Annotated in this window: 57 protein-coding genes and 1 tRNA gene (1 of these 58 running past the window's edge); 35 read left to right on the top strand and 23 right to left on the bottom strand. The window is 70.5% G+C overall.

Annotated features, from left to right (window positions below):
* The 3 genes in view from P1Y20_RS14700 to P1Y20_RS14690 are tightly spaced (at most 49 nt apart) and all read left to right on the top strand, a layout consistent with a single transcriptional unit that may run on beyond the window.
* Positions 1-542: the end of an acetate--CoA ligase gene (locus P1Y20_RS14700; RefSeq protein ID WP_304449405.1), read on the top strand. 1,123 nt of this gene lie to the left of the window's left edge; the window shows 542 of its 1,665 coding nt (coding positions 1,124-1,665); the start codon falls outside the window, past its left edge; the stop codon is at positions 540-542.
* A gap of 49 nt (positions 543-591) precedes the next feature.
* Positions 592-1,221, top strand: coding sequence for an energy-coupling factor ABC transporter permease (locus P1Y20_RS14695; RefSeq protein WP_304449404.1), 630 nt, complete (start codon positions 592-594; stop codon positions 1,219-1,221).
* The gene (locus P1Y20_RS14690; protein WP_304449403.1) at positions 1,218-1,523 is read left to right on the top strand and encodes a PDGLE domain-containing protein; all 306 of its coding nucleotides are present in this window, start codon (positions 1,218-1,220) and stop codon (positions 1,521-1,523) included. Before P1Y20_RS14695 ends, P1Y20_RS14690 begins: the two co-directional genes overlap by 4 nt.
* A gap of 2 nt (positions 1,524-1,525) precedes the next feature.
* On the opposite strand, the gene P1Y20_RS14685 is transcribed toward P1Y20_RS14690, so the two are convergent.
* Positions 1,526-2,839: a hydroxyacid-oxoacid transhydrogenase gene (locus tag P1Y20_RS14685; protein ID WP_304449402.1), complete on the bottom strand. Its 1,314-nt coding sequence runs from the start codon at positions 2,837-2,839 to the stop codon at positions 1,526-1,528.
* Entirely contained in the window at positions 2,840-3,640 is an 801-nt protein-coding gene (locus tag P1Y20_RS14680; protein WP_304449401.1) for an N-acyl homoserine lactonase family protein, read from the bottom strand.
* A 122-nt stretch (positions 3,641-3,762) separates the two neighbouring features.
* Here P1Y20_RS14680 and aglM point away from each other — a divergent pair, with 122 nt between their 5' ends.
* Complete coding sequence (gene aglM / locus P1Y20_RS14675) at positions 3,763-5,061, top strand: UDP-glucose 6-dehydrogenase AglM (RefSeq protein WP_304449400.1); 1,299 nt, start codon at positions 3,763-3,765, stop codon at positions 5,059-5,061.
* Here aglM and P1Y20_RS14670 read toward each other — a convergent pair whose 3' ends face one another.
* Positions 5,062-7,413, bottom strand: a complete 2,352-nt coding sequence (locus tag P1Y20_RS14670) for an STT3 domain-containing protein (protein ID WP_304449399.1) — start codon at positions 7,411-7,413, stop codon at positions 5,062-5,064.
* Positions 7,414-7,504: 91 nt separating this feature from the next.
* Here P1Y20_RS14670 and trmY point away from each other — a divergent pair, with 91 nt between their 5' ends.
* The 4 genes from trmY (at position 7,505) to P1Y20_RS14650 (ending at position 9,334) form a co-directional block, all read left to right on the top strand.
* Positions 7,505-8,101 carry a tRNA (pseudouridine(54)-N(1))-methyltransferase TrmY gene (trmY, locus tag P1Y20_RS14665; RefSeq protein WP_304449398.1) on the top strand — a complete coding sequence of 199 codons (597 nt, stop codon included), beginning with the start codon at positions 7,505-7,507 and terminating at the stop codon, positions 8,099-8,101.
* Between the two features lie 57 nt (positions 8,102-8,158).
* Positions 8,159-8,581 carry an EamA family transporter gene (locus P1Y20_RS14660; RefSeq protein WP_304449397.1) on the top strand — a complete coding sequence of 141 codons (423 nt, stop codon included), beginning with the start codon at positions 8,159-8,161 and terminating at the stop codon, positions 8,579-8,581.
* Between the two features lie 71 nt (positions 8,582-8,652).
* A tRNA-Pro gene (locus P1Y20_RS14655) sits at positions 8,653-8,725 on the top strand.
* A 429-nt stretch (positions 8,726-9,154) separates the two neighbouring features.
* Positions 9,155-9,334 (top strand): DUF7836 family putative zinc-binding protein, encoded by a 180-nt coding sequence (locus P1Y20_RS14650; protein WP_304449396.1) that lies wholly within the window; start codon positions 9,155-9,157, stop codon positions 9,332-9,334.
* Here the strand turns inward: P1Y20_RS14650 and P1Y20_RS14645 are convergent.
* The 8 genes from P1Y20_RS14645 to P1Y20_RS14610 all read right to left on the bottom strand — a co-directional run bounded on the left by P1Y20_RS14645 (position 9,331) and on the right by P1Y20_RS14610 (position 16,650).
* Complete coding sequence (locus P1Y20_RS14645) at positions 9,331-9,729, bottom strand: diol dehydratase small subunit (protein WP_304449395.1); 399 nt, start codon at positions 9,727-9,729, stop codon at positions 9,331-9,333. The genes P1Y20_RS14650 and P1Y20_RS14645 overlap by 4 nt on opposite strands.
* A 2-nt stretch (positions 9,730-9,731) precedes the next feature.
* A complete protein-coding gene (locus P1Y20_RS14640) occupies positions 9,732-10,319 on the bottom strand; it encodes a propanediol/glycerol family dehydratase medium subunit (RefSeq protein ID WP_304449394.1) in 588 nt (195 codons plus the stop codon).
* A gap of 9 nt (positions 10,320-10,328) precedes the next feature.
* Positions 10,329-12,050 carry a propanediol/glycerol family dehydratase large subunit gene (locus P1Y20_RS14635; protein WP_304449393.1) on the bottom strand — a complete coding sequence of 574 codons (1,722 nt, stop codon included), beginning with the start codon at positions 12,048-12,050 and terminating at the stop codon, positions 10,329-10,331.
* Between the two features lie 127 nt (positions 12,051-12,177).
* Positions 12,178-12,588 carry a GlcG/HbpS family heme-binding protein gene (locus P1Y20_RS14630; RefSeq protein ID WP_304449392.1) on the bottom strand — a complete coding sequence of 137 codons (411 nt, stop codon included), beginning with the start codon at positions 12,586-12,588 and terminating at the stop codon, positions 12,178-12,180.
* A gap of 123 nt (positions 12,589-12,711) precedes the next feature.
* On the bottom strand, positions 12,712-13,074 hold the full coding sequence (locus tag P1Y20_RS14625) for a glycerol dehydratase reactivase beta/small subunit family protein (protein WP_304449391.1): 363 nt from the start codon (positions 13,072-13,074) through the stop codon (positions 12,712-12,714).
* Positions 13,075-13,102: 28 nt separating this feature from the next.
* On the bottom strand, positions 13,103-15,016 hold the full coding sequence (locus P1Y20_RS14620) for a diol dehydratase reactivase subunit alpha (protein ID WP_304449390.1): 1,914 nt from the start codon (positions 15,014-15,016) through the stop codon (positions 13,103-13,105).
* Between the two features lie 119 nt (positions 15,017-15,135).
* Positions 15,136-15,438 (bottom strand): hypothetical protein, encoded by a 303-nt coding sequence (locus P1Y20_RS14615; protein ID WP_304449389.1) that lies wholly within the window; start codon positions 15,436-15,438, stop codon positions 15,136-15,138.
* Positions 15,439-15,666: 228 nt separating this feature from the next.
* Entirely contained in the window at positions 15,667-16,650 is a 984-nt protein-coding gene (locus P1Y20_RS14610) for a phytoene/squalene synthase family protein (protein WP_304449388.1), read from the bottom strand.
* Positions 16,651-16,832: 182 nt separating this feature from the next.
* On the opposite strand from P1Y20_RS14610, the gene P1Y20_RS14605 reads away from it, so the two are divergent.
* On the top strand, positions 16,833-17,189 hold the full coding sequence (locus tag P1Y20_RS14605) for a CHY zinc finger protein (RefSeq protein ID WP_304449387.1): 357 nt from the start codon (positions 16,833-16,835) through the stop codon (positions 17,187-17,189).
* A 34-nt stretch (positions 17,190-17,223) separates the two neighbouring features.
* On the top strand, positions 17,224-17,799 hold the full coding sequence (locus P1Y20_RS14600; protein WP_304449386.1) for an NUDIX hydrolase: 576 nt from the start codon (positions 17,224-17,226) through the stop codon (positions 17,797-17,799).
* A gap of 95 nt (positions 17,800-17,894) precedes the next feature.
* Here the strand turns inward: P1Y20_RS14600 and P1Y20_RS14595 are convergent, their stop codons facing one another.
* Positions 17,895-18,329, bottom strand: coding sequence for a DUF4870 domain-containing protein (locus tag P1Y20_RS14595; RefSeq protein ID WP_304449385.1), 435 nt, complete (start codon positions 18,327-18,329; stop codon positions 17,895-17,897).
* A gap of 145 nt (positions 18,330-18,474) precedes the next feature.
* On the opposite strand from P1Y20_RS14595, the gene P1Y20_RS14590 reads away from it, so the two are divergent.
* The 8 genes from P1Y20_RS14590 (at position 18,475) to P1Y20_RS14555 (ending at position 25,841) form a co-directional block, all read left to right on the top strand.
* Positions 18,475-19,236, top strand: coding sequence for a helix-turn-helix transcriptional regulator (locus P1Y20_RS14590; protein ID WP_304449384.1), 762 nt, complete (start codon positions 18,475-18,477; stop codon positions 19,234-19,236).
* Positions 19,237-19,281: 45 nt separating this feature from the next.
* Entirely contained in the window at positions 19,282-20,757 is a 1,476-nt protein-coding gene (tgtA, locus tag P1Y20_RS14585) for a tRNA guanosine(15) transglycosylase TgtA (protein WP_304449383.1), read from the top strand.
* A gap of 68 nt (positions 20,758-20,825) precedes the next feature.
* Entirely contained in the window at positions 20,826-22,586 is a 1,761-nt protein-coding gene (gene arcS / locus P1Y20_RS14580; protein WP_304449382.1) for an archaeosine synthase subunit alpha, read from the top strand.
* Between the two features lie 47 nt (positions 22,587-22,633).
* Positions 22,634-23,029, top strand: coding sequence for a DUF7971 family protein (locus tag P1Y20_RS14575; protein WP_304449381.1), 396 nt, complete (start codon positions 22,634-22,636; stop codon positions 23,027-23,029).
* A 44-nt stretch (positions 23,030-23,073) separates the two neighbouring features.
* Entirely contained in the window at positions 23,074-24,846 is a 1,773-nt protein-coding gene (locus P1Y20_RS14570; RefSeq protein WP_304449380.1) for an aldehyde ferredoxin oxidoreductase family protein, read from the top strand.
* Between the two features lie 99 nt (positions 24,847-24,945).
* Positions 24,946-25,227, top strand: coding sequence for a ubiquitin-like small modifier protein 1 (locus P1Y20_RS14565; RefSeq protein ID WP_304449379.1), 282 nt, complete (start codon positions 24,946-24,948; stop codon positions 25,225-25,227).
* A complete protein-coding gene (locus tag P1Y20_RS14560; RefSeq protein WP_304449378.1) occupies positions 25,228-25,482 on the top strand; it encodes a MoaD-like domain-containing protein in 255 nt (84 codons plus the stop codon).
* Between the two features lie 2 nt (positions 25,483-25,484).
* Complete coding sequence (locus P1Y20_RS14555; protein ID WP_304449377.1) at positions 25,485-25,841, top strand: DUF8048 family protein; 357 nt, start codon at positions 25,485-25,487, stop codon at positions 25,839-25,841.
* A 58-nt stretch (positions 25,842-25,899) separates the two neighbouring features.
* On the opposite strand, the gene P1Y20_RS14550 is transcribed toward P1Y20_RS14555, so the two are convergent.
* Positions 25,900-26,544, bottom strand: coding sequence for a class I SAM-dependent methyltransferase (locus P1Y20_RS14550; protein WP_304449376.1), 645 nt, complete (start codon positions 26,542-26,544; stop codon positions 25,900-25,902).
* A gap of 82 nt (positions 26,545-26,626) precedes the next feature.
* Between P1Y20_RS14550 and P1Y20_RS14545 the strand changes: the two genes are divergently transcribed.
* Positions 26,627-27,118, top strand: a complete 492-nt coding sequence (locus tag P1Y20_RS14545) for a hypothetical protein (RefSeq protein WP_304449375.1) — start codon at positions 26,627-26,629, stop codon at positions 27,116-27,118.
* On the opposite strand, the gene P1Y20_RS14540 is transcribed toward P1Y20_RS14545, so the two are convergent.
* The 3 genes from P1Y20_RS14540 to P1Y20_RS14530 form a co-directional block, all read right to left on the bottom strand.
* Entirely contained in the window at positions 27,119-27,358 is a 240-nt protein-coding gene (locus tag P1Y20_RS14540) for a hypothetical protein (protein ID WP_304449374.1), read from the bottom strand. It abuts the gene before it with no gap.
* A gap of 227 nt (positions 27,359-27,585) precedes the next feature.
* Entirely contained in the window at positions 27,586-29,514 is a 1,929-nt protein-coding gene (locus tag P1Y20_RS14535; protein ID WP_304449373.1) for an aldehyde ferredoxin oxidoreductase family protein, read from the bottom strand.
* 417 nt (positions 29,515-29,931) lie between these two features.
* Positions 29,932-30,357: a VOC family protein gene (locus P1Y20_RS14530; protein WP_304449372.1), complete on the bottom strand. Its 426-nt coding sequence runs from the start codon at positions 30,355-30,357 to the stop codon at positions 29,932-29,934.
* 91 nt (positions 30,358-30,448) lie between these two features.
* Here P1Y20_RS14530 and P1Y20_RS14525 point away from each other — a divergent pair, with 91 nt between their 5' ends.
* A complete protein-coding gene (locus P1Y20_RS14525) occupies positions 30,449-32,110 on the top strand; it encodes an aldehyde ferredoxin oxidoreductase family protein (RefSeq protein ID WP_304449371.1) in 1,662 nt (553 codons plus the stop codon).
* A 14-nt stretch (positions 32,111-32,124) separates the two neighbouring features.
* On the opposite strand, the gene P1Y20_RS14520 is transcribed toward P1Y20_RS14525, so the two are convergent.
* Positions 32,125-32,499, bottom strand: coding sequence for a cupin domain-containing protein (locus tag P1Y20_RS14520; protein ID WP_304449370.1), 375 nt, complete (start codon positions 32,497-32,499; stop codon positions 32,125-32,127).
* 82 nt (positions 32,500-32,581) lie between these two features.
* Here P1Y20_RS14520 and P1Y20_RS14515 point away from each other — a divergent pair, with 82 nt between their 5' ends.
* From P1Y20_RS14515 to P1Y20_RS14490, 6 genes are all read left to right on the top strand, one after another.
* Complete coding sequence (locus P1Y20_RS14515; RefSeq protein WP_304449369.1) at positions 32,582-33,481, top strand: ABC transporter substrate-binding protein; 900 nt, start codon at positions 32,582-32,584, stop codon at positions 33,479-33,481.
* Positions 33,478-34,464, top strand: a complete 987-nt coding sequence (locus P1Y20_RS14510) for an ABC transporter substrate-binding protein (protein WP_304449368.1) — start codon at positions 33,478-33,480, stop codon at positions 34,462-34,464. Before P1Y20_RS14515 ends, P1Y20_RS14510 begins: the two co-directional genes overlap by 4 nt.
* Entirely contained in the window at positions 34,464-35,444 is a 981-nt protein-coding gene (locus P1Y20_RS14505; protein ID WP_304449367.1) for an ABC transporter substrate-binding protein, read from the top strand. Before P1Y20_RS14510 ends, P1Y20_RS14505 begins: the two co-directional genes overlap by 1 nt.
* A gap of 1 nt (position 35,445) precedes the next feature.
* Positions 35,446-35,700: a hypothetical protein gene (locus P1Y20_RS14500; RefSeq protein ID WP_304449366.1), complete on the top strand. Its 255-nt coding sequence runs from the start codon at positions 35,446-35,448 to the stop codon at positions 35,698-35,700.
* A gap of 91 nt (positions 35,701-35,791) precedes the next feature.
* The gene (locus P1Y20_RS14495) at positions 35,792-36,091 is read left to right on the top strand and encodes a DUF4242 domain-containing protein (protein WP_304449365.1); all 300 of its coding nucleotides are present in this window, start codon (positions 35,792-35,794) and stop codon (positions 36,089-36,091) included.
* 60 nt (positions 36,092-36,151) lie between these two features.
* Entirely contained in the window at positions 36,152-36,886 is a 735-nt protein-coding gene (locus P1Y20_RS14490) for a class I SAM-dependent methyltransferase (protein ID WP_304449364.1), read from the top strand.
* A gap of 3 nt (positions 36,887-36,889) precedes the next feature.
* On the opposite strand, the gene P1Y20_RS14485 is transcribed toward P1Y20_RS14490, so the two are convergent.
* A complete protein-coding gene (locus tag P1Y20_RS14485; protein WP_304449363.1) occupies positions 36,890-39,085 on the bottom strand; it encodes a CDC48 family AAA ATPase in 2,196 nt (731 codons plus the stop codon).
* Positions 39,086-39,317: 232 nt separating this feature from the next.
* On the opposite strand from P1Y20_RS14485, the gene P1Y20_RS14480 reads away from it, so the two are divergent.
* From P1Y20_RS14480 to P1Y20_RS14470, 3 genes are all read left to right on the top strand, one after another.
* The gene (locus tag P1Y20_RS14480; protein ID WP_304449362.1) at positions 39,318-40,235 is read left to right on the top strand and encodes a hypothetical protein; all 918 of its coding nucleotides are present in this window, start codon (positions 39,318-39,320) and stop codon (positions 40,233-40,235) included.
* Positions 40,236-40,241: 6 nt separating this feature from the next.
* Positions 40,242-41,954, top strand: coding sequence for a pyrroloquinoline quinone-dependent dehydrogenase (locus P1Y20_RS14475; RefSeq protein WP_304449361.1), 1,713 nt, complete (start codon positions 40,242-40,244; stop codon positions 41,952-41,954).
* Between the two features lie 159 nt (positions 41,955-42,113).
* The gene (locus P1Y20_RS14470) at positions 42,114-42,602 is read left to right on the top strand and encodes a hypothetical protein (RefSeq protein ID WP_304449360.1); all 489 of its coding nucleotides are present in this window, start codon (positions 42,114-42,116) and stop codon (positions 42,600-42,602) included.
* Positions 42,603-42,608: 6 nt separating this feature from the next.
* Here P1Y20_RS14470 and fer read toward each other — a convergent pair whose 3' ends face one another.
* Together fer and P1Y20_RS14460 are read right to left on the bottom strand one after the other, a co-directional pair.
* The gene (gene fer, locus P1Y20_RS14465) at positions 42,609-43,094 is read right to left on the bottom strand and encodes a ferredoxin Fer (RefSeq protein ID WP_304449359.1); all 486 of its coding nucleotides are present in this window, start codon (positions 43,092-43,094) and stop codon (positions 42,609-42,611) included.
* Between the two features lie 68 nt (positions 43,095-43,162).
* Positions 43,163-44,014 carry a DUF8054 domain-containing protein gene (locus tag P1Y20_RS14460; RefSeq protein WP_304449358.1) on the bottom strand — a complete coding sequence of 284 codons (852 nt, stop codon included), beginning with the start codon at positions 44,012-44,014 and terminating at the stop codon, positions 43,163-43,165.
* A gap of 90 nt (positions 44,015-44,104) precedes the next feature.
* On the opposite strand from P1Y20_RS14460, the gene P1Y20_RS14455 reads away from it, so the two are divergent.
* Positions 44,105-45,184 carry a sodium:calcium antiporter gene (locus tag P1Y20_RS14455; RefSeq protein WP_304449357.1) on the top strand — a complete coding sequence of 360 codons (1,080 nt, stop codon included), beginning with the start codon at positions 44,105-44,107 and terminating at the stop codon, positions 45,182-45,184.
* 10 nt (positions 45,185-45,194) lie between these two features.
* Here P1Y20_RS14455 and P1Y20_RS14450 read toward each other — a convergent pair whose 3' ends face one another.
* The gene (locus tag P1Y20_RS14450; protein WP_304449356.1) at positions 45,195-46,421 is read right to left on the bottom strand and encodes a sodium:calcium antiporter; all 1,227 of its coding nucleotides are present in this window, start codon (positions 46,419-46,421) and stop codon (positions 45,195-45,197) included.
* 204 nt (positions 46,422-46,625) lie between these two features.
* Here P1Y20_RS14450 and P1Y20_RS14445 point away from each other — a divergent pair, with 204 nt between their 5' ends.
* The 5 genes from P1Y20_RS14445 (at position 46,626) to P1Y20_RS14425 (ending at position 53,464) form a co-directional block, all read left to right on the top strand.
* Entirely contained in the window at positions 46,626-47,066 is a 441-nt protein-coding gene (locus P1Y20_RS14445) for a VanZ family protein (protein ID WP_304449355.1), read from the top strand.
* Positions 47,063-48,139 carry an archaeosine biosynthesis radical SAM protein RaSEA gene (locus tag P1Y20_RS14440; RefSeq protein WP_304449354.1) on the top strand — a complete coding sequence of 359 codons (1,077 nt, stop codon included), beginning with the start codon at positions 47,063-47,065 and terminating at the stop codon, positions 48,137-48,139. Before P1Y20_RS14445 ends, P1Y20_RS14440 begins: the two co-directional genes overlap by 4 nt.
* Positions 48,140-48,215: 76 nt before the next feature.
* On the top strand, positions 48,216-51,791 hold the full coding sequence (locus P1Y20_RS14435) for a tetratricopeptide repeat protein (RefSeq protein WP_304449353.1): 3,576 nt from the start codon (positions 48,216-48,218) through the stop codon (positions 51,789-51,791).
* A 70-nt stretch (positions 51,792-51,861) separates the two neighbouring features.
* On the top strand, positions 51,862-52,506 hold the full coding sequence (locus P1Y20_RS14430; protein ID WP_304449352.1) for an NADPH-dependent F420 reductase: 645 nt from the start codon (positions 51,862-51,864) through the stop codon (positions 52,504-52,506).
* An 88-nt stretch (positions 52,507-52,594) separates the two neighbouring features.
* Positions 52,595-53,464 carry an NmrA family NAD(P)-binding protein gene (locus P1Y20_RS14425; protein WP_304449351.1) on the top strand — a complete coding sequence of 290 codons (870 nt, stop codon included), beginning with the start codon at positions 52,595-52,597 and terminating at the stop codon, positions 53,462-53,464.
* Between the two features lie 44 nt (positions 53,465-53,508).
* On the opposite strand, the gene purQ is transcribed toward P1Y20_RS14425, so the two are convergent.
* Positions 53,509-54,210, bottom strand: a complete 702-nt coding sequence (gene purQ / locus P1Y20_RS14420) for a phosphoribosylformylglycinamidine synthase I (RefSeq protein ID WP_304449350.1) — start codon at positions 54,208-54,210, stop codon at positions 53,509-53,511.
* Positions 54,207-54,458 (bottom strand): phosphoribosylformylglycinamidine synthase subunit PurS, encoded by a 252-nt coding sequence (purS, locus tag P1Y20_RS14415; RefSeq protein ID WP_304449349.1) that lies wholly within the window; start codon positions 54,456-54,458, stop codon positions 54,207-54,209. The genes purQ and purS overlap by 4 nt, the downstream gene beginning before the upstream one ends.
* Between the last annotated feature and the right edge of the window lie 80 nt (positions 54,459-54,538).

Here is a 54,538-nt window from a genome sequence, read left to right as displayed (position 1 = left end):
GTCGCCGCGGCCCCGGCCACGACGTCCGCATCGTCGACCCCGAGACGGCGGAACTCGTCGAGGACCCCGACACCGTCGGGGAGATCGCCGTCCGGTACGAGGGCGACCCCGTCTGCTTCGTGGAGTACCTCAACAGACCCCGGAAGACCGAGGCGAAGGTCAGGAACGGCTGGCTCCTCACCGAGGACCTCGGGGAGATGGACGCGGACGGCTACGTCACGTTCCGGGGGCGCACGGACGACGTCATCATCAGCGCCGGCTACCGCATCGGCCCCGAGGAGATAGAGGAGTCGCTGGCGGGCCACGACGCCGTCGCCGACGCCGCCGTCGTCGGCGTGGACGACGAGGAGCGCGGCGAGGTGCCGAAGGCGTTCGTCGTCCTCGCCGACGGCTACGAGGCGAGCGACGACCTGCGCGAGGACCTCAGAACCTTCGTCCGCGAGCGCCTCGCGCAGTACGAGTACCCACGCGAGGTGGAGTTCATCGACGACCTCCCGACGACGACCACCGGGAAGGTCCGTCGCGCGGACCTGCGCGAGTAGGGCGTCGACCAGAGCAGTTTACTCCCGTCGCCACCCTCGTCGGGATACGATGCACACACCGGATGGGTTCTTGCACCCGTGGATGGCGGGCGCGTTCCTGGCGCTCTCGGCGGTCGTCCTGCTCGCCGGCGCCAGGCGCGTCGACACCGACCTGACCGAGCGGCGCGTCCAGCTGTTCGGCGTCGTGACGGCGGGCGTCTTCGCCGCGCAGTTACTGAACTGGCCGATTCCCGGCGGGACGAGCGCGCACTTCGTCGGCGGCGCGTTCGCCGCGCTCGTGCTCGGCCCACACCTCGGCGCGCTCAGCGTCGCGCTCGTCGTGACCGTCCAGGCCGTCGTCTTCGGCGACGGCGGCCTCCTCGCGCTCGGCGCGAACGTCTGGAACATGGCGGTCGTCGAGGCGTACGTCGGCTGGGCCGTCTACCGGGCGCTCGCCGACTGGAACCGCCCCGCAGCGGTCGTGCTCGCGGGCTGGGTCGGTATCACCGCGGGCGCCGCCGCCGCCGGCCTCCAGCTCGGCCTCTCGCCCGCCTTCGGCTACGACCTCCTCACCGTCCTCTCGGTGATGGTCGGCGGGCACGCCGCCCTCGGCCTCGGCGAGGGGCTGCTCACCTACGCGGGCGTCCGCCTGTTCTCGCGCGAGGTCGAGACGGGGAGTACAGAAGGGGTGACCGCGTGAGCGCCGCCGTGGACGCCGCGCGCGACGCCCCGCGTCGCCTGCTGGCAGTGGTCGCCGTCCTCGTCGCGCTCTCGCCGGCGTTCGCGTGGGGGGCGGCGCGGGTCGGTTACGCGGAACCGCTGGAGAACGCGGCCGAACTGACGGGTGCGAGCGACGCGGCCGTCACCCTCGTGCCGGCGCTCTTCCCCGACTACAGTGTGGCGGGGCTGGGTCCGTACCTCGGGACGCTCGTGGCCGGGGCGGTGGGGACGGCGCTCGTCTTCGTCCTCGCCGTCGGCGTGGGGCGACTCCTCGCTCGATAACGCTACTCCCAGTTGTGGAGGGCGTCCGCCAGGATGGCGTGGACGTCCTCCTTCTCGACGGGTCTGGGGTTACACCGGAGCAGGCGCGCCTGCGTCTCGACGGTCTGGGTCGCCAGCCAGTCGAGGTCCTCCTCGGTGATACCGGCCAGTTCCGCGAGCCCGGAGGGGAGGACGTTCAGGTCGCGCTGGAGGGCGATGTACTGCGCTTTCCCCTGCTTGGCCGCCTCGCGGGTGTGCATCCCGTCGGTGTCGGCACCGAGCATCTCGGCGATACGGGCGAACCGTGGCGGGTCGCTCGCCGCGTTGTAGCCGAGCGTGCTCGCCGGCGTCAGCACGCCGATGGTCTCGCCGTGGTAGGTGTGATACCGGTTGCCGACGGGGTAGGCGATAGCGTGACAGAGGCTCGCGCCCGCCGTGAGGCCGGCGATGGCGCCGAACAGCGCCCCCTGGAGCATGTTCGCGCGCGCCTCCAGGTCGTCGCCGTTGTTGACGGCCGTTCTGACGTTCCCCGAGAGCAGCGCGATGGCCTTCTCGGAGAACATCTCGGTGACGGGGGTTCGGCCGGCGTACACCGGCCGCGAGGCGGGGTCGCTCGCGCGGAGCAACTGGTCGTAGCGGTGGGTGGTGTACCCCTCGATGGCGTGACCGAGGGCGTCCATCGCCGTCTTCGCCGTCATCTCCGCCGGGAGCGTCGTCGTCAGCGTCGGGTCGAGGACGGCCGCGTCCGCCCGGACGTGGTTGCTCGAGATGCCCTCCTTGATCTCCTTCTCCTCGACCGAGAGGATGGACACCGGCGATATCTCCGCACCCGTCCCCGCCGTCGTCGGGAGGAGCACGAGCGGGACGCCCGACTCGGTGAGCGCCTCCCCCTCGCCGGTCGGTTCGGCGACGTAGTCGAGTATCTCGCCGCCGTTGGCGATGACCGCCCGGGTGGTCTTGGCGGTGTCCATGACGCTGCCGCCGCCGAGGCCGAGGTAGAAGTCGTAGCCCGCCTCCCCCTGCTCGTCGCGGACGAACTCGATGCACGCCTCGACGTCCTCGACGGTGGGTTCGCGCGCCGACCCGTCGAAGACGTCGACCGAGAGGCCGTCGGCGTCGAGTTCGTCGCCGACGCGGCCGGCGTGGCCGACGTCGACGAGCGTCTCGTCGGTGACGAGCAGGCCGTGGGCGTCCTCGTCGACGCCGAGGTCGCGGAGCTGGTAGGCCACCTCCTCGACGGCGTCGATGCCGAAGCGTATCTGGGGCATCTGGAGGTGCCAGACCGTCTCGGGCGACTGGACGTGCTCGGGCGCCGACACCGAGCGGTCGTACCCCATCTACGACCACCCGTCGAGGATGCGTTCGAACTGGTCGGGGTCGTGGCCGTAGACGACCTGGGCGTCGTGGCGCCGTTCGAGGTCCTTGATGCGCTGGAGGCTCTCGAACCAGTGCTGGCCCGACCAGAGCAGGCCCGCGCCGAGGGGCACCTCGTCGTCGTAGTTCTCGCTCTGGTACACCTCGTCGCCCGCGAAGACGACCGTCTCGTCGGGCAGGTGTATCATCGTCCCCGTGAGGCCGGGCGTGTGCCCGGGCAGTCGGATGAACTCGACGTCCTCGAAGTGCTCCTCGACGTCCTGGTGGAGTATCTGCCAGTTGAGGTCGTGGTCGAAGTCACCGAGGACGTACGCGGCGCTCCCCTTCGGCGTCTTCGCGCTGTAGTAGGCGAACTTCACCTCCTCCTCGTGGACGTACACCGGGACGTCGGTGCCGTCGAAGAACTCCAGGCCGCCGGCGTGGTCGAGGTGGAGGTGCGTCTGGAAGACGGCGTCGATGTCGTCGATGCCGAACCCCGCCTCCTCCAGGTCGTCGTCCATCCGGTGTTCGTGGGCGTCGTGCGGGTAGAACGCCTGGGCCAGCCCCTCCGGCCAGTGACCGTTCGCCGCGTCGTGGTGGGAACCGGTGTCCCAGAGGATGGTCCCCTCGGGGTGTTCGATGACGAGGTTGAACACCGGTATCTCGACGTAGTCGGTGTCCGGGTTCGGTTCGTCGTGACTGCCGAGGGTGTTCCCCTGGATGAGGTAGTTCAGGTCGCACTCGAGTCCGCCGCGGTCGATGACGTGGATGGTCGCGTCAACCATGATTGATGATTACGAAACTGATACAAAATAGCTAGTCATCCCCCAGTTCGAGAGAGAGTCTCTGACGGGGACGGGTCGCTCAGCCGAACGGCTGAAGTGTGCGCACGTGGTCGACTCGGACGATGAACGTCTCTGTCGTCGGCAGCGGCTACGTCGGTTCGTCCGTCGCCGCCTGCTTCGCCGACCTCGGCCACGACGTGGTCGCCATCGACATCGACGAGGACATCGTCGAGCGGTTGAACGCCGGCGAGTCGCCCATCCACGAACCGGGCCTCCCCGAACTCATCGCGGAACACGCGGGCGGGCGACTGCGGGCGACGACCGAGCACGCCGCCCTCGCGGAGACCGACCTCACGGTCCTCGCCCTGCAGACGCCCTCCCGGGAGGACGGGAGCATCGACCTCGGCGTCATCGAGGCGGGCCTGCGCGACGTCGGCGAGGTCCTCGCCGAGAAGGAGGGCTACCACGTCGTCGTCGTCAAGAGCACCGTCATCCCGGGGACGACCGACGAGCGGTTCGTCCCCATCCTCGAGGAGGCCTCCGGCAAGACCGCCGGCGAGGACTTCGACGTCGCCGTCAACCCCGAGTTCCAGAGCCAGGGGAGCGCGGTCGACGACTTCCTCCACCCCGACAAGGTGGTGTGGGGGACGACGGGCGACGAGCGCACCCTCGCGCTCCTCGAGGAACTGTACGACCCGCTGGTGACGCCCCAGGACGTCCCGGTGGTCCGGACGGGTCGGCGCGAGGCGGAGATGATAAAGTACGCCAACAACGTCTTCCTCGCGTCGAAGCTGAGCGTCATCAACGAACTGGGGAACATCTGCAAGCAGTTCGACGTCGACTCCTACGAGGTGGCCGAGGCCATCGGCCTCGACGACCGCATCAGCGAGCAGTTCCTCCGTTCGGGCGTCGGCTGGGGCGGGTCGTGCTTCCCGAAGGACACCGACGCGCTCCGGGCCGCCGCCCGGACGTCGGGCTACGAACCGACGCTCCTCGACGCCGTCGTCGGGGTCAACGACGGCCAGCCCCGCCGGATGCTCGAACTGCTCGACGACCACGTCGACGTCGCGGGCAAGCGCGTCGCCGTCCTCGGCCTCGCGTTCAAGCCCGGCACGGACGACATCCGCGGCTCGCGGGCGAAACTCGTCATCGAGGGGTTGCTCGACCGGGGCGCGGAAGTGGCCGCCTACGACCCGACGGCGGCCGCGGACGCCATGGCGGACCTCTACCCCGACGTCGACTACGTCGCCTCGGCCGAGGAGGCGCTAGAGGGCGCCCACGGCGCGCTCGTCGTCACGGACTGGGACGAGTTCGCCGCCCTCGACGAAGCGTTCGAGGCGATGGCCGCGCCCGTCGTCGTCGACGGTCGGCGCATCGTCGAACCGCGCGACGGCATCACGTACGAAGGGCTCACCTGGTAACTACGTCTTCCCACCGTCGCCAACGCGCACCGTCGACCCGTTTTCGACTGCCCGCTCCGTGACCGTCACCCGCTCCCCGCCCACGTCGTACGTCCCCGGATAGGGGACCGTGACCGCGAACTCGCCCTCCTCGACCGCCGCGCGGCGCTCGTAGGTGAACGACGCCCCCTCGACGGTGACGTTCGTCGCGAGGTCGACCGACTCGCCCGAGGTCGACTCGTTCGCAACGGCACCGGCGAGCGTCGCGCCGGGGACGACGGCGAACGCCGCGTACTCGCCACCGGGGCTCACGTGTACCGCCCGGTAGTGCGCGGTACCGGGGACCTCCTCGGTGCGACTCCCGTACTCGTGGTGGAGGTGGCCGCCCGCCGTGTTGGCGAACGTGACGTCCTCCTCGGCGACGACGACGTAGTCGACGTGCCCCTCGAAGCGGTCGTACCAGTCGTCGGCGTCGGACGACCCGACGAACTCGGCGTAGTTCGAGAAGGCGTAGCCGTACGAGGCGGCCTCGCCGGCGACGAAGTAGTTGTACATCCGGTTGCGCCCCCACTCGGAGAGGACGTAGCGTTCCTCCTCCGCGAGCGCGCGTGCGTCCGCGTCCGCCTCGACGGCCGCCGCCGTCCCGTACTGTTCGTCGGAGACGGTGACGAGGCCCGTCTTCATCGGCACCTGCACCATCCCGAGGCCGCCGACGAGGAGGAACAGGACCGCGAGCGTCCCGAGCGTCCGGCGGTCGGGGAGGTGGAGGGGAGCGTTCTCGCCGCCGTCTGTCCGGAGCGGTCGGGGGAGGGGGGCGAGGTCGACCCACCCCGCGAGGTGGACGAAGCCGAAGCCGGCGAAGACGGCGACGAACGGCGATAGCTCGCCCGCGAAGCGCGTCTGGACCGCCGCGAGCGCGAGGAAGTAGCCGCCGTAGGCGCCGGCGACGAGCCACCCGAGCGCCCCGCGCCACCCGCGCCGGAGGCCCCACGCGAGGTAGGGGAGCGCGAGCAGGAGCGCGAACCCGAACAGCAACAGCCACCCCGCGGACCCCGAGGCGAACAGCGACTGGACCTCCGCGATGGACCGGTCCGCGAACAACCGTCCGACGCCCGTCAGGAGGTCGCTCCAGAATCCCGGTGCGAGCGTGCGAACCGCGAGCACGCCGGCGGTCGCTCCGACCACCTCGACGACGAGCACCGCCGGGGCGACCGGAACCCGGTCGGACCCCGCACGCGCGGCCACCTCGCCGACCAGCAGAACGCCACCGGCGCCGACCAGCAGGAGGGACGGTGCGTAGGCGACCGTCGACGTGTGCCAGCCGAGGCGGACGTGCGCCAGGTGCGTGGTGACGGCCGCCAGCGCGAGGCCGGCGAGGAGCGGGACGCTGACCGGGAGGAGCGTCTCCCGGTCGCGTGCCGCGACGGGGACGACGAGCGCCACCGCGACGCCGACGGCGACGAGCAGTATCGGCCCGTTGTCCCACGCGATGGTCTGGCCGGCGACGCCGACGGCCAGCGCGAGCGCGTAGCCGGCCCCCCCGAACGAGAGGTCCTCGCGGTCGACGAGCGCCGCGAGCGCCCACGCCGTGAGCGTCAACCAGACGTAGTCGAAGGCGTGGTGGTCGGCGAAGCCGAGTCCCGTCCGGAGTGCGTGGGCGGGTATCACCGCGAGCAGTGCGACGGCCGCGAGCGCCACCCGCCGGTCGCCGCTCACGCGGTGCGCGAGGAGGTAGGTGAACACGCCCGAGAGGAGGGCGGCAACGACCGGGTACCACGCGAGGACGGGTCCCGACGCGCCGCCGAGGAGCGCGCTCGCCGCCCACAGCGTCGCCACGAGCAGCGGTTCGCCGAGCGCCACGGAGGCGGGGAGGTCGGAGAGGACCGCGGGGTCGAGCGTGCCGCCGGCCGCGGACAGCGTCTCCTCCGTCCAGTGGCGGTACGCGTAGGGGTCGTTCCCGGAGAGGACCACCCGGTCGCGCAGCACGCTCGGCAGCGAGAGGAGGCGGAGACAGACCAGGAAGGCGAGCGCGCCACAGAGCGCCAGGAACGACGACCGGTCGGGTAGCGAGTTGGAGAGGGACGTTCCCAGCGATGCAGTCCTCGACCAGGTGGAGGTGGTGGACGCGCGTCGCCGTCCGCTCCCGGTGCCGTCGAGCGCCGCCCGGACGGCGGACGGGTCGACGACGCGGTAGCCGTCGCCGTCGCGTTCGACGAGGCCGCGAGCGACGAGTTCGCCGAAGGCGCCCGAGTCGACCGGAACCGCCTCGAAGTCCCACCCGTCGCGTTCGGCGTCGACGCGCAGGACGGCCCGGACCGCGGGTTCGAGGTCCGGGCGCTCGGCCAGGAGCGTTTCCGTCGACGAGTCATTCATTGAACGATGCTATTCGATAGAGGAAATAAACGCATCGCTCGCGGCGACTCGTGAGCGACGGACGTATGACGCCGCCCCGCCGCGAGAGGGTATGCGCCAGTTCATCGTCACCGGCCACGACGCCCCCACGACGCCCGACTTCTCGCTCGACGACCTCGCGGGCGGCGCGGGCCGCCTCGACGTGCTCTGTCGGTGCGTCAACGCGACGTTCTTCCTCTCGCACGCCATCCGTGAGGACGCCCGCTGTCTGCTGGTGCTCGGCGACGAGTACACCCTGCGCTTCGAGGGGAGCGAGCTCCGTCGGCTGAACCCCGACGAGCGCTCGACGGCCGCGCTCGTCCGGAAGGCGCTCGAGGGACGCGACGGCGCCATCGGTCACATGGAGACGGAGACGTCGCCCGGCGTCCACCTCTCGCGGCGTGGCTTCGAGGCGACGCTCGCCGACGCCGCCCGGGAGGGAACCGTCGTCGAACTCCACGAGGCGGGGACGCCCGTCGTGGACGTCGACCCGCCCGCCGACCCCGTGTTCGTCCTCTCGGACCACCACGACTTCACCGGACGCGAGGCGGACCTGCTCGCCGAGACGGCCGACGAGCGGGTGCGCCTCGGCCCGGAACTGCTCCACGCGAACCACGCCATCACCGTGGCGCACAACTACCTCGACACCGACGGCTACGCGACCTACTGACCGGACGGCGATTGCCGCCAGTCGACGTGTTCTCTCCCCGGCGGTCGTACCGGCGGTGTGAACGACAACTACCTCGTCTGGTCGGTCGTCGCCCTCCTCGGCTACACGGCCTTCACCCCCCTCGCACAGCTCGCCACGAGCAGCGTCCCGAGCTACGTCGTCGCGCTCGTCGCCAACACCATCCTCGCGGTGTCGGCGCTCGGCGTCGCGCTGTACCAGCGCGGCCCCATCCTCGTCCACGTCACCGGCGACGCCGGCGTCTACATGCTCGCCGCGGGCGCGTTCCTCACCGTCGGCATACTCGCGTACTACGAGGCGCTGGCGACCGGGCCGGTGAGCGTCGTCGTCCCCATCTTCGGGATGTTCATCGTCGGGAGTTCCGTCCTCGGCCTCCTCTTCCTCGGCGACGAACTCACCGCCCGGAAGGGCCTCGGCATCGCGCTCGCCTGCGTCGCGGTCTACCTGACGGCGACCGGGTGACGTGCTGGCACCGCGCCAGTGCGAGGGGAAGACGGAAGGATTAACAGTACCCTGTGCCTCTCTCGGGATGCGGGCCGGTGGGGTAGCTTGGTATCCTTCGGCCTTCGGGTGGCCGTAACCTCAGTTCGAATCTGAGCCGGCCCACTTCTCCCGCACCGCAACAACCGTGAGCGAAGCGAGCGGTTCGCGGTGCGGGTGTGTGGAACACGCGACGATTCGAGCCAGTGAGTCGCAGCGCGCGAACGAAGTGAGCGCGACCGTCTCACCCGGTTCGAATCTGAGCCGGCCCACTTCTACCCCAACGCTACACCGCCGAGCGGCGCGTAGCGACGCGAGGTAGACAGAGTGCTGGAGCCGATGACGGCGCGAAGCTTCGAGCAGACGAGATGCGCACAGCGAAGCGAGCACGTCTCGGCGAGTTCGAACCTGAGCCGGCCCATCTTCACCCCACTTCGTGACGCCGAGCGACAGCGAGGCGTTCGAGTCGCGAGGCGAACGCCGTCGCGCGTGTTCGAGAGCGCCTCGGTCGGTCGCCTCGCGAGGAACTAAGCCGGACCGCGACGACAAGGACCCATGCCACACGAACACACGGCCTACGTCGAGACGCTCGTCCACCTCAACTGCGGGAACTGCGACGGCTACTGGGGGTTGAGCGACGTGGACCTGGACGAGCTGTCGAACCTCGACCTGTTCTGTACGCACTGCGGGCACGAGACGGAAATCGGTGAGTTCGTGGAGGGGGAGGGGAGTTAGAACAGGTCGCGCTGTTCGTACACCTCGGCGGCCTCGCGGACGTGCGCCGCGTTCAGTTCGGCGCCGAACTCCGATTCGAGTTCGTCGGCGATGTCGAGCAGCGTCTCCTTGTCGGCGCCGCTGGGTCGGAGCGCGTTGTATATTTCGAGGATGCGGTCGTCCGGGACGGCGGTGAGTTCGGCCGCGCGCCGGAAGTTCTGGGCGACCTGCGGTCGGCCGGCCTCCTCTGCGATGCGGGCCTGCTTCTCGAGCGTGTCGTCGGCGATGACGAGGTCGGCGCCGTCGACGTCGCCCGCGAGGACCGCCTCGAGGGTGACGTCGGAGAGTTTCGTGCCGGCCGGGGTCGTGACGCTGTCGGGGTCGTCGCCGAGTGGATAGGTGGTGTCGTCGGTCATGGTCAGTCGAAGGAAACCGAGAGTTCGGTCGGTTCGCTGTCGTCCTCGCGGTAGCTCATCTCCTTGATGTGCCAGACGGCCGCGAGCGGTTGGTACTTCGGCCGGGCCATCGGGTCGTTCTCGACGGGCACCGGCGAGGGCGTCTCGCCTTTGGCGTACCGGGCGGCGTTCTGCCCGATGGCGCGGAACGTGTCCGGTTCGAGCAGCGGCGCCTGCGGGAACAGTTCGAGGTTGCTCAGCGGGACGAGGTCCGCCTGGTGGATGAGCGTCGTCCCGCGGGTCTGGATGCCGATGCTGATGCCCGAGCCGCTGAGTTTCGCGCCGGTGAGGCCGATGACGCCGAGGTCGACGCTCTCGTTGATGCGGACGACCCGCGAGCGCAGGCCCTCCTCCTCGATGCCGGCCATCATCTCCCGGAGCACGTCGGCGTGGGGGACGTCGGTCATCGTGTGGTCCATCAGCGTCCCGAAGCCGGGACTGATGGCGATGACCACCTCGTCGGTGTCGGTCCCCTTCTCGGCGGGGCCCTCCTCGGTCAGCGTGAGCGTGCGGTTCGGCTGCTGTCGTGTGTCCGTGTCTGCTTTCGCCATGGTCTGCTCTCAGACGTCCTCCGGGTCGATGGCCTGTCGGATGGCCTTGATCTGTTCCCAGCGCTCGCCGCCGAGGCGGTAGCCGGTGCCGGGGCCCTCGTAGTCGTTCTGGTCGTTGACGGCGCTGACGACGTTGAACTCCTCGTCGAACACCGCCGACGTGTGGAGGTAGTCGCCGGCCACGCGCCCCTTCAGGATGCTGAGGATGTTCTCGGCGATGCCCTCGAAGCCGTTCCCCGCGAGGATCTCGACGACGTCGGCGCCGGTGACCTCGCGTTCCATCATCTCCTGGGCGGCCTTGATGTCCTCCGCCTGGTTGCGGTCGGGCATGTCCTTGCTGCCGTCGGCGTAGGTGGCGGCTTCGACCTCCTCGTCGGTGATGGGTGGGAAGCCGAGTTCCTCGAAGACGACCTGGAGCGCGCTCGCCGCGCGGCGGCGGCGCTCGATGACCTCCTCCTCGTCGACCGGACGCACGCCCCCGTCGACCTTCAGGTCCCGCTGGAGGACGTTGTAGTCGTCGAAGTCGTAGGAGTCGAAGTTCGACCCCGCGAACATGTTGTCGTAGTTCGGCACCGAACTGTAGCCCGAGAAGATGAAGTCGGTCCCCGCGAGGAACTGCGGCATCGTCCGGGCGGTCTGGCGTATCTCCGAGTGGGTGAACGTCTGGTCGTTCCCCGAGGCGGATTCGAGGTCGACCATCATCGTCACGAGGTTCTCGGCCGCCACCTCGCGCCCGCCCGAGGGGACGGACATCGGGATGGCGATACAGCTGATACCACCGTTCTGGAGCCCCTGAACGCCGCAGCCCTTGGTGACGAGGATGCACTTGATCTCGTTGTAGAGCATCGACTTCCCCTCGGCCTGCCCCATGTTGAGTTCGGAGCCGGCCCCGGAGGTGAAGCGCATCTTCAGGCCCCGCGAGGCGTAGCCGGAGGCGAGGAACGCCTTCGACCACGGCGTGTCGTCGCCGTCCTTGAACACGTCCTCGGTGCCGTAGACGGAGACCGTCTCGGCGTAGCCGGTCATCCCGCGCATCCCGAGCTGGAGTTCGGTCGCCTCCTCGACGGCGCACTGCGTGAGGACGCCCCCGCGACCGGTCTGCGTGCCGACGAGCAGCGAGAGGGCGTTGAACGGCGCGTACCGGGCCACACCGACGGTCGTCTCCGCCTCGTCGAACCCGCGGAGCGCCGCCTCGGCGGCGTCGGCCGCTATCTGGACCGGGTGGTCCTTCACGCTCGTGACGTGACACTGGTTCCCCGGCGTCTTTCGAGCGCGCATCTTCTGCATCGCCATTATCATCTCGACGATGTTGAGGTGGTTCACCACCTCCGTCAGCTTCGCCGGGGTCATCGCCGTCGCCCGCTCGACGATGTCAGCGCGGGGGACGTTGATGTCCACGAGGTCGCGGGCGAACTCGAGGGAGTCGACCGCCATCGCCTCCTCCACCGTCTCCACGTCGAGGGCGTAGTCCGCGATGAACCGGTCGATGAAGTCGAACTCCGAGCGCTCCTTCCCGTCCATCTCGACGACAGTTCCCTCCTCGACGCGGACGCTCGGCTCGGGGTCGTTCGGGCTCTCCATCGCCACGAAGCCGACCTCCGGCCACTCGTTGACGAAGCCGTCCAGGTTCACGAGGCGGTCTTCGAGCGCCTCGAACCGTTTCGACCGCTTCGGCGTCCCCCCGCCGACCGCCCCTGCACCGTCCGTTCGGTGAGCGTTATCATCTACCATGAGCTACTGGATACCTACGCCAGCGCCGGGATAAACATTGTCAATGAGCCGCCCGTCTAAAACAAAGATACAAAAGTTAACGCAAGTGTGCTTGTCGAATCGGCGGGTTATTGTTCTCTCTTTTAAATTACATGGACTCGAACGCGTCGACGGCGGCCTCGGCCACCGTCATGTCCTCCTCGGCGCTGCCACCCGAGACGCCGACCGCCCCCACGACCTCGCCGTCGACCTCCAGCGGGAAGCCGCCGCCGAACGTGACGATGCGGCCGTCGTTCGTCCCTCCCAGGCCGTACAGCGGCTCGCCGGGCTGTGAGACCTCCCAGACGGTGTCGGTCGACAACTTGAGCGAGACGGACGTGTACGCCTTGTTCCGGGCGATGTCGATGCTCGCGAGGAGCGCTCCGTCCATCCGGTGGAACGCGACCAGGTTCGCCCCCGCGTCCATCACCGCGATACACATGGGGACGTCGATCTCCTCGGCCTCCGCCTCGGCCGCGTCGACGAGTCGCTTCGCGACGTCGAGTGTGACTTCTGTCATCGTTTGGACTCCACCCTTCCTTTCCCGTGATAGGTTATATCTGTACCCTGAATTGATATTTGTGTGAAGATACCCGACACGCTACTGGTCGCGCGCGAGAGGGGTGACGGGCGCGGACGGGCGTCAGTCGACGGGCTTGAACGGCATCCGCTTGGCGAGACGGGCGGCGTTCGACCCGACGGTACGCGCGCGGGCGTCGTCCGCGCGGACGTCGAACAGCGGGTCGTCGCGCGGGAGTCGCTGGTGGTGGACGACGTAGCGGTCGCCGTCGACGCCGACGCCGACCCGGAGCGCGGAGTCGCTCGCCGCCTCGTAGGCCACGCTCACGACGTCGCCGCCCATCTCGGACCTGACGACCCACGAGACCCGCTCCTCCTCGATGCCGTGTTCGAGCGCCGGGAGGTGTTCCGGGACGTCGCCCACGCACCAGACGCCGATGCGCGGGGTCTCGTCGCCCTTCTCGACGGGGCCGCGACATCCGCTCATCGGTGTTCACCCCGGCCCGTTCTGTGGCTCACGCGTCGTCACCCGCCGTCGCCTCCGGTCGGTCGAGCGAGGTGGCCAACTCGGGCGGGAGGTCGAAGTCGAGGTGGCCGCCGCCGTCGATGTGCGAGAGCACGAGGCCGGTGGCGACGGCGTTTCGCGGCCCCATCTCCCCGCGGACGTTCGCCCGGCCACAGACGATGCCGTACTCGGCGAGGGCGTCGGAGATCATCTCGGGTATCTCGAAGTCGAGCGACGAGCGCCCGACCATCACGACGAACGGGAGGTGCCGGACGTTCCCTCCCGGCGTGATGAGGCGGAGCGCGCGTTCGGCGTTCTCGACGAACACCCGGCGCTTGGCCCGCCGGCGGGTCCGTCTGAGTTCCTCCAGCGACTCGTCGACCGGGACCGGCCGCATCCCGCCGCCGTCCTCGAGGAGGACGACGCGGCCGAACAGTTCGGGGTCGACGGCCTCGTCGAGGAAGCGGACCGTGCCGTCCTCGTGGCGCACGCTGAACAGCGTCTCGACCTTCGCGGCGGGGTACTTCTTGATGGCCTCCGCGAGGTCGCGGTCGTCGAGGCCGAGTTCGGAGTCGATGAGCATCGTCACCATGTCGCCGGCGCCCGAGAGGTGAATCGAGTCGACCGCCCGGCGCTCGTTCATGTAGGCGGCGTCGGTCGACCCGCCACCCATGTCGAGGATGGCCACCGGGAGGTCGGTCCCCGGCGTCGTGAGCGACCCGAGGACGGCCATGTTCGCCTCGACGCCCTGGATGACCACCTCCGTGTCGAGTTCGGCCTCGATGCCGTCGGCTATCTGGCGCATCGGCAACCGGTTGGTCTTCACCATCGCGGCGAGACCGACGGAGTTCTCCATGCTGTACTCGCCCGCGACGGCCCCCTCCACCTCCTGGGGGACGAGCGTGTCGACGGCCATCACGTCGCGAATCTCTATCGAGTCTGGGTCCTGCCCCGTGACCTCGCCCATCCGGGCGCGCGCGCGGTTCAGCATCCCTCCGATGTTCGACCCGCTCTCGCCGCGCACGTCCGCGACGGGCCAGTTGTCCATGACGCACTCCATGATGGCGTCGGCCCCCTGGTCGACGTCGACGGTCGTGGTGATACCCCGCTCGTTGACGACGGTGATGGTGCCGGCGGGGATGGTCCGCTCCTCGACGTCGCCGGCGGGCGTCTTGATGACCACCGCCGAGCGGTTGCCCACGAGCGCGCGGGCGACGGGTATCACCTTCCGGGTCTCCTCGGGGGAGAGGTCGAACACCGTCGCGATGCCGTAGGGGTTCGAGAGCTGGTCGATGGTCTTGCCCGACTCCCGGGCGGCCACCTCGACGGCCGCCGGTTGCCCACGGGGGATGAGGTCGAGTTTCGACACCTCGTCGACGACGGGTATCTCGACGTCGAGACGGTTGCCGATGAGGACGGCGTCGTCCTTCTCGACGATGGCGCCCGCCACGTCGTAGCCGGCGTCGTGCCAGGCGTTGATGCGCTCGGCCGCGTCCGCGAAGTCGACCGACCCCGGGACGACGAACACGACCGACTCCGCTGTGGAATAGTCGGCCATGTCGTCGGTGATTTCGACGATGGTTCCGGTGCCGAGGCCGACGCCGCCGGGCGTCGAGGGGTCGTGACCGATCATCGTCGACTCCGTGATGACCGTCTCCGTGATGGTCTCCATGGCGACGTCGCCGATAACCGGCGCGGCCTCGTTGAGCAGGACGCGGTCGACGTCCCCCGGGTCGAGGCCGACCTGCTCGGTCGCCCGACGCATCGCGTTCAGGACGCCCGGGACGTTCTCCTTCGTCCCCTTCAACCCGGTCGTCCGGAACAGGTCGCTCGCGACGAACGCCCACGACCCGTCGTCCCCCCTCCGCGCGATGGCAACCTCCGTGCTGGAGTTGCCGATGTCGACACCGGCGACGCAGTGCATACCGTTCCCATGTCAGTGACGGCCAAAGACACTTTCTTTAGACGGCTGACAGCCGTCGCTGGGTGCGCGACGGTCGAGCGAAAGAACGTCCGCGTCGACGACAGTCGAAGGAGAGCGGTTCAGTCCGCGTTCTGCGGGGCGCTCCGGACCGACGTCGGCCCGTCGTCCACGCGGCGGGGGTTGTAGGGGTGCGGCGAGCGGAGGAAGGCGATGAGACTCCACATGATGCCGGTGAGGAACGACCCGGCGGCGGAGAAGGTCATCCCCAGCGTGAAGAACGTCGTCCCGTAGACGGCGGCGATGGTCGCCGAGGGGAGCGTCGTCCCGAGCGGGACGTTCGCCATCGAGTCGCGAAGCGTCGGCATGAGGACGAACAGCGAGAAGACGCTGCCACAGAGGAAGACGAGGTCCTGCCACATCATGGTCGTTCAAGCGGTGCTACGGGGTGGTTGGTGAGCGAATCAATCATCACCTCACAGTCGACGGTTCACGCTGAAAAGGTTTACTCATTATCGAGTAAAAAAGACGATGAGCGTTCCGTATGCCAGCAGGCCACGCGAGGGAGGCGGCGACGTCCCGTGGTTCGACGAAGGGTAGCAGGCGGGAGCTGTCGCTGGGGGCGGAGACGAATCGAGAGGAACGGGAGTCGGTTACGCCGTCTCGACGGAGCGTTCGACGCCGTCGAGGACGCTCAGGTCGGGGGAGTCGACGGCGAACGCGGAGACGACCCGGGCGACCTCCTCGCGCGAGACCTTCACCGACGACTCGGTGAAGACGTCCTCCAGGTTCCCCTCCAGTTCGCGCAGCGTCGCGATGGCGAGCAGGTAGGGGACGGCCCACGCCCCGAGGTGGTGGTCGGTCCCGTGGGCGTAGCGTTCGAGGTACTCGCGGGCGTCGGTACGGAACGACCGGGCGTGGTCGATGACGCGCTGGAGGGCGGCGGTGGCGCCCGTCCGGTGTTCGGGGGCGAGCAGTTCGTCGATGGGGACGCCGTGGGCCTGGAGCCACTCGCGGGGGATGTAGACGTTGTCCTCCTCGCGGTAGTCGGTGTGGACGTCCTTCGCGATGTTGACCAGCTGGAGGAGGTGGCCGAAGCTCTCGGCGCGGGCGCGGAGGTAGCGCTCGGTCTCGTCGTCGGTGTCGAGGGCGGCGAGGTTCGTGATGAGGTGGCCGACGGTCCCCGCGACGACGTAGCAGTAGCGGTCGAGTTCCTCGCGCGTGCCGATGCGGATGCCCCGCTCGGCGTCGCTCCCCTCGACGAACGTCGCCATCCCGCCGACGAGTTCGCGGATGGGCGGGCGCATCGCCGCCCGCACGTCGGCGTCGAAGGCGTCGTAGGCCGCGAACACCCGGTCTGCGTGCCGGACGACGGCCCAGTCGGCGGGCGCGTCCGGGTCCGCCGGGAGCCACTCCTCGACGGCGGCACGGAAGTCGTCGACCCCGGTCGCCGACGCGGGGTCGAGCGCGTCGTCGTAGGTCCGCAACAGACGGGCCTTCTCCGCCGGCGGGACGTGGCCCGCGTCCTCGACGGTGTCCGGGACGCGACAGAGGAGGTAGCCGACGCAGATGTAGTCCGACATCGGCGCGTCGAGGAGATCGATGGTGATGGCGAACGTGCGCGAGACGTCGTCCACCACTTCGTGACACCACGCGAGCGAAGAAGGCGGGCGTGACCTCGCGGTGGGGGAGTCGACCATTGTTGGTTCTGTTAGTGGCGAACGAGGGAAAAAACTGCTGGTAACCCCCGCCTCGCACCCGAGTTTCGGGAGGTGGGGCGACCGACAGACCCTCGTCCCCGGCCGCCGTTCACCCGTCCGTGACGAGTCCGGACGCGACGCTCGACCCCCGTTTCGACGTCCCGCTCCGCGGCGTGGCCGTCGACGGGGCGACGCGCTGTACGCACTACCGGAGCGACCGCGACGTCGTCGCCCTGCGCCACGCCTGCTGTGACACCTACTACCCCTGTCACGCCTGCCACGAGGAACTGGCGGACCACGAGACGACGCCCTGGCCGCGCGAGCGCTTCGACGACCCGGCAGTCCTCTGTGGGGTCTGTCGGACCACCCTCTCGGCCGAGACGTACCTCGCGTGCGACCACGCCTGTCCGGCGTGCGGCGCGGCGTTCAACCCCGGCTGTGCGCGCCACGCCGACCGCTACTTCGCCGTCGAGTGAGCGGGTTTTTGCCGAAGCGCGCCGCAGTCGACCCATGAGCGACACAGCCGACGACCTGGCCTGGGAGACGCTCGCGGGCGAGGTGGCCTACACCTGCCCCGGCTTCGACGTCCGCCACGAGGACGTCCGCCTCCCCGACGGCACCGAGACGGACTACGACTACCTGAGCGAGCCACCCGCCGTCGTGATACTCCCGTTCACATCCGACGGCGACCTCGTGGTCATCGAGGAGTGGCGCCAGGCCGTCAGGCGAATCAACCGCGGCCTCCCCGTCGGCGGCGTCGAACCGGACGACGAGGACTACCGCGCGGCGGCCCACCGCGAACTCCGCGAGGAGACGGGCTACGAGGCCGACCGGGTCGTCCCGCTCACGACCGTCGAACCGGCGAACGGCATCGCCGACTCCGAACTCCACTTCTTCGTCGCGTACGACTGCGAACCCGCCGGCGACCAGGACCTCGACGTCGACGAGACCATCCACCCCTCGACCACCGACTACGAGGCGTTCCGCGCCGCGATTCGCGACGGCGACGTGCGAGACGGACGGGCCGTCCTCGGCGTCCTCTACTACGACTCGTTCGGAATACCGGACGACGCCACCCCCACCTGAGCGCGCGTCCCACCCGGGCGCGGTCCCACGGGTACCGTCACCCCCACCTGCGTGTCCGTCGCCCCACCCGGGCGCACGCCATCTCCCAGTACTGCTCAGACGAGTCGGTCCGCGAGGCCGGCGGCCACGGGAATCCGCGGCGTCCGACCCCTGTAGGCGCTGACCACGAGGTAGACCCAGAGGACGAGCGCGCCCAGCCCGACGACGAGGCTGACGAGGCCGAGAGCGAGCGAGACGAGACTGCCGACGATGAACGTCGCCGGGTCGACGAACAGCACCGTGAACAGCACAGTCTGGACGACGGAGAAGACGATGCTGGCCGCGAACAGGAGGCCGAACGTGGTGATGCTCTGGGCCGCGTGGAAGCGCACGTAGTCGTCCTCGGGTTCGACGAGGTAGACGACGAGCCCCGTCAGCGGGCCGAGCACGTACGAGAGCGCCGCGAGGACGTGGGCGTCGAGCCCGGTGTCGGTCGTCGTGGTCGAAGTCGGTTCAGCGTCGAGCGTGTCCGTCGGTTCGGTCGTTGTCATAATCGGATACCACCGGGAAACAGACTGATTCGTCGGAGGTTATACTCACCGCGTAAGACCGTCTCGGTGGCTGAAACGCGACTCGCGGGGTGATTCGGTCGGCGAGCGTGACTACCATTAAGTACGATACCACGTATCGAGGGGTATGGACGAGACGGAGTGGCTCGTGAGCGTCGTCAGGCGGGCGCCGCTCCTCGCCGCCCTGCGGACGGAACCGCACGACCGGCGCGACCTGCAGGCGGCGCTCGACGTGTCGAAACCGACGGTCCACCGCGCGACCCGGTCGCTGGCCGACCACGGCCTCGTCGAGCGCGAGAACGGCCACTATCGACTTACCGCGGCGGGCCACGTGGTCGCGGAACGGGTCGACGACCTCGCCCGGGCGGGCCGGGCGGCGCGGCGACTGGACCCCCTCCTCGAGGTCGTCGACCCCGAGGCGCTCGGCCTGCGCGTCGAGCACTTCGCGGGCGCGACGGTGACCAGCGCGGCACCGGGGACGCCCTACCGGCCCGTCGAGCGGTTCATGTCGCTCGTCGAGGGGACGGACAGCCTCCGGGGGTTCGATACGGCGACGGTGGCCCCCATGCACGTCGAGGGCATCTACGAGCGCATCGTCGACGGGATGGAGACGGACATCGTCTACCTCCCCTCGGTGGTCGAGTCCATCCTGGAGTCGAACCCCGAGCGCGGCGCGGCCGCCGTCGAGAGCGGCAACCTCACCCTCAGCGTCCACGAGGCCGTCCCCTGCGGCCTCGCGCTGTTCGACGAGCGCGTCGGCGTCGGCGGCTACGACCCCGAGACGGGCACGCTCAGCGTCTTCGTCGACACCGACGACCCGGCCGCCTACGAGTGGGGCGAGGCGCTGTACGAGCGCTACCGCGAGGAATCGACGCCGCTCGTCGGCTGAGCGCGGAACGCAACCCTTAGTGACGCGCTCGGGGAAGGGCGCCCAATGCGCGACTGTTTCGAGCTTCGGGCCTTCGACGCCGGGGGACGCATCGGCGACCTCCGGGTCCCGCGGGCGGGCGTCACCGTCGAGACGCCCGCGCTCCTCCCCGTCATCAACCCGCACATCCGGACCATCGCCCCGGCGGCCCTGGAGGCGGAGTTCGGCGCGGAGATACTCATCACGAACGGCTACATCCTCCAGAAGAGCGAGGACCTCCGCGAGAGCGCGCTCTCGCGGGGACTGCACGACCTCTACGACTTCTCGGGCGCCATCATGACCGACTCCGGGTCGTTCCAGCTGGCGGAGTACGGCGACATCGACACCACCACCGAGGAGATTTTGCGGTTCCAGTACGACGTCGGGAGCGACATCGGCACGCCCGTCGACATCCCCACCCCGCCGGACGTCTCCCGCGAGCGCGCGGCGGCGGAACTCGCCACGACGAGGGAACGCCTCGAGGTCGCCGAGGGCGTCGACGTGGGCGAGATGCTCGTCAACGCGCCCGTCCAGGGGTCGACGTACACCGACCTCCGCGAGGACGCCGCCCGCCACGCCTACGGGACGAGCCTCGACGTCTTCCCCGTCGGCGCGGTGGTCCCCCTGCTCAACAGCTACCGCTACGACGACATGGTGGAGGTCGTCGCCGCCGCCAAGCGCGGCCTCGGCCAGGACGCCCCGGTCCACCTCTTCGGCGCCGGCCACCCGATGATGTTCGCGCTCGCCGTGGCGATGGGCTGTGACCTGTTCGACTCCGCCGCCTACGCCCTCTACGCCCGCGACGACCGCTACCTCACCGTGCGCGGCACCGAACACCTCGACGACCTGGCGTACTTCCCCTGCTCGTGCCCGGTCTGTACCGACCACGCGCCCGAGGAGGTGGCCCGCTGTGACGCCGACACCCGCGAGCGCCTGCTCGCCCGGCACAACCTCCACGTCACCTTCGAGGAACTGCGACGGGTGAAACAGGCCGTCCGCCGGGGGAACCTGCTCGAACTCGTCGACGCCCGCGCCCGCGGCCACCCCGCGATGCTCGACGGCTACCGCGCCCTGCTCGACCACTCGGCGGAACTCGAGCGGACCGACCCCGCGACGAAGGACTCCTTCTTCCACGTCTCCGCCGAGTCCGCCCGCCGCCCCGAGGTGCTCCGCCACCACGACCGGCTCTCGCGGCTGGCGGTCGAGGGGAGCGTCCTGCTGACGGAGGGCAACGACAGCGACCGCTACGACGCCACCTGGCGGCTGGTCCCGCCCTTCGGTCCCTTCCCGCGCCACCTCTCGGACAGCTACCCGTTCACCGCCGAGACTCCCGAGCACCCGGGTCGGGCGGCCTACGAGCGGGCCGCCGAGGGCGTGCGCGCGCTCGCGGCCGCGAACCCCGAGGCGTCGTTCACCGTCGCCCACTGGGAGTGGCCCGAGAGCGCGCTCGCGCGCCTCCCCGAGGACGTCCGCGTCGAGTCGCTCGCCGACCGCGAGTCCTGACGGGGACGGGCGACGGCGACCGATTCCACAAGACAAGATAGTTCAACGCCGACGCCGCACCTCCGCCAATGACCGACTACTTCGAGGTCCACGAGCGCGACGGACCCGCTCGGGTGGGCGAACTCCGCCTGACCGAGCCGCTGGTCACGCCCGCGCTCGCCGACGACGTCGTCGAGGACGCCGGCAGCCTCTGGCCGGAGGAGCACGCCGCCCCCGAGGGCGACGAGGGCGTCCTCACCGTCCTCCCGCATCGCGCCTTCCCCGCGGGCACCGCACCCGAGGTCCAGGAGGCGTTCGCCGTGGACTACGAGGACGTCGACTTCCCCAGCGCGGCCGTCGTCTCGCGGGCGACGGCCCGCGACGCCGGCGCCGACGCCTACGCCCTCTCGGAGGGGGCCGGCCTGCGCGGGAACGCCCGGGCGTTCGTCGAGACCGTAATCGACGTGCGCGAGGCCATCCCCCCGGACACGGCGCTGTTCCTCTCGGGGGTCGCCACGCCCGCGAACGTCGCCACGCTCTGTTACGCCGGGGTCGACCTCGTGGACGCGAACCGCGCGTACGTCCGCGGGCTGGAGGGGTTCTACCAGACGGCCGACGGCGAGTCCTTTCTCGAAGACCTGACGGAACTCCCCTGTGCCTGTCCGGCCTGTCAGGGGTCGCGGGAGGCGTTCACCCACGAGGACTGCGCCGAGCACAACGTCAACGCGCTCCGGGCGCAGCTCGCGACGGTCAGGGAGCGCATCCGGGCGGGGCGACTACGCGACTACGTCGAGGGGCAGGCCCGCCACGGCGCGTGGCTCACCGCCACCTTCCGCCGTCTCGACCAGCAGTACGGCTACGTCGAGGAGCGCACGCCCGTCCTCCGCCGCGATGAACTGCTGGCGGCGAGCGACGACTCGCTGCGCCGCGTCGAGATTCAGCGCTTCGCCGAGCGCGTGACCTCGCGCTACCACAACCGCTTCGAGAAGCCGCTCGTCCTCGTCCCCTGTTCCGCGCGCAAACCCTACAGCGAGTCCCAGAGCCACGGGCAGTTCCACGACGCCATCGGCTACCGCGCGCACAAGGTGTCGATGACCTCCCCCATCGGCGTCGTCCCGCAGGAACTCGAACTCACCTACCCCGCCCAGCACTACGACTCGGTCGTGACGGGGCAGTGGACGGAGACCGAACGGGAGTTCGTCGTCGAGGTGCTCGCGCGCTACCTCGCCAACACCGAGTACCCCGACTACGTGGCGCACGTCCCGCCCGGCGGTTACACCGACATCGTCGAGCGCGCGGCGGCGCGCGCGGGCGTCGAGTTTCGGTACACCGTCACGGACCACCCGACGACCGACGAGTCGCTCGCGGCCCTCCGGACGGCGCTCGACGGTGAGTCGGCGTACCTGAAGCGCACCCGCGAGCACAACACCGTCCGCGCCATCGCGGACTACCAGTTCGGCGGCGAGGGGACCGAGCCGGCGGGCGACGCGCTGTTCGACGACATCCAGACTGGTGGGCGGTTCCCCTCGCTGCGGGTCCACCACGAGGGCGAGCAGTGGGCGACGCTCGTCCCGCAGTACGGCACCCTCGCGCTCACGCTCGCGGGCGGCGAGCGCTGGGCAGAGAGCGACGTCCCGACCAGGCGCGTCGACATCGACGCGTTCGTCCCGCAGGGGAGCGTCCTCGCGCCCGGCATCCTCGACGCGAGCGACGCCATCCGCGTCGGCGACGAGGTGGTCTTCGAGGGGCCGAGGGCGTTCGGCGTCGGCCGGGCGGCCATGTCGGGCGACGAGATGGCCCGCTCGACGCGCGGCATCGCCGTCGACGTGCGTCACGTCGAGGAGCGCTGACGGCGCGACCGGACAGCCTTTTTACCGACCGAGCGGCACGTCTACGCATGGACGACGTCTCACTCGGCGTGCCACAGCCGATACTCGACGCGCTGCCGGACGACGACGGGAACGCCGCGAACGACATGCACCGGGCGGTCGAGGGGCTCGAAACCCGCATCAACCGCGCCATCGACGACGCCGGCGACGACGCGGAGGCCGCCGGCTTCGTGATGGACGTCGTCGAACACCTGGAGGAGCGCGCCGAGCGCTACGACGAGTTCATCCCCGAACTCCGGGCGTGGGGGCAGTCGCCCATCTACGCCATCGCGTGGCGCAACCTCCAGGCCGACCTCATCGCCCAGTTGTACGACCACGAGGGCCTCGCCGACCGCCTCGACCACGAGCGCAACTACCGCATCGTCGAGGACGGCATCCGACTCAGCGACGTCTTCAAGGACTAGACCGGGCGCACCCCTTTTCCGCACGACCGGCGTAGTCGGGGACGATGACCACCGTGCGCGACCGCGTCCTGCGCGTCGACCTCACCGGCGGGACCGTCGAACGCGAGCGCGTCCCCGAGGAGTGGCGACGCGACTACCTCGGCGGGAAGGGCCTCGGCGCGCGGTACCTCTACGACGAACTCGCGCCGGGCGTCGACCCCCTCTCGCCGGCGAACCACCTCGCGTTCCTCGTCGGCCCGCTCTCGGGGGCCCTCCCCGGCGAGTCGCGCTACGCCGCCGTCACGAAGTCGCCGCTCACCGGCGGCTTCCTCGACTCCTACGGCGGCGGCGCGTTCCCCGACGCGCTCGCCGGCGCGCTCCCCGACTGCCTCGGCGTGCTGGTGACCGGCCGCGCCGAGGAGTGGACGACGCTCGTCCTCGAGGACGGCGCGGGACGGCTCGTTTCCGCGGCCGACCTGACCGGCGCGGACGCGCACGCGACCGACGAAGCCCTCTCCGGCGCCGTCGCCTGCGTCGGCCCCGCGGGCGAGGCGGAAGTCTCGTACGCCACCATCGCCACCGACGGCGGCGACCACCACGCCGGGCGGGGCGGCGCGGGCGCCGTCATGGGGTCGAAGCGGCTGAAGGCCGTCGTGGCGCGGGGGGACCCCCCGGAGCCGTCGCCGGCGCTCGCTACCCTCCGGGAACGCTACGAGCGCGCCTACCGGGAGGGCGACACCGGTCGCTGGCAGGCCGCGAGCGAGACCGTCGAGAGCCTCGACTTCGCCGACGCCGTCGGCGCGCTCGCGACCCGCGGCTGGCAGGCGGGGCGCTTCGAGGGGGCGGAGGGCGTCGGCGTCGAGGCGCTCAGGGAACGGAGCGTCGGCCGCGAGCACCCCGACCGGGCGGTGCCGGGGGGCTTTCGCGTGGCGACCGACGAGGGCGAGAGCGTCCCCCGGGGGGCCACCCCGATGAGCCTCGGGGCGGGCCTCGGCATCGACGACGCCGACGCCGTCGCCGACCTCGGCGCGACGTGCGACCGCCTCGGCGTCGACGTCATCAGCGCGGGGAGCGCCGTCGCGTGGGCGATACGCGCCGCCGAGAACGGGACGCTCGACCGGGACCTCGCCTTCGGCGACCCGGCCGCCGCCCGCGCGCTCGTCGAGGAGATAGCGACCCGCGCGACGCCGCTCGGCGACGCGCTGGCCGACGGGGTCGAGGCCGCCGCGGAACGCTTCGGCGGCGAGGCGCTCGTCCCGACGGTGAAGTCGATGGAGATGCCGGGGTACGACCCGCGCGTCGCGCCCGCGATGGCGCTGGCCTACGCCACGAGCGACCGGGGGGCCTGCCACCGGCGCGCTCGACCCGTCGAGCGCGAGGTGTTCGAGGAGACCTGGTCGACCGCCGAACGCGTCGAGGCCGTCGTCGGCGCGCAGAACGCCCGGTCGGCCGTCTGGAGCCTCGTCGCCGACGACTTCGCGGCCGAGGCGCTCTCGGACCTCGGCGCGGCGCTCCTCGCCGAGGTGGGCCTCGACCACTCGCCCGACGACCTCGCGCGCCTCGGCGAGCGCGTCTGGACGCTGACGCGCCTGTTCAACGTCCGCGAGGGGTTCGACCGCACCGACGACGCCCTCCCGGCGCCGCTCGCGACGCCCCGGGAGGACGGCGTGGCGCTCGACCCGGCCGCGTTCGAGGACCTGCTCACCGCCTACTACGCCGCGCGCGGGTGGGACGACGCGGGCCGCCCCACGGCCGAGACCATCGAGCGGGTCGGTCTCGGGAGCGTGGTCGACGGTGCGACCCCCCTGGGGGAGACGCGCGCCACGACCGAGCGCTGACGCCGCGTCGTCGACCGACCGACCAGCGAGCGCGTCGGGACTGCGCGCGCGCCGCGCTATCGGGTGTGGCTTTATGCCGCCAGAGGCAGTGTTAGAGGCATGGAACTCGAGTTGCGGTTCTTCGCGAACTTCCGCACCGCGGTGGGGTCGAAGACCATCGCGAGGGAGTACGACGACGACGCGACGGTGGGGGATGTCCTCGCCGCGCTCGAAGCGGAGTTCGACGGGCTCGAAGGCCTCATCCTCGACGACGTCGGCGACATTCGCCCACAGCTGAACGTGCTCAAGAACGGGCGCGAGGTGCTCCACCTGGACGGGACCGCGACCGAACTGGAGGAGGGCGACACGATGTCCGTGTTCCCCCCGGTCGCGGGTGGATAGATGCGCCGAGAGGAGTCCTATCGCGGCATCTCGAAGCGACTCGCGGTCCACTACCTGGAGAACCTCGGCGGCGAGCGCGTCGACGAGGACCGCGTCGAGGGCGACGGCTGGCGCGCCGACCTCACCACCGAGGCGGTGGACGTCGCCGGGTCCATCAGCCTGACCGAGGTGACGGTCGCCTTCGAGGGCGAGGAGGCGGCGCTCGACGGTCTCGTCGACGCCTTCACCCAGAAGGCGATGCGCGCCGGGGGGTGAGCGTGAACCCCATCGACGGCAACGCGCTGTTGCTCGCCGCGGCGAAGGCGAGCGTCGGCCCACAACTGCTCCCCGACCTCGTCGAACACGTCCAGGCCGACCTCGGCCCGCGCCTCGAGGACTACCGCCGGCGCTACGAACTCGTCGCCGAGGACGACGAGGCGTGCGTCTTCTTCGTCGAGGCGGGCCACTGGGACGACCTCCGCGACCGACTGGACCTCGACCGCCGGGAGGGGGACGCGGTCGAACGCGCCCACACCGAACACCTCCGCCGCGTCGGCAGCGTCAACGACCGGCGCGACGAGTTCGAGACGGCCCTCGACATCCGCGAGGTGGTCGTCGTCGGAAAGGAAGGGTGAGGACCCGTGGACCCGTGGACCCGTGGACCCGTGGACCCGTGGACCCGCCCCGGCGGCCTCACGCGGTGGGCACGACGACGAGGCTCGTGAAGAGACCGAGGACGTCGCGGCGGACCCCCTCGACCCTGAGTCCCGCCTCGCGGACGACGTCGACCGGTTCCTGGTTCCAGCGACAGCCCATCCGCTCGAAGTGCCGCGACGCGAAGCGGTCCTGCAGGCGGGCGAGGGCCGGGACGCTGCTGCGCCCGTGTTCGAACAGGAGGATGCGCCCGTCGGGCGCGCAGACGCGGTCCATCTCCCGGAGGACGGCGACCGGGTCCGGGAACGTGCACGTCGAGAGCGCCGAGACGACGGTGTCGAAGGCGTCGTCCTCGAAGGGGAGGGCCTCGGCGTCGGCCACGCGGAGGTCCGCGTCCCGGTCGAGGTCTCGCGCCGTCCGCGCGGCCCCCCGCAGCATCGCCTCGCTGAGGTCGACGCCGACGAGGTCGGTCCTCTCGGGGAGGTGCGCGAAGTTCGGCCCGGTGCCGCAGGCCACGTCGAGGACGCGCCCCTCCGCGCGCGAGAACAGGCGCTCGCGGTAGCGCCCCACGAGGCGCTCTTCGAGCCAGCCGAAGCGCTCGAAGCGCGCGGCGTTCTCCTCGTAGATGTCGCGGACCTCCGCGCGGGACTTCGCCGGACGGTCGCCCGCCTCGTGAGCGGTCATGACGACGGCTTCACGGCCCGCGGGCAAGAACCCACCGCGACTCCGTTCCGTACTTGAGCGTCGCGACGACTAGAGGGAGTCGATGACGGAGGAGTCCATCCGCGACGGAATCCTGCGGTGCTACCACGACGCGTTCCGCGAGGCCGCCTGGGAGGTCCACTTCGACGTCCACCGCGTCGTCCCCGACCTCGCCGCGTCCCTCGACGCCAGTCCGACGGCCGTCCAGCGCGAGCACAACCGACTCGTCCGCAAGGGATTGCTCGACTCGCCGCCGAACAGCAGGACGACCCACGCGCTCTCGCCCGCGGGCCTCGAGGCGGTCGAGGAGCGCGACGGCGGGACCGTCCTCGCCACCGACGCCGTCGAGACCCTGCGCGAGACGCTCGCCGCCTTCGAGCGCGACCACCCCGGCGAGTACGCCGACCCGGACGAGGCATTCGAAAGCGTCGGGGAGGGAGCGGTCGCCCGACGCGCCTACTGGTACCTCTGGAAGCGCGGCGAGGTGGACGCGACGGGGCGGAAGGACCCCGAGGGCGTGCGTCTCGCGTGGCCGCGCGCGGAGTCCGAGTCGTAGTCAACTCTCGTTCGTGCAGGCCATCCCGCCGACGGTGGACTCGGCCTCGAGTTCCGTCGCTGACCGGACGAACGCCACCGTCGCGTGTTCGTTGCAGTCCTCGAGATGCTCCTCCTCGACGGTGAACCCGTCGCCGTTGGCGCCCTCACCGTCGTCGCCGACCGCGGGCTGCCTCGCCAGACATCCGGCCAGCGCCGCGCTCGCGCCGGCCAGCACGCCGAGGAGGCGTCGTCGGTGCATACGCGCCATATGTGTCATATATATATATATATATATATAAATTCAGCAGGACTGACTGACTGGACAGTGCGTTACCGGGGCACACCACTGCGGCCAGCATCCGCGCCGCGAAGCGGCGCGGTTCACCGGTTGCGAGCGCGGAGCGCTCGCAACCGGCCTTTTTTGGTCCAGATTTTTTGGCCGAGCGGTGCGCGAAGCGCACCCGAGGTCAAAAAAGGTGGGGGTCTCTAGTCGTCCGCGGGCGCGGCGCCGCTATCGCCGAGCGTGACGCCCGTGCCGGGGCCCATGTCGATGCCGAGTTCCTCGAGTTTCTCCTCGCTGACCACGCCGTCGACCCAGCCGCGGTGCTCGTAGTACTCTTCTTTCATCTCGTCGAGTTCGCAGTACTCGCCCTCGCTCGCGCCCTGGCCGGGGATGCCGTCCTCCAGGAAGCGCGCGGGGAGGGAGTCGTCGTCGCCGTCGAAGCCGACGAGGTTGTTGTAGTACCGTTCGAGGTTGTAGACGCGCTCGCCGGCCTGCATCAGGTCCTCCTCGGTCACGTCGAGGCCGGTCATGCCGCTGTACTGCATGACGTACTCCTCGATGCCCTCGGCGAACGCGTTGAACTTGCAGATGTCGAACGAGTCGCTGATGGCGTGCATGTCCTGGAAGGTCGCACAGAGTTCGCCCTTCCCCTGCCACTCGTAGGGGTCGACCTTCTGGGGGATGCCGAGGATTTCGGCCGCGGGCGTGTAGCCGCGCAGGTGGCAGGCGCCGCGGTTCGAGGTGGCGTAGCCGATGCCCATGCCCTTCAGGCAGCGGGGGTCGTACGCCGGGATGGTCTGGCCCTTCACGTCGAGGGAGTTCTCGCGGGCGCCGAACTCCTCGCTGAGGTGGTTCGCGCCGCCGGCGAGGTGGTCCGCCAGCGCGCCGTCGCGGTGGCCGACGTCGTCGAGCAGGTCGATCATCGACTCGACGTCGCCCCAGTCGAGGCCCTCGCCGAGGTCGTCGAACTTGCCCTCCTCGGACATCTCCATCGCCATGGCGAGCATGTTGCCCGCCTCGATGGTGTCCATTCCGAGGTCGTTACACTGGTCGATCATCACGGCGATGGCGTCGCGGTCGGTGTGCCCCGAGTTCGGGCCGAGCGCGTAGGCCGACTCGTACTCGTAGGACTCCATCCGGACGTTCATGTCCTCGCCCTTGTGCGAGTACTCCACCTCGACTTCCTTCTTGCAGGCGACCGGGCAGGAGTGACAGGTCGGCTCGTCGACGAGGATGTTCTCGCGGACGTTCTCGCCGGAGACGCGCTCGGCGTCGACGTCGACGCCCTCGGCGTCGCGGTACGCCTCGGTGGAGGTGTACTTCCCGTTCTTCGTCGGGAGGCCGTCCATCTCCTCGCCGACGTTCATCAGGACGTTCGTCCCGTAGAGCGACAGGCCGCCCTCGTTCGGTGCGGTGACCTCGGACTCCTGGATGACCTGCATGGCCTGCTGGTGGCCCTCCCGGAAGGTCTCGGGGTTCGCGGGCTTGGGCATCTTCGTCGTCGATTTGATGACCACGGCCTTCAGGTTCTTCGAGCCCATGACGCAGCCGGTGCCGCCGCGCCCGGAGGCGCGGTCGTCCTCGTTCACGATGCAGGCGTAGCGGACCTGGTTCTCCCCGGCCGGGCCGATGGCCATGATGGAGAGGTTCTTGCCGTAGGAGCCCTCGACCTCCTCCTCTACGGTGTCGCGGACCTCGTGGACGCCCTTGCCCCAGAGGTGGGAGGCGTCGCGGAGTTCGACCTCGCCGTCCTCGACGACGGCGTAGACGGGGTCCTCCGCCTTCCCCTCGAAGAGCAGGCCGTCGAAGCCCGCCCACTTGAGCCGGGCGCCGGACCAGCCACCGTGGTGGGAGTCGGTGACGGTCCCGGTGAGGGGCGATTTCGTGCAGACGGCGATGCGCCCGCTCATCACCACCTGCGTTCCCGTGAGTGGACCGTTCATGAACGCTATGAGGTTGTCCGAGCCGAGCGGGTCCACGTCCGGTCCCTGGTCGAAGACGTACTTCACGCCGAGGCCGCGCGCCCCGATGTACTTCTTCGCGTCCTCGTCGTCGATACTCTCGTAGCCCACGTCCCCCGAGGAGAGGTCCACGCGAGCTACGTGGTCTTGGAAACCGCCGAGTTCAGTCATGATTAACGTACGCCGTTACATTGGCGGGCGATGGTGTTAGATGTTGCCAGGGTGATGTAAACGGATACGGTTTCGGGCACCGCTCGCCCCCGGTGTGACGCGGGGGTCGCCCGGGGAGGCGAGACGGGACGGCTCCCGTCGGCGACGGAACGGTCACGCGGCGACGCAGTTCGTCGCCGGGAGGTGACGCTGGCTCGGCGGCGCGCAGCGTGTGTCGGGTGCGATTCGCTCGCACGGCGGCGGGTCCGCGGGCGTCGGCGCCACGCTCGCGACGGGACGGACTGACGGACGAACCGGGAGGGGAGTGGTGAGGAGTCGGTATATAACGGCACGAGAGGTTTGATTCGTGGTGCGTTGGCCGCGATAGTAATTGACTTCGTTTGCTCGTCCCGGTCATCACGCGACGGACGGTCGGCCTCACACGTCGTCGTGCGTGAGGAGGTCGCGCTCGACGCCCGGCGCGGGCGGGTCGTAGGTGACGACTTCGAGGAGCGTGCCGTCCGGGTCGAGGAAGTAGAACCCCTCGAACTCCCCCCAGTCGTAGGGGCCCTGTTTGGGGAACTGGCCGTCGAGGTCCGCGACCAGCGACTCGTAGGTCTCGCGGTCGGTGGCGAACGCGACGTGCGCCTTGTCGAGTGGGTGGTCGAGGCCCGTCTCGTCCCAGTTCTCGGCGCGCCCCGTCTCCGCGAGCGTCACGACGGTCTCGCCGGCACGGAACATCGCGTGCTCGCCCTGGAAGTCCTCGGGCGGGCGGAGCAGGTCGAGGTCGAGGACGTCCCGGTAGAACGGGAAGCACGCCCCCAGGTCGTCGACGTCGACGTTGATGTGATCGACGGCGTCCATACGTGGACCCCCACGCGTCGCGGTAAAGAGGTTTCCCCGGTACCACGGGACGCGCCAAGGTTTAACACTCGGCGCCCACGTACGCGAGTCGATGCTGCACGCGACCGGCCCGCTGCTGACGGTGGACGTGAGTCGCCGCGAGACGACCGAGACGGCCTGCGACGACGTGCTCACCGACTACGTCGGCGGCCGGGGCGTCGGGACGAAACTCGCCCACGACCGTGTCCCCTTCGACGCCGACCCGTTCGGCCCGGAGAACCGGCTGGTCTTCGCCGCCGGCCCCCTCCAGGCCTCGAGGACGAGTTTCACCGGACGACTCTCGTGTACGGGCCTCTCGCCGCTGACCGGCGGCCTGCTCTCCTCGAACGCCGGGGGGTTCCTCTCGCGGCACTTCCTCGCGACGGGCCATCCGGCCGTCGAACTCGTCGGGGCGAGCGACGACCCCCTCGTCGTCCACGTCCGGGACGACGGCGTCGCGTTCGAGGCGGTCCCGGACCTCGCGGACGCCGTCGTCTCGGAGGTGTCGGCGTACGTCGAGGAGCACCACGGCCTCGGCGCCGACCAGGTCGCGTGCGTCGGGCCGGCGGGCGAGAACCGGGTGCGCTTCGCGGCCATCGTGACGACCGACCACCGGACGTTCGGGCGCGGCGGCCTCGGCGCGGTCATGGGGTCGAAGAACGTGAAGGCGCTGACGTTCGACGGGAGCGTCGAGCGCTCGCTCGACCTCCCGGACGAGGCGGCGGCCGTCCACCGCGAGGCCGCCGGCTCCGACAGCGTGATGAAACGACAGGGGACGGCGGGGCTGACGACGTACGCGAACGAGGTGGGCGCGCTCCCGACGCGCTACTTCTCCGAGCGCTCGTTCGAGGGGGCGGCGGCCATCGGCGGCGACGCCATCGAGACGAAGAAGTACAAGAAGGGGACGTGTTCGTCCTGCGCGTTCGCCTGCAAGTTGCCGACGCGCGACGAGGAGACCGGACTGGAGACCGAGGGGCCGGAGTACGAGACGGTGATGGCGTTCGGGGCGAACGCGGGGGTCGACGACCTCCACGCCGTGATGCAGTCGAACGACCTCTGTGACGAGTTCGGCCTGGACACCATCTCGTGCGGCGACGTCGTCGCCGCCTACCTCGCCAGCGAGGACGCCTTCGGCGACGTCGACCTGGTCCACGACCTCGTCGAGCGTATCGCCTACCGCGAGGGGGTCGGCGACCTGCTCGCGGAGGGTATCGACCGCGCCCACGGGGACCTCGGCGTCGAGAACTGGACGAGCAAGGGGATGGAGTTCTCGGCGCACGACGGGCGCGCCCTCCACGGCCAGGCGCTCGCGTTCGCCACCTCGAACCGCGGCGCGGACCACCTCTACGGGAGCATGTACGCCTACGAGTACCCCCTCGTCGAACCCGAGTACGCCCTCGACCGCGAGGGGTTCGACGGGAAGCCGGCGCGACTCGTCGAGAAGGAGGCGCGAAACGCGTTCCTCGATTCGGGTATCGTCTGTCGGTTCTCCCGCGACGTGGTGACCGACGAGCGCCTCGAAGCGCTGTTCGACGCCGACTACGAGGACCTCCTCGCGGTGGGCGAACGCGTCGTCACGCTCGAACGCCACTTCAACAACCGGCGCGGGTTCGACCGGAGCGACGACGCCCTCCCCTACGACCTGCCGGGGTTCGAGGCGGCGCTCTCCGCCTACTACGAGGCACGCGGGTGGAACGAGGACGGAACGGTGCCCGCGGACCTGATCCCGGAGTAGTCCTCGAACGCGGTTCAGTCGTCGGAGTCGGCGCGCGCGCCAGCGCGACGTTTCGTCGCCCACTCCGGTTCCTCGCGCGGCGGACTGAGGACGCCGATGCCGACGGCCGGTTCCGCCCCCCGGTTCCGCGCGCCGTGGAGTTCGTCGCTCCGGAAGGCGTAGGAGTCGCCCGGCGCGAGCGTGTGCTCGCCGTCCTCCAGGACGGCGGTCAGCGTCCCGCTGATGACGAACCCGATCTGCTCGTTGTGGTGGCGGTGCGTCGGGAGCGTCGCGCCCGGCTCGATGCGCCAGAACTTCATCGAGGCGCGCTCGCCCGTCGCCAGGTCCGCCAGGTACACCCCCTCCGCGACCTCCACGGGTTCGCGGTCGACCGCTGCGACGTGGTACATGTCAGTGGGTACCACGAACCGACGCGGGTTCATAAATATTCTTGCATTATTTTTATAACAGTATGGTCTCACCGTCTATATCATGGCACGGAGTAACAATGTTCGGCTCTTCCACCTGCCGTTCTCGTTCATGCTTCCGCAGCGGGTGGCGAGCGAACGGGGGTATTTCGCAGCGGAGGGGCTCGACGTCGACCTCGTCGAGCGCGACCGGGGAGACGTCGACTGGAAGTACATCCCGGCCGAGGAGACGCTGACCGGCGACCACGACGTCGACCTCTACCCCATCTGCAAGTGGGAGTCCATCAAGCGCACCTGGGACATGCGCGACGGGCGGGTCGTCGCCTGCGGGACGTTCGCCGACCAGCCCTACACGGTCTACGTCCGGCCGGACAGCGACGTCGAGGAACCGGCCGACCTCGCGGGCGTCCCGGTGGGGGTGAACCGCCGGACGGGACAGGAGTACACCGTCGTCCGGGCGCTCGAAGCGCACGTCCCGGCCGACGAGGTGACGCTCGAACACCACGGGATGCCGACCGACCGCCTCCGCGCGCTCCGCGACGGCGAGGTGGAGGCCATCTCGCTGCTCGAACCCCAGAGCACGCTCGCCGACCACCTCGGCTTCCGACCCGTCCTCGAGTTCGAGAACCACATGGGCATCGTCGCCGGCGAGGAACTGGCGGGGGAGGACCTGGAGGCGTTCATGCGGGGGTACAGCCGGGCGGTCGAGGACATCAACGAGGACCCGGAGGCGTTCCGCGAGGAGTACCTCGCGATGCTCGACGCGGACGCCGACGTCGCCCCCGACCTCTTCGAGGACGTCGACCGCGAGGCCCTGCTCGCGAGCATCGACGTCCCGACCTACGAGACCCCCGAGTTCGTCGACCGGGAGGAGCTGGGCGAACAGCTCGACTGGATGAAGCGCCGGCGGCTCATCGACGGGGGGGCCGACCTCGACGCCATCGTGAGCCCGGTGCGACGATGAACGTCGCCGACCAGCAGGCGGCGCTCGACGCCGTCCACGACGACCCGGGTGACCGGCCGGTGATGCGCGCGCGCTTCGAACACAACGGCAGCCCGCGCTACATGCTCTACACCATCAAGCGCCTGGGGCTGGACCACGACCACGGCTTCCACCTCGACGTGCAACTGGTCTCGGACGAGCTGGAAGGCGGGATGGAGACGGTCGAGGCGCGCCTGCAGGAGGGCGAGGCCGACCTCATCGACATCGACTACATCTCGACGGCCCGCGAGCGGAGCGAGGGCGCGAGCATCGTCGCCTTCCACCCCTACGGCCGGACCGTCGGGGGCCTCGTCGCCCCCGAGGACACCGACATCGAGGACCTCACCGACCTGCCGGACCACCGCATCGGTGTCGTCCGTCGCCTCGACAAGAACTGGATCCTGACGCGGGCGGCCTGCCGCGAGTACCACGGGTTCGACCCGGACGAGGCGGCGACCCCCGTGGAGGCGGGGTCGAAGGTCGGCCTCACGCGAATGCTCCACGACGGCGAGGTGGACGCCGTCCTCCAGTTCTGGCCCATCGTCCCCGAGATAACCGAGCGCGGACCGTACCGCGAGGTGCTCCCGATGGCCGACCTCGTCCAGCGCCTCTCGGAGACCGACGAGCGCCTCCCGATCTCGACGTTCCTCACGAGCGAGTCGTTCTTCGAGGCGCACCCCGAGACGGTGCGCGGGTTCAAGGGCGCCTACCGCGACGTGGTCGACCGCCTCGTGAGCGAGGACGACCACTGGGAGGTCGTCGGCGAGGAACTGATGACGTACGACGACCCGGCCATCGTCCGCGCGGTCCGGGACGGCTGGCGCGACATGGTCGTGCGCGACTGGGACGAGGCGCGTATCGACGGCATGGAGCGGCTGTTCGACCACCTGCTCGACGTGGCCGGGCCGGAGGCGCTCGGCGTCGACCGCATCCCCGAGGGGACGTTCCGCCCGGAGGTGCCGTGATGGCGCCCCTCACCTTCCAGCTGAACTGGGAGCCGAACGGCTTCCAGGCGCCGTACTTCCTCGCCCGGGAGCGGGGGTTCTACGACGAGGAGGGCCTCGACGTGCAGTTCGTCGAGGGCCACGGGTCGCCGTTCGCGGCCGAACAGGCCGCCCGGGGGCGCGCCGACGTCGGCCTCGCGGGGGCGAGCGCCGTCCTCGCCACACAGAGCGAGGGGTTCGAACCGCTGGCGGTGGCGGCGGTGACGAAGAAGACGCCGGCGGCGGTCTACACCCTCCGGGACGTCTTCGGCGAATCGCTCGAACGCCCCGAACAACTGGCCGGCCGGACCGTCGCGCCGTCGGCGACGAAGACGCGCATCCTCGCCGCGCAACTGCTCGAACAGGTGGGCATCGCCGACGAGGTGGATTTGCAGGGGGTGGACCCGAACACGCACCACCGCGTCCAGCACAAACTCCTCGACGGGAGCGTCGACGCCGCGGTGGGCGTCGTCACGAACGGGCTGGAACTCGAACGCGAGTACGACCGGACCGCCGACGAACTCCCCATCGGCGACTACCTCGGCGTCTACGGCATGACGCTCGTGACCAACCGCGCGTTCGCCGAGTCCAGTGCGGGGACGCTGCGCGCGTTCCTCCGGGCGACCGCGAGGGGGTGGGCGGCGGCGACGAACGACCCGGAGGCGGCCATCGAGGCGCTCGTCGCCCGCAACGCGACGCTCGAACGCCGTCGAGCCATCGAGACGGACAAGTTCCGGGCCGCCGCCGAGTCGCTCCAGTTCACCGACCACGTCCGGACGGCGGGGTGGGGGGCCCACGACGGCGAGCGGTGGCACCGTCTCGACGCGATGCTCGCCGAGACCGACCTCCTCGACGGCCCGACCGACCCGGACGCCGTCTGGACGAACGACTACCTCGACGCCGAGGCACCCGCGCTCCGGGACTACGCCGAGCGCATCGGTCGCGGGGGCGAGGAGGCGTGAGATGTCGACGCTGCTCGCCGCGCTGTCGGTCGTCGCGCTCCTCGCCGCCGTGACGGCGACCTACCTGACGGTCGGGAGGTCGACCGACGGTCGCGGGACGTTCGCGGGGGACGCGCGCGCCGCCGGAACCCTCGCCGCCGTTCGGCGCCGAGCGAGCGTGGCCTGCCCGCAGTGCGACGCCGAGAACGACGTCACGACCGTCTACTGCACGCGCTGTCGCGCCCGCCTCGCCCCCGACTGGCTCACGGAGTGGTGACGGTCACTGACGTCGGCCGGAGTATCGACGAGAGTTATCATGAACCGTGAAAAGAACTTACACGTCCCGGGCCGAAAGGAGGTGTCGGACCATGTCGAACGACGCAGTGGACGACTTCCTCATCCTGCGCGAACTGGACGAACCGATATCCCGGGACGAACTCTCGGCGGCGGCCGAGGCGTCCGGCGAGACGCTGTCGACGCTCCGCGAGGAGGGCAGGGACATCGAGTGGGTGGACTCGGAGGTGCTGACGAACGGCGACGAGCAGGTCGTCGGGACGTTCTGTCACTACCGGGCGGAGGACGAGGAGACCGTGTACGAACACGCCGAGCGCGCCGGCCTGCCGGCGACGAAGGTAACCAAGCGAGGCGAACCGCTGTCGGGCGAGTGAGGCGTTCCCGACGCCGGTCGCCGGGTCGAGCCGTGACGACCGCGAGCGGGTGACCGGACCGTGTCCTACTACTTCGGAATCTACCACTGGCGACGGCGCGGACGAGCGCTAGCCCTCGGCACGCTCGCGCTCGCGGCCGGGGCGCTCCTCGCCGTCGCGTCGACCCGGCGCACCCGCCGACTCCTCGCCGTCGCGCTCGGACTGTGGGGCGCGCGCACCGACTACCGGACGCTCTCGAAGCTCCTCCGGCCGCCGCCGTGGCGTCTCGACGGCGAGAAGTACGCGCTCCTCGCGGCGGCGCTCCCGCTCGACGGGGCCGACCGCGTGCTCGACGTGGGCTGCGGGACGGGGCGCTCGCTCGTCGGGCTCGCTCCGACGCTCGCACCCGAGACGACCGTCGTCGGCGTCGACGTCTTCGACGACCGGGTCATCCTCGGCAACGCGCCCGCGCTCGCCCGGCGCAACGCCGTGCGCGCCGGCCTCGACGCCGCGGTCGTCCGCGGCGACGCGGCCCGGCTTCCCGTCGCGGACGGGAGCGTCGACGTCGTGACCGCCTGCCGCGTGCTCCACGACCTCCCGGAAGCCGCCGCGCGGCGCGCGGCGGCCGAGGCCCACCGGGTGTGCGCACCGGGCGGCACGCTCGGGGTTCTCGAACTGCGCATCACCCACGACGGGTCGACGGACCCGGCGCGCTACTGGCGCGACCTCGTGGCCGAGGCCGGCTTCGACGTCCGGCACGTCGAGGAGGTCGAGCGCGAGCGCGGCCGGTACGTCCTCGTCGTCGCCGACGCCTGACGTTCACTCCTCGAACTCGGACGGCCAGTCCGCTCCTCGACGGTCGGCCGCGAACCGTTCGTCGCCGAGCGAGCTCGGGTCGAGCGACTCGAGCGCGCGCTCGAAGTGCGCCGCCGTCACGTCGAGTTCCTCGACCCGCGGCGTGCCCGTCCGGACGAACGAGCGGACGGCGACCGTCGCCGCCTCGCGGCAGACCGCCTCGACGTCCGCGCCGACGTAGCCCTCGGTGCGCCGGGCGAGGTCGTCGAGGTCGACGTCGTCGGCCAGGGGCTTCCCCCGGGTGTGGACGGCGAATATCTCGCGCCGGGCCGCCTCGTCGGGCGTGGGGACGTGGACGTGTCGGTCGAGGCGACCGGGACGTAACAGGGCGTCGTCGAGCAGTTCGGGGCGGTTGGTCGTCGCGACGACGACGACGTCCTCCAGTTCCTCGAGGCCGTCGAGTTCCGTGAGCAGTTGGGAGACGACGCGCTCGGAGACGCCGGCGTCCCCCCGGTTCCGACCGCGTTCGCCGGCGAGCGCGTCTATCTCGTCGAAGAAGACGACGGCGGGGGCGTTCGCCCGGGCCTTCTCGAATATCTCCCGGACGCCCTTCTCGGACTCCCCGACGTACTTGTCGAGCAGTTCGGGGCCCTTGACCGAGATGAAGTTGCTCTGGGACTCGTTGGCGACGGCCTTCGCCAGCAGCGTCTTGCCGGTCCCCGGCGGGCCGTACAGCAGGACGCCGTTGGCGGGGGTCAGCCCGACGCGGTCGAACGCCTCGGGGTACTCGAGGGGCCACTGGACGGTCTCCTGGAGGCGCTCTTTCGTGTCCTCGAGACCGCCGACGTCGTCCCAGGCGACCTCCGGCACCTCGACGAACACCTCCCTGAGCGCGGAGGGTTCGACCGAGCGGAGGGCGGTCCTGACGTCGTCGTCGCTCACCGACAGCGACGCCAGGAGGTCCGCGTCGAGGGTCCCGTCCGCGAGGTCTGCGTCGGCGCGGAGGCGTCGCAGGGTGCACATGGCGCTCTCGCGGACGAGGTTCTCGAGGTCGGCACCGACGAAGCCGTGGGTCACCGCCGCGAGCCGAGCGAGGTCGACGTCGTCGTCGAGGGGCATCCAGCGGGTGTGGATGCGCAGTATCTCCTCGCGGCCGTCGCGGTCGGGGACGCCGACCTCTATCTCGCGGTCGAACCGGCCGGGTCTTCGGAGGGCGGGGTCGACCGTGTCGAGGCGGTCGGTCGTCCCGACGACGGTGACCCGGCCGCGTTCGGCGCGGTCGTCCAGCAGCGAGACGAGCTGGGCGACGACCCGTCCGCCGGCCTCGTCGTCGCGGGGGGCCAGCGACTCGAGGTCGTCGAGGAGGACGACCGCGGGGTCGTTCGCTGCGGCCTCCTCGAACACCTCCCGGAGGCGTTCCTCGCTCTCGCCGCGGTACGCCGAGGCGACCTCCGGTCCGGAGACCTCGACGAACGAGGCGTCCAGTTCGGCGGCGACGGCTCGCGCCATGAGCGTCTTGCCCGTCCCCGGCGGGCCGTGGAGCAGGACGCCGCTCGGGGGGGCGACCCCGAGCACGTCGAACAGTTCGGGGTGGCGCACCGGGAGTTCGACCATCTCGCGGACCTGTTCGAGTTCCGCGTCGAGGCCGCCGACGTCCTCGTAGGTGACCTCGGTTCCTCCCCGACCGCCGACGACCGCGTCGAGCGAGAGCCCCGCGTCGGCGTCGGGCGAGAGCTGGACGCGCGTCCAGTCGCGGACCACGACCCGGTCGCTCGGTCGCGCCGCCGCGATTCGGACGGGGAGGTACTGCGCCTCCTCTCGCGACCCGACGGCGAGGGAGACGGGGACGGTCTGTCCCACGACGACCGCCTGCCCGATGAGCTCCTCGCGGAGGGCGAGCTTCAGTCCCTCCTCGGCGCCGAGACCCGCCGGCAGGGCGACCTCCACGCGGTCGGCCGACTCGACCGTGGTTCGCTCCGCGGTGACCGACTCGCCCGCCTCGACGCGACCCGTCCGGCGGACCTGCTCGTCCAGCCGAATCGCGCCGTCGTCGACGTCGTTCGAGGGGAGGACCTGCGCGACCGCCCGGTCGCCCTCCGGCCCGCGGACGAGGAGGTAGTCGCCGCTCTCGACGCCCAGGTCGGCCATCGTCTCGCGGGCGACGTGCGCCAGCCCGTCCCCGCCGCGCTGTCGCGGTAACGGTTCGACCGTCAGTTCCATGGGAGCAGTCTCCACGCACGTCGCGCCGCGGCGGTCTTAAACTCGCGGGTCGACGAGACGCGTCGCCCGTGACGTATCAACGGTAAACTATCATAGATGTTCTCACGCTGTCACCGAGTTTTCCGTCGAAAATCGATGGTATGAACGGATACCAGAGGAATAATCGATAAAATTTCCGAACAGTACGGTAAGGTATTTCATGACACGGGCAAGTCATTACGACGGTGGTTCAATGACCGATGTCAACGTTCCGCACGTAACCGAGGGAGAGCGGCGGCAACTGGTGCAGTCGCTCGGTATCGACGAGTCGGTCGGGGACGAAGAGTTGACGCTCTCGGAACTGAAAGCCGCGGTCGAGCCCGACACGGACCCCGCGTTCGCCACGCTGGGGCAGACGATTCGGGACGACCTGGAGGGGTCGCTCGACGCTGCACTCCTCGACGAGGCGCTGGCGGACCTGGCGGAGCAGCTCGGTCGTCTCCCGGAGGTACGCGAGCAGGGGATACCGGACGGCGAGCGGGAACCGGAGGAGCTGTATCGGGAACTCGTCGAGCCGGGGTGGCGCGTCTACGACCACCTGCTCGACGTGGGGTTCTTCGGGAGCGTCGACGAGAACGCGTCGCGGTTCACGTCGTCGTACATCAGGGACACCGCCCACGAACTCATCAGGGCCGACCGGCTGACGGACGCGCTCGGCGACGTCGGGTTCGACGACCGAGAGCAGACCGCCCTGATGATGGACATCGTCAACAACGACATGCGCCTCTCGCGGTGGGTGCCGACCGGTGAGATTCCCGACGGCGTCGAGTTCAGGGTCGAGTTCGTCCCACCGCTCCATCAGCGCGCGATGGGCGGGGCGTTGCTGTGGATTCGGACGCTCGACGTCCACCTCTGGCAGAAGCAGGTCCTCATCACCGACGAGATTCTCGACGACGGAATCTGGGACGTGAAGGCGATGCTCGGCGGGCTGTACCTGCTGACGCTCGCCGCCAGAGAGGTCGCCGACGCCACCGACGCGACGCTCACGGACAGCCAACTGTCCGCCGCGCTCACCGCGAGCGCCGCGGTTCTGATCATCAACCAGGAGGACGTCTGCAGCGACGTCTTCCACATCACCGAGGAGATGCGCGCACCCAGTTTAGCGAGGTAATTCACGATGTCGATAGAGAAAGACAAAGCGGTACAGGCCGCACAGGACACGGTCGTTCGAGAGACAGACAACGGCTATCGGGTGCTCGGCTCGCCCGATAAGTCCGTCACCCACCAGCACGACACCGACCGCATCCCGCGCGAGGACGTCACCCAGGAGATGTTGAGCGAGTCCGGGGAGAACCCGGAGGCCTGGCTGATGTACGGTGGGAACTACGAGCAGCACCGGTACACGACGTGTGACGTCATCACGCCGGAGAACGTCGACGACCTGGAACTCGAACACGAGATGCACGTCGGCGCCGGGTCGAGCATGGAGGGGACGCCCGTCGTCGTCCCCGGCGACCCGCCGGTGATGTATCAGTCCAACGGGCCGAACCACGTGAAGGCCATCGACCCGCGCGAGGGCGACGTCCTCTGGAGTTACACCTACGCCGTCCCGTCGGACGTGGTGCTCTGCTGCGACGACAACAACCGCGGCGTCGCGGTCTACGAGGACAAGATATTCATGTGCACCCTCGACTCGGGGGTCGTCGCGCTCGACCGCTACACCGGCGAGGAGGAGTGGTACACGAGCACGGCCGACCACGAGCGGGGCTACTCCGCGACGTGGGCGCCCATCGTCCACGACGGGACGCTCTACACGGGGAGCGCCGGCGGCGAGTACGGCGTCCGCGGGTTCCACACGGCGCTCGACACGGAGACGGGCGAGCAGAAGTGGTTCACACGCACCTGTCCCGAGGAGGAGTGGGTCGGCGACAGCATCGAGCAGGCGGCCGGCACCAACTGGATGACCGCCACCTTCGACGAGGAGCGAAACCGCCTCTACCTCCCCATCGGCAACCCCGGCCCGGACTTCGACGGGTCGGTGCGCCCGGGGCCGAACCGCAACACCTGCGGGACGCTCTGTCTCGACGCCGAGACGGGCGAACGGCTCTGGTTCCACCAGGAGTCGCCACACGACGTCTGGGACTACGACTCGGCCTGCCCGCGCGTGCTCATCAAGGACCTCGAGATCGCCCACCGAAACCAGACGAAGGACGTCGTCGTCGACGCCGGGAAGACCGGCTGGGCGTACACCGTCGACGCCGAGACGGGCCAGCTCATCGAGCGCTCCGAACCGGGCGTCCAGCAGCTGAACATGTTCAGCATGATTCCCCACATCGACGAGGGGCGCCGCGGGACGTTCATGCCCGGCGGGATGGGCGGTAACGACTGGCAGCCGCCGGCGTACAACCCCGACACCGGGCTCATCTACTACAAGATGCACAACAACGCCCAGGAGGCGTGGTGGCGCTTCGAGGAGTTCGAGGAGGGCAAGAAGTACTGGGGCGGCATCCTCGAGGACGAGACCGAGGACATGCCCGACGACTACAACGGGCACATCGCCTCCATCACGGCCATCGACGCGGCGACGGGCGAGCGCGTCTGGCGCGACTGGATAGACAGCGACACCTACCTCTGGGGCGGGTCGATGGCGACCGCGACCGGCCTCGTCTTCGCCGGCACGCAGAACGGCGACCTCATCGCCTACGACGCCGAGAACGGCGACCGCGTCTGGGAGTTCGACTGCGGCGACGCGCCGGTGTCGTCCAGCCCGATGAGCTGGTACGACCCCGGGACCGACAAGCAGTACATCGCCGTCCAGGTCGGCGGCAGCGGCTGGCTCCGCCGGGGCAAGCGCGACGACCGCCTGCTGATCTTCTCGATGGCCGCGTAACCCGACCACCCACTTCATTTCTCGTGCGACAGGACCGTCCGAGCGCGCCGACCGGAGCCACCGCGTCCGGGAACGCCCCCACCGTCACGACTGCCAGTCAGGGATACTGTCAAGTACGCTGTCAAAATTTATATACTGCGTCGTGACACGTGTCATCACATGGCGATACAGACACCCCACAGGCACGCGCCCGAACCGACGACCGAGGAGAGCGAGGCGGAGTCGACGCGAGAGGGCGGGGCGGCGACCGGGGAGACCGAACCGGAGGTCACGATGGAGAGCCTGGTCGAACAGTTGGTCGAGGAGCGCATCGCGTCGCTCGAGCGCGAGATAGCGGACCTCGAGGACGCGGTCGAGGAGGTCGACAACTTCGCGCGCATCAGCCTGAACGAGCGCAAGATAAAACAGAGCGAGGCGAACCTCTCGGAGTTCTCCGACTCGCTCACCGGGTTCGCGGAGAAGGCGTTCAACGGTATCAACGAACTGGAGGACCGACTCGACGCCCACGCGCTGGTGCTCGCGGCGCTCCTCGACGCCGTCGACGCCGACGTCGACCTCTCGGAGGCCGAACGCTACCAGGAGGAACGGCTGGTGATGGACACGGCGCCGGACGAGCGACTCGCCGAGGCCATCGAGCGTCACTCCTGAGGCGCGCTACACCTCCCGCTGGCCGACGACCGTCTGGAGGTAGTCGTGGCTCCGGGCGTTGTAGACGAGTTTCACCTCGTCGGAGGCGGGCGTCGACACGCAGGTCAGACGCAGCCCCATCTCCTCGACCTCCTCGTCGGTGAGAAACAGGTTCATGTCCATCTCGACGTCGCCTTCGGTGACGAAGGCGCAGCAGTTGGCACAGGAGGCCGCCCGGCACTCGAACGGCCAGGACTGGCCCGCCTCCTCCGCCGCGTCGAGGACGTACTCGTACTCGCCAACCTCGAGCGTCCCGTGGTCGATGTCGTCGAGGTCGGCGGCGGCCGCCTTCTCGAAGAGGTCCTCGTCGTCTACGTCCCACCCCTCGCGCTCGACGGCCCGGTAGTTGAGGTACTCGACCGTCGAGACGGTCTCCTCCTCGCTCTCGTACGCCTCGTCCCTGGCGGCGTCGCGACCGACCTTGATGTTCGGGAGCTGTTGGTCCGGCGTCATACATCATCTATCGTCACGGTCGTACTTAGGGCCGTGGGTCGCGATAGCACGAGACGGGAGACGGTCCGTCACTGACGGAGGAGTCGCTCGCGGACGGCACCCTCGCCCTCCGCGGCGACGACGGCGGCGTCGGCCACGAGCGCCCCGCAGTCGGAACAGACCGCCTCCGCGACGAGGTGGGGGCGCTGACAGCAGGGGTCGACGCGCTCCTCGCCCCGGTCGAGCGCGCCGTCGCAGGCCGGACACCGCTCCAGGGAGAGACGGAGGCCGAGCAGGAGCGACTGCCGCCGCTCGCGGTCGAGGGCGTCCCACTCGACGCCGTGCGTGCGGAGGACGCGCGCGCACGCCACGTCCGCGACGAGCGCCGCCTCGGAGTCCCACCGGACCGAGGCGCTCCCGTCGACGACGAACGAGCGCTCCCCGGTGCGAGAGACCGCGTCGGCGTCGAACAGCGCGCGCACGTCCGCCCCGTCGACGGCCGACCCGCGGACGGCCCGTATCTCCTCGCGCCAGTCCTCGCGGACGGCGGGCGGGAGGGCGAAGCCGTCTCCGTCCCGGACGAGCACGCCCGCAGCGACGAGCGGGTGGCCCGCGTCGGGGGACGCGGACGCCGCCGGGTCGGTCGTTCCGTCGACGGCCACCGCCGCTATCGGTTCCTTGCCGAACAGCCGAAGGAGCCACGGCGGGAAGTAGCGTTCCGTGAGCGTCGGCGTCCCCGGGACGAGGTAGCCGCGGAGGTAGACGAGCGCGCTCGACGCGAGGAAGACGACGACGCCGGGGCCGGTCCGTCGGCTGGCGGCGCGGACGAGGACGGCGAGCGCGAGGGCGATGGCGACGTTCACGACCGTACACGGGAGACAGCGGTTCTCGCCGGTGTACTCCGGTCGTCGAAGAGCGCCGACCGCGCGGGAGAGGTCCATGGTTCGTATCACCAAGGATGTCGGCAGAGGGTCATAAGTGTGCGCGCGAGCGCCGAATGATATTTGAGAGTGACACGTGAGTCGGTGAGCATGCCGCTCGGGGTCCCGCCGACGGTCGTCGGCGTCGTCGCCTTCGTGCTCGGCGTCGTGCTGGTCGTCGCCAGCGTCGAGACGTTCATCGAGGCGGTCTCCGAGAGCGCGCTGGCGCTCGGCGTCTCGGGGTTCTTCCTCACGGTCCTGCTCGCTGGGACCGACCTGGAGAACGCCGTCCTCGGCGTCGTGGCGGCGCTCGACGGCCTGCCGGCGCTCGCGCTCGGGACGGTCTTCGGCGAGGCGCTGTTCATCCTCGGGGCGGCCGTCGGTCTCGCGGGCGTGCTCACCCCGTTCGAGACGACCGTCCCGCGGTCGTACCTGCTGTTGATGCTCGGCGCACCCGCGTTGCTGTTCGCGCTCGCGCTGGACGGGACGCTCACCCGGGGCGACGGCCTCCTGCTCACGGCCGGCTACCTGCCGCTGGTCCTCGTCGTCTACGGCCTCGAGCGCCGGTCGAGCACGCGCTACCTGAGCGCCGAAGAGGTCGAGGCGTTCGAGGCGACGGGACGGACGCGCCCGGCCGCCGACGGCGACGGCATCGACGGCGAGGGCGGCGAGGCGGTCTTCGACGTGGACTTCGACCTCGACGTCCTCTTCGAGAACCGGTTCACCGAACCCCTTCGCGAGCGCAACGAGGGGTGGTTCCGCCTCGGGGTGGCGGTGGCCGCGGCCGTCGGCATGACCGTCGGCTCGGAACTGGCGGTGACGGGCGCGGAGGAACTCCTCACGCTCCTCGGCGTCACCGGCCTCGCCTTCGGCGCGACCGTGATGAGCTTCATCGCGTCGCTCGAGGAACTGTTCCTCACCGTCGAACCGGTCCGGCGCGGGCGCCCCCACCTCGGGGTGGGGAACGTCGTCGGGAGCGTGCTCTTCTTCGTGACCGCCAACGCGGGGGTCGTCGCGCTGGTCCACCCGCTCGACACGAGCGGGACGGTCCTCACCGTCCACTGGCCGTTCTTCCTCCTCACACTCGTCGTCGTGGGAGGGATGTTCGCCCGGGGACGGGTCGGCCGGGCGGGCGGGACGACGCTGCTGGCGCTGTACGCCGCCTACTGGGGGGCGAACTACCTGGTGTGACCGACCCGACCTATTCGCCGATCGGCACCCCGCTGAACACGACGAGCGCGACGACCCAGTAGGCGACGTAGAGGCCGCCGAGCAGGTACCCGTGCCAGCGCTTCATCTCGCCCTCGTAGAAGAAGTAGGCGGCGAGTGCGGTCACGACGATCATGGCCGGGAGGTGGAACGTCAACACGGACGACGAGATGTCCACCTCGCTGAGGAACATGATGACGCCGATGTTGCCGGTCACGGAGAACAGGACGCTCCCGATGACGTTGCCGACGCCGATTTCCGGGAAGCCACGGCGGACCGGTTCGATGGTGAGCATGATGTCCTCGAACGTGAGCAGGAGCGTGAGGAAGGTCGCCCCGAAGATCGTCTCGGAGATACCGAAGCCCTCGATGACCACTTCGGAGCCACCCTCCAGGAGCATCGCCGCGAAGACGATGCCCGCGAGCGCGACGATGGAGAGGGCGATCCACACGAGGCCGGAGTCCGCGAGGTCACCCAGCACGCGCTCCTCGGGTATCTCCTCGAGCGCGTTGGGACGGGCCACCCCGCCGTCGGGGCGGAGCTGTTCCCCGAGTTCCGTATCGCGGAACACCGGGATCTCCCGCTGGCGCTCGCGGAGGATGAAGTAGCCGAAGGCGAAGACGAAGAAGGCCGTCAGGACGACACCGTGGATGGCCGTCAACGTCCCGACCAGGGCGAACGGAACGAGGACGAGCGGTGCGAGACCGAAGATGACGATGTAGTCGGTCGGGAGGTCGACCGGGAACGGGCGGATGATGGCCGCGAGCGCGAGGGTCAGGCCGATGATGGCCAGTCCCGTCCCGAGCGCGGTCCCGAGGGCGGCCTCCTCCAGACCGCCACTCGACAGGACCAGCGCGAGGATGGTGTCGTCGAACTCGAAGCCGGTGAAGATGATCGCGAGCGCGAACAGCGACATCTTCATGTTGAGCGACGCGCGGGCGAGGTAGCTGATGAGCTTCTCGGTACACGCCGTCAGGAGCACGATGCCGCCGAGGAGGACGGCCGCCGCACCGACCGTTCCCTGCGCTTCGATGAAGCCCTCGATGGCACCCTCGATGCCGCCCTCTTCACCCTCCTCGCCGGCCTCGCCCTCGTCACCTGCACCTCCGCCGTCGTCGCCGTCCTGTGCGACGGCGACGCCGCCGCCGACGGCGACGGCACCCAGCACGACCACGAAAACGAGCGCTACGACCCCCAGATACCTGCTACCGATGCGCATACACCCACCATCGGTGGGGCCCACCTATAGGTTCCCTTTCATGTACTGCAGTACGTTGAACTGGTCTACACGCTCGGTCGTCGCCACTCTCGCGTCCCGTCTCGGCGTCCTCGGACGGTGGGCGACCTCCGGGTCGACCGAGCGCGCGACGGGGAGACGTCGGCTTCCGGGTCGTTTATGCGGGGACGGTGACACCCTCCGTCAGTGTCTCCTCACCTCCCCCTCGCCCCACGGTGGGTCCGGTACGCGCTCGTCGTGCTGTGGGCGGGGTACGTCCTGGTCGCGTCGACGGTCGACCCCCCGACGGCCGGCGTCCCCACCACGGGACCGCTCGGTCTCGTCGGGTTCGACAAGTGGCTCCACGCGCTCAGCTACGGCGCGATGGCGGGGCTGGTCGCGTACGCCGTCCTCGCGCGCGACGCCCGGGCAGTCGTGCTCGCCGTCGCGGCGGCCGTCGCCTTCGGCGCGGGCGTCGAGGTGATTCAGGACTTCCTCCCCTACCGGGCGTTCGACGTCGACGACATGCTCGCCAACGCCGTCGGCGCGGTCCTCGGCGGTCTCGGCTGGACGGTGCTCACCGCCTACCTCACCCTCCCGGGCGACCGCGGGGGTTTTACCGGCGCGTCGGGTAGCGAGAGCCGATGAGCAAGCCGAACCCCGAGGTCTACGAGCGGGGCCGCGGGATGGACGCGCACAACAAGGTGATGCGGGAGGTCCGCTCGCGCAACCAGCGCACCTACGACGCGCGCGAACCCACCCGCGTCTGGCTCGACGAGGACAACACGCCGGCGGGCGTCTACCAGTCGCTCACCATCATCCTCAACACCGGCGGCTGTCGCTGGGCGCGCGCCGGCGGTTGTACGATGTGCGGCTACGTCGCCGAGTCCGTCGACGGCGGCACCGTCGCCCACGAGGACCTGATGGCGCAGGTCGAGGCCTGCCTCGACCACGAACGCGAGAACGCCGACGCCCCCTCCGAACTCGTGAAGATATACACCTCGGGGTCGTTCCTCGACGAACGCGAGGTCCCCGCGGAGACCCGGGCGGCCATCGCGGAGACGTTCGCCGACCGCGAGCGGATGGTCCTCGAATCCCTCCCCAACTTCGTCGACCGCGAGAAACTGCGCGACTTCACCGACCGCGGTCTCGACGCCGACGTCGCAATCGGCCTGGAGACGGCGACCGACCGCGTGCGCCACGACTGCGTGAACAAGTACTTCGAGTTCGCCGACTTCGAGGCGGCCTGTGCCGAGGCGCTGGCGGCCGACGCCGGCGTGAAGGCGTACCTCCTCATGAAGCCGCCGTTCCTCACCGAGCGCGAGGCCGTCGCGGACATGAAACGCTCCGTGCGGCGCTGCGCCGGCGTCGAGGGCTGTCACACCGTCTCGATGAACCCGACGAACGTCCAGCGCTACACGATGGTCGAGCAACTGTACCACGACGGTGGCTACCGCCCGCCGTGGCTCTGGTCGGTCGCCGAGGTGCTGCGCGAGACGGCCGACGAGGACGTCATCGTCGTCTCCGACCCGGTCGGCCACGGGAGCGACCGGGGGCCACACAACTGCGGCGAGTGCGACGACCGCGTCCAGACCGCCATCAAGGACTTCGACCTCCGACAGGACCCGACGGTCTTCGACCAGGTGAGCTGTTCCTGCGAGCGGACCTGGGCGGCCGTCCTCGACCGCGAGCGGAGCTACGGGATGGCGCTCACGAACTGAGCGCCACCGTGCGCTGACACGGACCGTGGTAGACGTGCACGTTTAAGGTCGCGGGTACGGTGTTGACGGTAGACGGATGGAAAGCGACGCGACCGACGAGCGGTTCGTCCGCCTGCTGGAGCGCCGCGCCGAGTTCCTCGTCCACCTCGGCGACGAGCCACAGCGCAAGCCGGCGCTCGTGGAGGCGCTCGGCCGGTCGCGCTCGACGGTCGACCGGGCGCTGCGCGAACTCGAACACGCCGGCCTCGTCGAACGCCACGACGGCGGCTACGCGACCACGCTCGCCGGCCGACTCGCCGAGGAGGCCTACCGGACGTTCGTCGAGACGACGAGCACCGTCGTCGCCGCCGACGCGTTGCTGGACGCGCTCCCCGCCGAGTGTGAGTGGCTCGACCCGGCGGTGCTCGCCGGTGCCGAGTACGTCCCCACCGACGACCTCACGCCGTACGAACTCCCCGCCGCGCTGCGCGAGACGGTCGAGACGGCCGACCGACTGACGGCCCTCGTCCCCGTCGTCGCCGACCCGAAGGTGCTGGCGCTGTGTCACGACCACGTCGACGAGCGGGGCCTCGACCTCGTCGTCGGGCCGGCGCTGTACGAGACCCTCGAGACGCGGTTCCCGGAGACGCTCCGAGGGCTCGTCGACGGCGGCGCGACGGTCGTGCGGACGGACGAGGAGCCGCCCTGTACCCTCCTGCTCTCGTCGGGCGAGGAGCCGCGCGTCGCCTGCGTCGCCTACGACGGTGACGCGAGCGTCGGGGTGTGTTACAACGACACGGCGGCGGCGCGCGCGGCGGCGGAACGGTACGTCGAGGCGGTCCGCGCGGACGCGACGGACGTGACCGCGAGCGCCGGCGCGCTCGACCCGGGCGACCGGCGGCTGACCGCCGGCCCGACCGACCGGCACCGGGACGACCGCCTCGTCCTCGAACGCGAGGGGTTCGTCGAACTCACCGACGACTACTTCGCCGAGCGCTCGCCGTGTCCGCCGCCGACGAGCTGGCGCACGGGCCTCGACCTCGCGGAGGTCGCCGCCGGCTACGCCGTCGACCGCACCTACGACGAGGCCGGCGAGCGGCGCGCCCTCACGGCCGACCTGCTCGCCGGCCTCCGCGCGGGGCGGGACCACGCGCTGGTCGGACCGCCGGGCGCCGGCAAGAGCACGGTGTGCAAGACGGTCGCCTACCGGTGGTACGAGGCCGGCGTCGGGACGGTCCTCTACCGTCGCCGCGGCCGGGGCGAGCCGTTCACGAGCGCGGAGGCGCTTCGCGCGCGCCTGCGCGAGGCGACGGGGCGGGCGCTCGTCGTCGTCGAGGACGCCCTTCGCGAGGACGCGGTGGCGGTCTTCGGCGCGATGGCGGAGTACCGCGACGACCCCTCGGTGACGTTCCTCCTCGACGCCCGCGAGTCGGAGTGGGAGGACCCGACAGCGTTCCCGGCCGACGCGCGCGCAGCGACCCACCGCGCGGAGGCCGTCGAGCGCGTCCACATGCCACCCCTCGACGCGACGGAGTGCGAGCGCCTCGTGCGCCACTTCGAGGCGACGACCGGCCGGCGCGTCGACCTGACGGTTGAGGACCTCGTCTCGGGGCTCGACGGCGACGGCGAGGCCGCGGACCTCCTCGTCGTCCTCCACCGCCTCGTGCTGTCGGTCGACCCCCTCGCCGGTTACGGGAGCGCGACCCCGACGACGCTCACCGAGGACGTCGCACGGACGTTCGAGCGCCTGCGGGAGGCCGGCGAACACGCCCTCGACGTGGGCGTCCTCGTCAACGTCCTGAACGCCGCCGAAGTCGGCGTCTCGCCCGACCTCGTCTACGCGCTGGCCGCCCGGGAGGACGACGACGCGCCGGGGTTCTGTGAGGTGGCCGAGGCGCTCGACCTGCTGTCGGGTCGGGTGCTCTTCGAGCGCGAGGCCCCCGGCGACGGCGAGGCGGCCTACCGCTCGGTCCACGAGTCCTGGTCGTCGCTGTTCCTCAGGCACCTGCTCGAGTGCGACGGCGACCGGGCGGCCGAGCGACGCTTCGGGCGCGTCGTGAGCGCGCTGCTGTCGCTGGCCGACGACGAGACCGCCCGGGCGCGCATCGAGTGGGAGTTCCAGGGCGCGGCCCCCGCGATTCGAGAGCTGTCGGAGGCCCCCGGCGAGTGGGCCGACGCGACCGTCGAACGGCTGTTCGGGCTGGGGCTCTCGCGACCGGCGCTCGCGCCGCTGTTCGGCACCAGCCCCTACACCTCGCTCGCGCTCCCCGAGGCGTGTTCGCCGGCCCTCGCCGTCCGCTGCACGCAGTGGCGCGGGGAGATGTCGCTGCGAGCGGGGCGCCTGGAGGCGGCCGAGCGGGAGTTCGAACGCCTCGGGACGTTCGCCGACGAGGCGGCTGACGACGCGCGGGCGGCGGCGCTCCGCGCGCGCAGCCTGAAGTTCCGGGGGACCGTCGCGCTCCGGCGCAGCGAGTTCGACGACGCCGAGGCGTTCTACGAGCAGAGCATCGGTGCGTACCGCGCCTGCGACGACGAGCAGGGGGAGGCCGACGTCGTCAACAACCTCGGCATCGTCGCGTGGTCGCGCGGCGACCTCCCGGAGGCGGAGGCGTACCTCCGCGACTGCCTGTCGCGTTACCGGGAGATGGGCAACCGTCGGGCGGCGGCGGACGCGCGGTTCAACCTCGCGACGGTCCTCGACTCCCGGAGCGTCCTCGAGGAGGCGGCCGACCACTACCGCGACTGCCTCGCGTACTTCCGGTCGACGGGCGACCGGCGGACCGAGGCGGACACGCTCAACAACCTCGGGAGCCTCTGGCGGGTGCGCGGCGACCTCGACGCGGCCGAGCGCGACCTCACGCAGGCGCTCGACACCTACCGCGACATCGGCGACGAACTCGGCGAGGCGAACTGCCTGCACAACCTCGGCTGCGTCGCCCAGCAGCGCGGCGAACTGGAGCGGAGCGTCGAGTACCACGAGCGCAGCCTCGAACGCTACCGGGCCGTCGGCGACACCCAGGGCGTCGCCCAGTGCGAGTGCAACATCGGCGACGTGGCCTACCGCCGCGGTGACCTCGACGAGGCCGAGGCGCGCTACGAGCGCAGCCTCGACCGACGGCAGGGCATCGGCGACGGCATCGGCGAGGCCGAGAGCCTCGCGAACCTCGGCCGGGTCGCACGCGACCGGGGGGACACGGACCGGGGACGCGACTTCGCGCGGCGCGCCCTCGACCGCTACCGCGACAGCGCCGACGTCCGCGGGGAGGGCGAAGCGCTCCGCCTGCTCGGGTCGCTCGCCCGCACGGAGGGCGACCTCGACCGGGCGGCGGAGCGCCTCCGCGCGAGCCTCGCACGCTGTCGCGAGGGCGGGCACCGCTACGGCGAGGCGGAGACGCTCGTCGAGCGGGGCCACCTGGCGCGGGCGTGGGGGGACGACCACGAGGCCGAAGCGCGCTACGCGGAGGCGCTCGACCTGTTCACCGACATCGGCGCGCTGCGCGACGTCATCGACACCCACCTCGCGCTGACGGCCGCGTGCGAGGCGCTCGGCGAGCGGGCGGCCGCCATCGACCACTGCGAGGCGGCGGTCGTCCTCGGCGAGCGAAACGGCGTCGACGTCTCCGAGGCACGCGACCGCCTCCGGCGACTCGAGGAGGTCGTCTCGGAGGACTGACCACGGCCGCGGGACCGGTCCGGCGACGGGACGAAGCAGCCCTTATCGTCGTCAGCAGCTACCGGACAGCATGGCTGGCGAGCGAATCGGGATACTGGGGAGCGGCGACGTGGGGCGGGCACTGGCGGCGGGGGTCGCCCGACACGGGTGGGAAGCACGGGTCGGAACGCGCAGTCCCGGGAAGGTACAGCGGTGGGCCGACGGAACCGAGGGGGTGTCGGTCGGGTCGTTCGCGGAGGCGGCGGGCTACGGCGACGTCGCCGTCCTCGCCGTCCGGGGCGATGTCGTCGACGCCGTCCTCGACCTCGCCGGGCCGGAGCGGTTCGCGGGTCGACTCGTCCTCGACGCGACGAACCCGCTCGACTTCGCCGGGGACGGGCCGCCGCACCTCCTGTTCGGCGCGACGGACTCGCTCGGCGAGCGCGTCCAGGCGCGCCTCCCGGACGCACGGGTGGTGAAGTGCTTCAACACCGTCTCGAACGCACAGATGGTCGACCCCGAGTTCGCGGATGACACCCCCCCGATGTTCGTCTGCGGCGACGACCCGGACGCGAAGGCCCGGACCGAGCAGATACTCGTCGAACTCGGGTGGCCCGGAGCGTTCGACGTCGGCGGCATCGAGTCGGCGCGGTACCTGGAGGCGCTCGTCCCGCTGTGGGTGCGCGTGGGGGCGGAACTCGACACGTGGGAACACGCGTTCGCGGTCGTGCGCTGAGGCCGCCGCGGGGAGCGTCGAGTCGTGGAGAGTGGCGTCCGACGCCGGTCCCGAACGTTCATCCGCGCCGCGGCCGTCCTTCACCCCGATGTCGCACCGAGTCCTGGTGACCGGCGCGACGGGGACGGTCGGGTCGGCGCTCGTAGAGCGGCTCCGGGCGTCACCCGTGCCGGTCCGCGTCGCGGCCCGCAGCCCCGACGCTGCGAGGGAGCGGTTCGGTGACGGCCCCGAGTCCGTCGCGTTCGACCTCACCCGCCCGGAGACGTGGGGGGCCGCCCTGGACGGCGTCGACCGGCTGTTCCTGCTCTTCCCGCCCCGCGTCGGCGTCCGGCCGGTCACGGCGTTCGTCGACGCCGCGGTCCGGACGGGCGTCGAGCGGGTCGTCACCCTCTCGGTCGTCGGTGCCGACCGGGTGCCCGTCCTCCCGCACCGCCGCATCGAGCGCCACGTCGAGCGCGCCGGCCCCGCCTACACCCACCTCAGGGCGGGGTGGTTCGTGCAGAACCTGAGCGGCGTCCACCGCCCCGACGTCGTCGAGCGGGACGAACTGTTCGTCCCGGCGGGACGGGCCGCCCTCCACCTCGTCGACGCGCGGGACGTCGCCGCCGTCGCCGCGACGGCGCTCACAGAGGCGGGTCACGAGAACCGCGCGTACGACCTCACGCTCCCGGAGCCGCTCGACTTCGACGCGGTCGCGGCCGCCTTCAGCGACGTCCTCGACCGGGAGATTCGTTATTCAGCCCCCTCGCACCTCGCGTTCGTCCGGCGGCTGTCGCGTCGGGGCGTTCCCCGGTCGCTCGTCGCGTTCATGGCGCTCGAGTACGCCGTCGTCCGCCTCGGGCTCGCGAGTCGAACCACGGACGACCTCCGACGGCTCCTCGGCCGCGACCCGACGTCCGTCGAGCAGTTCGTCGCCGACAACCGCGAGGCGTTCGCGCCGGCGGGGCGCGACGGCTGAGAACGGGGGGTGAGACGGGGACGGGAGGTGCGAAACGCGGCGAGTCAGCGAGCGCCGTCGAGTCGCGCCGGTGCCGTCTCGAACCCGCGCAGGATGCCCTGTCCGTCGGTGCTGCCCAGTTCCGGGAGCGTCGCGCGTTCGGGGTGGGGCATCAGCACGGCGACGGTGTCGCGCTCGCCGAGGACGCCCGCGACGTTCCCCCGCGAACCGTTGGGGTTGGCGGCGTCGGTGACGTCTCCGTCGGCGTCGCAGTAGCGAAACAGGACGCGGTCCTCGCTCACGAGGCGGTCGTAGGTGTCGTCGTCGGCCTCGAAGCGCCCCTCGCCGTGGGCGATGGGTATCGAGAGCACGTCGCCCGCCTCGTAGGCGCGGGTCCACGGCGTGTCGGCGTTCTCGACGCGGAGGAAGACTGGTTCGCACTGGAAGCGGGCGCTCGCGTTCGTGGTGAACGCGCCGGGCGTGAGGCCGGACTCGCAACCGATCTGCGCCCCGTTGCACACCCCGAGGACGGGGACGCCGCGGTCGGCGCACGTCCGCACCGCCTCCATGACGGGGGCGCGGGCGGCCATCGCCCCCGCCCGGAGGTAGTCGCCGTAGGAGAAGCCGCCGGGCAGGAGGACGCCCGTCGTCTCGGCGGGGAGGCCGTCCTCGTACCAGACGCGCTCGGCGTCCATGCCCAGGTACTCGAGGGCGCGTTCGGCGTCGCGGTCGCAGTTCGACCCGCCGAACTGGAGGATGGCGATCATCGCTCGTCGACGCTGACCTCGTAGTCGTGGATGGTCGGGTTCGCCAGCAGGCGCTCGGCCATCTCCTCGGCGCGGGCCGCGGCGGCGTCCGCGCTCTCGGCGTCGAGGTCTATCTCGTAGCGGTCGGTCGAGCGCAGTCCCTCCAGTTCGAACCCGAGACGCGAGAGCGCCTGGGCCGTCGTCTCGGCCTCCGGGTCGAGGACGCCCCGCTTGAGTCGGACCGTGACTGTCGCCGTGTAGGCGGTCATCGGTCGAATGACCGCAGTCGTGCATCAAAACGCTTGTGTTGTCGTTCGTCTGTGCATAGACGTGGATAGAGACGGTCACC

The sequence above is a fragment of the Halomarina ordinaria genome (assembly GCF_030553305.1).
GTDB classification, from domain to species: Archaea; Halobacteriota; Halobacteria; order Halobacteriales; family Haloarculaceae; genus Halomarina; species Halomarina ordinaria.
This window is presented reverse-complemented; position numbering and strand designations above follow the sequence as displayed.

What these genes read in the sequence shown, in the direction of transcription:
- P1Y20_RS14485 (WP_304449363.1), bottom strand. Translation starts at nt 39,085, where the DNA reads ATGGAACTGACGGTCGAACCGTTACCGCGACAGCGCGGCGGGGACGGG.
- P1Y20_RS14685 (WP_304449402.1), bottom strand. Translation starts at nt 2,839, where the DNA reads ATGGGGTACGACCGCTCGGTGTCGGCGCCCGAGCACGTCCAGTCGCCC.
- arcS (WP_304449382.1), top strand. Translation starts at nt 20,826, where the DNA reads ATGACCGACTACTTCGAGGTCCACGAGCGCGACGGACCCGCTCGGGTG.
- P1Y20_RS14650 (WP_304449396.1), top strand. Translation starts at nt 9,155, where the DNA reads ATGCCACACGAACACACGGCCTACGTCGAGACGCTCGTCCACCTCAAC.
- P1Y20_RS14640 (WP_304449394.1), bottom strand. Translation starts at nt 10,319, where the DNA reads ATGGCGAAAGCAGACACGGACACACGACAGCAGCCGAACCGCACGCTC.
- P1Y20_RS14670 (WP_304449399.1), bottom strand. Translation starts at nt 7,413, where the DNA reads ATGAATGACTCGTCGACGGAAACGCTCCTGGCCGAGCGCCCGGACCTC.
- P1Y20_RS14620 (WP_304449390.1), bottom strand. Translation starts at nt 15,016, where the DNA reads ATGCACTGCGTCGCCGGTGTCGACATCGGCAACTCCAGCACGGAGGTT.
- P1Y20_RS14510 (WP_304449368.1), top strand. Translation starts at nt 33,478, where the DNA reads ATGAACGTCGCCGACCAGCAGGCGGCGCTCGACGCCGTCCACGACGAC.
- P1Y20_RS14425 (WP_304449351.1), top strand. Translation starts at nt 52,595, where the DNA reads ATGTCGCACCGAGTCCTGGTGACCGGCGCGACGGGGACGGTCGGGTCG.
- P1Y20_RS14535 (WP_304449373.1), bottom strand. Translation starts at nt 29,514, where the DNA reads ATGACTGAACTCGGCGGTTTCCAAGACCACGTAGCTCGCGTGGACCTC.
- P1Y20_RS14480 (WP_304449362.1), top strand. Translation starts at nt 39,318, where the DNA reads ATGACCGATGTCAACGTTCCGCACGTAACCGAGGGAGAGCGGCGGCAA.
- P1Y20_RS14565 (WP_304449379.1), top strand. Translation starts at nt 24,946, where the DNA reads ATGGAACTCGAGTTGCGGTTCTTCGCGAACTTCCGCACCGCGGTGGGG.
- P1Y20_RS14550 (WP_304449376.1), bottom strand. Translation starts at nt 26,544, where the DNA reads ATGACCGCTCACGAGGCGGGCGACCGTCCGGCGAAGTCCCGCGCGGAG.
- P1Y20_RS14460 (WP_304449358.1), bottom strand. Translation starts at nt 44,014, where the DNA reads ATGGACCTCTCCCGCGCGGTCGGCGCTCTTCGACGACCGGAGTACACC.
- P1Y20_RS14545 (WP_304449375.1), top strand. Translation starts at nt 26,627, where the DNA reads ATGACGGAGGAGTCCATCCGCGACGGAATCCTGCGGTGCTACCACGAC.
- P1Y20_RS14495 (WP_304449365.1), top strand. Translation starts at nt 35,792, where the DNA reads ATGTCGAACGACGCAGTGGACGACTTCCTCATCCTGCGCGAACTGGAC.
- P1Y20_RS14440 (WP_304449354.1), top strand. Translation starts at nt 47,063, where the DNA reads ATGAGCAAGCCGAACCCCGAGGTCTACGAGCGGGGCCGCGGGATGGAC.
- P1Y20_RS14515 (WP_304449369.1), top strand. Translation starts at nt 32,582, where the DNA reads ATGGCACGGAGTAACAATGTTCGGCTCTTCCACCTGCCGTTCTCGTTC.
- P1Y20_RS14560 (WP_304449378.1), top strand. Translation starts at nt 25,228, where the DNA reads ATGCGCCGAGAGGAGTCCTATCGCGGCATCTCGAAGCGACTCGCGGTC.
- P1Y20_RS14600 (WP_304449386.1), top strand. Translation starts at nt 17,224, where the DNA reads ATGAGCGACACAGCCGACGACCTGGCCTGGGAGACGCTCGCGGGCGAG.
- P1Y20_RS14575 (WP_304449381.1), top strand. Translation starts at nt 22,634, where the DNA reads ATGGACGACGTCTCACTCGGCGTGCCACAGCCGATACTCGACGCGCTG.
- P1Y20_RS14635 (WP_304449393.1), bottom strand. Translation starts at nt 12,050, where the DNA reads ATGGTAGATGATAACGCTCACCGAACGGACGGTGCAGGGGCGGTCGGC.
- trmY (WP_304449398.1), top strand. Translation starts at nt 7,505, where the DNA reads ATGCGCCAGTTCATCGTCACCGGCCACGACGCCCCCACGACGCCCGAC.
- P1Y20_RS14430 (WP_304449352.1), top strand. Translation starts at nt 51,862, where the DNA reads ATGGCTGGCGAGCGAATCGGGATACTGGGGAGCGGCGACGTGGGGCGG.
- P1Y20_RS14595 (WP_304449385.1), bottom strand. Translation starts at nt 18,329, where the DNA reads ATGACAACGACCGAACCGACGGACACGCTCGACGCTGAACCGACTTCG.
- P1Y20_RS14470 (WP_304449360.1), top strand. Translation starts at nt 42,114, where the DNA reads ATGGCGATACAGACACCCCACAGGCACGCGCCCGAACCGACGACCGAG.
- P1Y20_RS14590 (WP_304449384.1), top strand. Translation starts at nt 18,475, where the DNA reads ATGGACGAGACGGAGTGGCTCGTGAGCGTCGTCAGGCGGGCGCCGCTC.
- P1Y20_RS14520 (WP_304449370.1), bottom strand. Translation starts at nt 32,499, where the DNA reads ATGTACCACGTCGCAGCGGTCGACCGCGAACCCGTGGAGGTCGCGGAG.
- purQ (WP_304449350.1), bottom strand. Translation starts at nt 54,210, where the DNA reads ATGATCGCCATCCTCCAGTTCGGCGGGTCGAACTGCGACCGCGACGCC.
- P1Y20_RS14505 (WP_304449367.1), top strand. Translation starts at nt 34,464, where the DNA reads ATGGCGCCCCTCACCTTCCAGCTGAACTGGGAGCCGAACGGCTTCCAG.
- P1Y20_RS14680 (WP_304449401.1), bottom strand. Translation starts at nt 3,640, where the DNA reads ATGGTTGACGCGACCATCCACGTCATCGACCGCGGCGGACTCGAGTGC.
- P1Y20_RS14435 (WP_304449353.1), top strand. Translation starts at nt 48,216, where the DNA reads ATGGAAAGCGACGCGACCGACGAGCGGTTCGTCCGCCTGCTGGAGCGC.
- P1Y20_RS14630 (WP_304449392.1), bottom strand. Translation starts at nt 12,588, where the DNA reads ATGACAGAAGTCACACTCGACGTCGCGAAGCGACTCGTCGACGCGGCC.
- P1Y20_RS14540 (WP_304449374.1), bottom strand. Translation starts at nt 27,358, where the DNA reads ATGCACCGACGACGCCTCCTCGGCGTGCTGGCCGGCGCGAGCGCGGCG.
- tgtA (WP_304449383.1), top strand. Translation starts at nt 19,282, where the DNA reads ATGCGCGACTGTTTCGAGCTTCGGGCCTTCGACGCCGGGGGACGCATC.
- P1Y20_RS14525 (WP_304449371.1), top strand. Translation starts at nt 30,449, where the DNA reads ATGCTGCACGCGACCGGCCCGCTGCTGACGGTGGACGTGAGTCGCCGC.
- P1Y20_RS14625 (WP_304449391.1), bottom strand. Translation starts at nt 13,074, where the DNA reads ATGAGCGGATGTCGCGGCCCCGTCGAGAAGGGCGACGAGACCCCGCGC.
- P1Y20_RS14450 (WP_304449356.1), bottom strand. Translation starts at nt 46,421, where the DNA reads ATGCGCATCGGTAGCAGGTATCTGGGGGTCGTAGCGCTCGTTTTCGTG.
- fer (WP_304449359.1), bottom strand. Translation starts at nt 43,094, where the DNA reads ATGACGCCGGACCAACAGCTCCCGAACATCAAGGTCGGTCGCGACGCC.
- P1Y20_RS14500 (WP_304449366.1), top strand. Translation starts at nt 35,446, where the DNA reads ATGTCGACGCTGCTCGCCGCGCTGTCGGTCGTCGCGCTCCTCGCCGCC.
- P1Y20_RS14475 (WP_304449361.1), top strand. Translation starts at nt 40,242, where the DNA reads ATGTCGATAGAGAAAGACAAAGCGGTACAGGCCGCACAGGACACGGTC.
- P1Y20_RS14570 (WP_304449380.1), top strand. Translation starts at nt 23,074, where the DNA reads ATGACCACCGTGCGCGACCGCGTCCTGCGCGTCGACCTCACCGGCGGG.
- purS (WP_304449349.1), bottom strand. Translation starts at nt 54,458, where the DNA reads ATGACCGCCTACACGGCGACAGTCACGGTCCGACTCAAGCGGGGCGTC.
- P1Y20_RS14530 (WP_304449372.1), bottom strand. Translation starts at nt 30,357, where the DNA reads ATGGACGCCGTCGATCACATCAACGTCGACGTCGACGACCTGGGGGCG.
- P1Y20_RS14455 (WP_304449357.1), top strand. Translation starts at nt 44,105, where the DNA reads ATGCCGCTCGGGGTCCCGCCGACGGTCGTCGGCGTCGTCGCCTTCGTG.
- P1Y20_RS14645 (WP_304449395.1), bottom strand. Translation starts at nt 9,729, where the DNA reads ATGACCGACGACACCACCTATCCACTCGGCGACGACCCCGACAGCGTC.
- P1Y20_RS14615 (WP_304449389.1), bottom strand. Translation starts at nt 15,438, where the DNA reads ATGATGTGGCAGGACCTCGTCTTCCTCTGTGGCAGCGTCTTCTCGCTG.
- aglM (WP_304449400.1), top strand. Translation starts at nt 3,763, where the DNA reads ATGAACGTCTCTGTCGTCGGCAGCGGCTACGTCGGTTCGTCCGTCGCC.
- P1Y20_RS14695 (WP_304449404.1), top strand. Translation starts at nt 592, where the DNA reads ATGCACACACCGGATGGGTTCTTGCACCCGTGGATGGCGGGCGCGTTC.